We start from the raw sequence: 57671 nt of genomic DNA, 5'->3' as shown, positions 1-57671 counted from the left end.
ATGGACAGCGATCGACTGCGAATCCTGCTCGATGAACGAGACATCGAACGAGCGTTGAAACAGTTCGCCCGCGCGATGGACGATCGCGACTGGGCGGCGATGGCCGAGATCTTGGCCGATGACGCCGAGGGCGACTTCGGGACCGGCCGCTTGCGCGGAAGCGCGGCGATGATCGAGCTGATCCGCGGCTTCCTCGACAATTGCGGTCCGACCCAACACCTTCTCGCCAACGTGGTCATCGATGTCGACGGCGACACCGCGATCACTCGTGCCTACGTCCACGATGTTCACCTGAGCTCGGACGCAGACCCCGCGACAAGGTTTTACATGCTCGGCGACTACAGGGACACGTGGCACCGGCGCTCCGACGGAACGTGGGAATTGCAGGAGCGGTTGAAGACCAATCGCGCCCACGTCGGCTCGCTCGACGTATTTCGCGGATAAAGGCGCCAACGGCACCCGACGAAAACATCGCGGCAAATTCCGCCGTCCCATTGCGTATCACGGCCGCGTGCGTGACAGCGGCCACATCTGTGTGCTAGAACTATATGACTATTAGTAATATGCCTGCTAGATACATGGAGGACCGATGACATCAGCCGTCAAGAGTGTCGAGACCCCGACGGCCGTCATCGACCGCATCTCACTGGTCCTCGACGCATTCGACGGACCGGGCCGGCTGACGCTGGCACAGATCGTGCGCCGCACCGGCCTGCCGCGGTCGTCGGCGCACCGCATGCTTGAACGCCTGGTGCAGCTGCGGTGGCTTCGCCGCAGCGGCCGCGATTACGAGCTGGGCATGCGCCTGGTGGAGCTGGGGTCGCTGGCCGTGCACCAGGATCGCCTGGTGCGGGCGGCCGGCCCCTTGCTCGGCGAATTACACCGCGCCACAGGGCTTGTCGTGCACTTGGCGGTCCTTGACGGTGCGGACGTCGTCTACCTGGACAAGATCGGCGATCAGCGGATACCAACCCGTGTGGGCGGTCGCCAGCCCGCGCACTGTACCGCTGTCGGGAAGGCGATCCTCGCCTACCGTGACGACGATGCCCAGCTCGATCTGCGGGTTCGCAAGACGAAATACTCGATCTCCAGTGGCGCGCAGCTCGCGGTCGAGCTGGCCAAGGTACGCGCCCACGGGGTCGCCTTCGAACGGGAGGAGTCGCTGCTCGGATTCGGTTGCGTGGCAGCGCCGATCGGCGGGGCCGGTGAGGCGGTTGCGGCCGTCTCGGTGTGTGGTCCGATGAACCGCATGATGTTCGACCAGCGACTGGCCGCGCCCGTGCGCATGACCGCGATGGGCATCTGGCGGAACGTCGAGGACGGCCCCCAGCGCGTCGCGCCGACGCTGCAGCCGCTGAGGCCGTTGCGCCCGGTTCGTCCGGCGCTCCAGTACGCGTGACCCTCGATCCGCAGATCGCGCCGCTGATCGACATGCTCGACGCCGGCTTCCCGCCGGTGCACACCATGACCGGTGCGGAGGCCCGGGCGCTGATCCGATCCAGGTTCGTGCCACCCGCCAAGCCTCAGCCCGTCGCCGAGGTTCGCGACTGCACGATCGACGGGCCCGGCGGCGACATTCCGGTCCGCGTCTACCGGCCCGAAAGCCGGGACACCAGCCTGCCGATTCTTGTGTACGCCCACGGCGGAGGTTTCGTGTTCTGCGACCTGGACAGCCACGACGCGCTTTGCCGCGACATCGCGAATCACATTCCCGCCGTGGTGATCTCGGTGGACTACCGGTTGGCGCCGGAGCACCGCTGGCCGGCAGCGGCCGACGATGTGTACACCGTCGCCCGATGGGCGGCGCGCAACGCGTCCGACCTCGGCGGCGAAGCCGACCGCCTGGCGGTGGGCGGCGATAGCGCCGGTGGCAACCTGGCCGCCGTCACCGCGCTGATGGCACGCGACCGAGGCAATCCCCCGCTGGCTGCCCAGTTCCTGATCTACCCGGTTGTGGCGGCAAACTTCCACAACGAGTCCTATCGGTTATTCGGCCACGGCTTCTACAACCCGAGGCCAGCGCTGCAGTGGTATTGGGATCAGTACGTGCCGGCGCTCGCCGACCGAGAGCACCCGTATGCAACACCCATGAACGCCGAGCTGGATGGGCTGCCACCCGCCGTGATGGTCATCGCCGGGCACGATCCGTTACGCGACGAGGGCCTGATGTTCGGCGAGGCGTTACAGGCCGCCGGCGTGCCGACCGTCCAATTGCGTTATGACGGCGGCATTCATGGCTTCATGACGATGCCGATGCTCGATCTCGCACACCGGGCCCGGGAGGAGGCCGCCGCCGCGCTCGCTGACATGTTGCGGCGATAGGTGCCTAACGCATCCCGATGGCCGGGAACCGAACGCGCGCCGTTCGCTGCGTGCCATACGGTCGGGTAATGGCAGACGGCCAAATCTTCGTGATCGACCGTGTGATCACCAAGCCGGGCTGTGCGCGCCGGTTCGTCGACACCTACCTCTCGGAGTATGCGCCCGGGGCGCGCGATCGCGGAATGACGCTGCGGGACGTCTTGGTCAGCCCGCCCATTTGGTTCGACGAACAGCCGAACACGGTGACCGTCACCTGGACGCTGCCGAGCGTGCAGGCGTGGTGGGAGATGACCTGGCAGGGTAGGCCGGACCCGGCGCTGGGCGAATGGTGGTCGCGCATTGCCGAATTGGTGCAGGATCGATCACGGTCGTTCGCCGCGGCCGCGGACGACGTGGATGGACTGTGCGATGTATAGCGTTACGAGGCTGCTCGACGTCGCCGAGGCAGATCGCGACCGCGTGCTGGCGACACTTCGCGGCGCGGCCGCGCAGATACGCGGCGAACGCGTTCTGGTGGAACCGACGCTCCCGGGTGCCCGCAACGGCGGTGATATCCTCATGCACCTGCGGTTCACTGATGCGACCGAATGGGACTCTGTTGCGGCGCTCTTCGACGACGTCCTCGGTGATCCCGCGGTCCGTCGCGTCAACGGGGCAGCCTACTCCGGTTGCCCCGCCAGCACGGGTCGGTCGGCGAAACCCGGGACCGTCTATCGCACCTTGCTGCTGACCGTGGTGCCCGGTACCGACGCGGCGACCGTGGCGCGGTTCGAGGCGGACCTGCGACTCATGCCTCGGTACGTACGCTCGATAACCGACTGGCAGCTCAGCCGTGTGGAAGCGGCAATCGGGGCATCGGCCTGGACCCATGTGTTCGAACAGCACTTCACCGACGCGAACGGGCTGACCGGCGCGTACCTCATGCATCCGATTCACTGGGCCTACGTGGACCGATGGTTCGATCCCGAATGTCCCGAAGTCGTCGTGCGTGATCGGGTCTGCCACAGTTTCTGCCGAAGCAACACGGCAATCGGGTCGCCGGCGGGATTGCTGTGATCTACAGACCGGCGGGCAGAATATTCGGGTTGGCCGTCGGCGGCGGTTCGCGCGGTGGGAGCAGCCCACTGCCGTCGAGGCGGTGCACCGGCAGTTGCTGCGACCACGGATAGTGCAGGCTGAACGCCACCAGGCCGGTGCGCTCCGCGGCCGGGAGGTGACACATTGCGAGTACAGTTTCGGCCAGGTACTCCACCGGCTCGGTGGGGAAGGTGTCCGGAATCAACTGCGCCGCACCGGGTGTACGCACGGCCGTCGACGGACCAACGCAGTTGACCGCGATGTTCGCGTCGAGCAGCTCGGCGGCGAGCCCCTGCGTAAACCTGTGCAGGCCGGCCTTCATAGCCGCGTAGATCACGTCGCCCGAGGTCTTGTTGTATTCCCGATATGGTCGCACCGGAGCCACGCCGGTGACGGAGCCGATGTTGACGATCCAGCCCGCGCCTTGCTTGCGCATATGCGGCACAGCGGATTTCGTCAGGACGAACGGCACGCGAAGGTAGTGGTCCACGGTGTGGTCGAACGTTTCCAGGCTCATGTCCTCGACCAGCGCGTAGTCGGCGAAACCGGCGTTGTTGACCAGGATGTCGATGCGCCCGGTGTGGTCGAGCACCGCGTCGACCAATCCGTCGCGCTGTTCGGCGTCCTCCAGGTCGGCGGCGACGCCGAACGCCTGGCCACCGGCGGCCCCGATCAGATCAACCGTCTCGGCGATGGTGCCCGGTAACGCGGAGGTCGTTCCGGCACGCACCGACAAGGAGGGCGTGTGCGACCGCGCGGTGACCGCCACCGTGGCGCCTTCGGCGGCCAGGCGCTGGGCGATGGCGCGGCCGATTCCCCGGCTGCTGCCGGTCACCAAAGCCGTTTTGCCGCAGAGTAACCGGCTCATCGCAGCGTGAGATCGGCTTCGAGCGGAGCACGATGGTCGCGCCAGAAGTCGAGTAGCCGGTATGGGAAAGCGGTCACAATCCGCCCGCCGCCGGAGCGGTAATACGTGTGGGCGGAGGGGGTGTGGCACCAGACGGTGCCAGCCATGGTCGCATCGATGTCGCCGACATAGCGCTCGTAGGCGCTCCGCGTCACCTCGATGGTGGCGGCTTTGCGCAGCGCCATCAACTGCAGGCATTCCATAACGTAGTGCACCATCACCTCGACGCCGAAATTATGGCCGGCCCCGTGACCCGGGCTGTAGTTGGGCGCCGAGGAAATGAACATGTTCGGGAAGCCGGGCACCATCCCGCCGCGGTAGGCGCGCGGGATGTCGCCCCACTCGTCGGTGAGCTTCCTACCGTCACGACCCCGGATATCCACGGTGGAAAGGAAATCCAGGTAGTAGCCGGTGGCGTAGATGATGACGTCGAGATCGATGTGCCGGCCATCGGGTGTCACGATTCCGTCCTCGTTGACCCGGGCGGGCTCGCTGGCCTCAACGTCCACGTGCTCGCGTGCCAGCGCGGCGTAGTAACCGCCGGGATCGCGGATGATCCGCTTGCCGTAGGGGGCGAAGTCGGGAGTGACCTTGCGGGCGAGCTCGCTGCCGGTGCCGAATACCCGATCGATGTAGTCGAGGCACATCTGCAGCAGCGCGTCGTTGGCCGGCGAGATCGACAGGTGTTCGGCCGCCCAATCCGGGTCATGCAGGATCACCGCGTAGTTGTTGTCCGCCGTGCCCCAATACGATTTGAGCCGTATCCAATTCGCGTAATACGGCAGCCGGGTGCCCAGCCAGCGCTGGTATTCGGGCACCTCGTCGGTCGCTCGCCTTCGGGGCGCCACCCAGTGGGGCTGCCGCTGGAACACGGTCAGGTGCGCGACCTGGTCCACGCAGGCATCGACGATCTGCACCGCAGTGCAACCGGCGCCGATGACGGCGACCCTCTTACCCGTCAAATCCAGGTCGGGATCCCACTGCGCGGAGTGGATCGAAACTCCCGAGAACGTTTCGCGGCCCGGCAAATCCGGCCACCGGGGCCGGTTGAGATAGCCGGCGGCCGGGATCACGACGTTGGCATATGTCACGTCTCGGGCACCGTCGGGGCCCACCGAGTGGATCTGCCACTGCCGGCGCGTTTCGTCCCACCACAGTGCTTCGACCTCGGTACCGAACCGGGTGCGCTGCCGCAGATTGTTCTTGTCGGCCACCGAAACCAGGTAGGACTGATACTCCGCGCCCATCGGGTAGTAACTGGACCAATCCCCGTTGATATCCCGCGACAACGAATAGTACGCAGAAGGCGTGTCCACGCCGATGCCCGGATAGGTGGTGGTGTACCAGGTGCCTCCCACTTCGTCGTTTCGGTCGAAGATCTGGTACTCGATGCCGGCATCCGCCAACTCCAGCGCGGCGGTCAGCCCGGCGATGCCCGCGCCGACAATCGCGACCCGAAAGCCATCGGGGAGCTTGGCGGTTCGCGGTAATACCGGCTGTGACGGCTGGAACCCGCCCTGCTCCAACAGCAGCGGTATGTAATCGGAGCCAACCACTCCCCCAAGTGCCACCGGTGCGATGCGCGCGAACAGGTCGGGGTCATCGGCAGGTACGGCGGTGGCGGTGCGTGGTGACTGCAGCGCCGCGATCACCGCATCGACGAGCGCTGCGGCCGTCTCGGGATCGGTGACACCGGCCTGCTCCGGCGGGTCGGGCACATGAGAGATCTTCGGTGCGTACCGGTCAACCACCGCAGGGTCGCCGGTCAGTTGCGCCAACACGGCGACCAGCACGCCAGGGTCCGCATGGCGAAGGTTGGCCCGCAGCTCGTCCAGATCCAGATCCGCCCGTCCGGCGCGTTCGGTCGTGACGGGGACTCCAGCGCTCATGTCGACGAGTATCGAGGCCGTCCGCGCAGATGTGCGGGTCCCTGTCTACTCAGCGGGACGTCGACCGCGCGCGACTCTGTATGGGCGCCTACCGTGGCGGGCATGCGGTCCCACGACCTGGACGCGATCATCGCGCGGGCGCGCAGCCACGGGCTCGGAGACATCCCCCGCCGCTCGGCCCGCCGACACCCGGACAAGACCGCGGTCATCGACGGCAACGTCGTGCTGAGTTTCGCCGAGTTCGACAATCTGGTCGACCGCGCCGCGGCGGCGTTGCACAACAACGGCTTTGGGCCCGGCGATCGCGTCGCGCTTTTGTCACACAACTGCTGGCAATTCGCCGTGCTGGCGTTCGCCACGGCCCGGGCCGGGGTGGTCCTCGTCCCGGTCAACTTCATGCTGACCGCGGAGGAGATCGGCTACATCCTCGGCCACAGTCGGGTCAGCGGATTCATTGTCGAAGCGGATTTGGTAGCGACGGCCGAAGAGGCGATGCGGCGGGGCGGCGTGGTCCGCACCCGGGTGGCCCTGGCGCCCGCCGGGCACGACAGCCCGTCCGGCTGGGAAGATTTCACGCGGTGGCTGACCACCGACACCGAAGCGCCCAACCCATACGTCGACGACGACCAACTGGTGCGGCTGATGTACACCAGCGGCACCGAGTCCCATCCGAAGGCGGCCATGCACACCAGCCGCAGCCTGATGTGGCAGTACGTCAGCACCATCCTCGCCGGCGAGATGGCCCATGACGACATTGAGATTCACTCGCTGCCCCTGTATCACTGCGCGCAGTTGGACAACTTCCTGGCCACCGACATCTACCTCGGCGCCACCAGCATCATCCTGCCGCGACCGGACCCGGAAGCGGTGCTGCGCACAATCGAGCGCTACGGCGTCACCAACTACTTCGCTCCCCCAACGGTGTGGATCTCGCTGCTGCGATCGCCGGTGTTCGACGAGGTGGACCTGTCGAGCTTGCGCAAGGGCTACTACGGCGCCTCGGCGATGCCGGTCGAGGTGCTGGCCGAGCTGCGGCGACGCCTGCCCAATCTGAGATTGTGGAATTTCTACGGCCAGACCGAGATGGCACCGCTGGCCTCCGCGCTGGGACCCGACGAGCAGGGAGCACATGCCGGTTCGGCCGGGGGTCCCGTCGCCAACGTGGAGACGACGATCCTCGACGAGGACAACGTTCCGGTCGCTACCGGCGTCATCGGCGAAATCGCGCACCGCAGTGCACATCTGATGCTGGGTTACCTGGACGACCCGGATCGCACCGCCGAGGCGTTCACGGGCGGCTGGTTCCACTCGGGCGATTTGGGTTTCTACGACGAGCATGGGCTGTTGCACGTCGTCGACCGGAAGAAAGACATGATCAAGACCGGCGGTGAGAACGTTGCCAGCCGCGAGGTCGAGGAGGTCCTCTACCGGCACACCGGCATTCAAGAGGCTGCGGTGTTCGCCCTGCCGCACCCGGTCTGGGTTGAGGCCGTGGTTGCCGCGATCGTGCCCCGCGACGGCGTGACACTGACGGAGGAAGACGTCGTCGCCCACTGTCGAGAGCACCTGGCCGGATTCAAAACACCCAAACGAGTCTTCTTCGTCGACTCGTTGCCGAAGAACCCGAGCGGCAAGCTGCTCAAACGCCTGTTGCGCGAACGCTTCAGCGTCAAGCAACATGCCTTCACTTCGTGAGTTCGCAGCGGCCCCGCTGCGCTCCGGGCCAGCAGGACGATGTCCCACTGACCGGGCATCGGGCCTGTCACCCGGCGCACAAGCCGAGTTGACTCAAGCTATGGCCAATGACATCACGCTGCCCGAATTGCAGGAGTTCGTCGCCGGCTTCTGGTACCACTACGACGAGGCTCACTACGGCGAGATGGCGGCCAGTTTCGCCGAGGATGTGCGCTATCTGACCCGAAGCGATTCCGGTGCAAGCCCTTTCGAGGAATTGATGTCGCCGGAGCTCAATGGTCGGGACGCGGTGATGGAATGGCTGTCGGACCACCGCAAGCAGAGCCCGTATCCATTGCGCCACCACGCCACCAACGTGCACCGCACCGGCACCGACGGCGACGTCACCCAGGCGCGGTTCTACATCTTCGTCAACCAAATCGCCAACTTCGTGCCGTTCGCGGTGTCCAGCGGGGTCGTCAACGTCGGCGTCCGGCGCGGCGCCAACGGCCTTCAGTTCACCGAGATGGATGTCATCCTCGACGCCACCAACTCGGTGCTGCTCTCGGAGCTGGCCGCCGACAGCACGGCGGGTTCGTGAGCGCCGAAAAAGCTTTTTCCGGCGGGGTTGCCGTCATCACCGGGGCCGGCTCCGGCCTCGGTGCGGGCTTGGCGCGCCATGCCAGCGAGCTGGGTATGACCGTGGTGCTGGCCGACATCGATGGAGCGGCGGCCGCGTCAGTCGCCGACGAACTGCGGGCCGCGGGCGGGGCGGCTGTCGACGTCGTCTGCGACGTGCGCGACCCTGACGCCGTGCACGACCTTGCCGAGCGGGTCTACGGAGACGTCGGCCCGGTGCGCTTGCTGGTCAACAACGCCGGCGTCGAACAGTTCGGCTACCTGTGGGACACGCCAGTAGCCAATTGGCGGCGCACTATCGACATCAACGTCAGCGGCGTCTTTTACGGCGTGCGCGCTTTCCTGCCGAAGATGATGTCGACCGACGAGCGGGCATGGGTGTGGAACATCGCCTCCGTGGGCGCGGTGGTGGCGATTCCGTTGCAAGCGCCGTACATCGTCAGCAAGCATGCGGTGCTGGCATTGACCGAGTGCCTGTACTTGGAAGTCGAGTCGACCGGACACGCCAATCACATTCACGTGCAAGCCGTGCTCCCCGGTCCCGTGTCGTCCAACATCTTTGAGTCTGCCGGCGGAATCGACGCCGACGGTGATGTGGTCGCCGCCGAGGCGCAACGCGCGACAATGCTGGGTCTCAAGGGCACGGCAATGGACCCGATTGACGCCGCCGAGGCGTTGTTCCGGCAGGCCAAAGACGGACGCTTCTACCTACACACCCACCCCGACACGGTGGGCGCCGCGATGGCCGAGCGAGCCGATGTGCTCGCCTCACAACGACCCCCGGCGCTGCGCACCGAAAGCCGCTTCGACACGACAAAGCGATGAGATGGTAACGCCCGCACTGGATCCCGACGCCGCAGCGCGCGTCGCATCGTTCGGCCCCCTCGCACCGATGCGACAACGCGGGCTGGCCGCGGTGCGCGCCGGGCTCGAATCCGCCCCGCTGCCCGAAGCGATGCCAGAAATGGCCGTCGTCACCGATACCGCGATTCCCGGTCCGGCGAGCGATATCCCGGCCCGGATCTACCACCCCACCGCCGACGCCGGCGGCCCTGTGCTGGTTTACCTCCACGGGGGCGGGCTGGTGATGGGTTCCAACCACTCGTTCGAACCGCTGGCGCGCGAGCTGGCCGCGGCGTCGGTGGCCACCGTCGTGGCCGTCGATTACCGGTTGGCCCCGGAGTTTCCACCGCCGGCGCAGTTCGACGACGCCTACGCGGCAACCGCATGGGTCTCCCGAAATGCCGCCGAACTGGGTGTCGACGGGGAGCGGCTCGCGGTGGTCGGCGACAGCGCCGGCGGGTCGCTCGCGGCCGGGGTCGCGCTGGCCGCCCGGGACCGCGGCGGACCCGCGATCTGCGCACAGGTGCTGCTCTATCCGGGTCTGGATCGCGACATGTCCGCGCCCTCCGTTGGCGCGCTGGCCGATGCGCCGCTACTCGCGCGCGACGACATCGACTACATGCACGCGCTCGTCGACGGCGACGCGGGTGCGCCCACCGATCCCTATCTGGTCCCGGCGTACGCCGCCGATCTGTCCGGCCTACCGCCTGCGATTGTGGCGACTGGCGGCTGCGATCCCATCCGGGACTGGGGCGAGCGGTACGCGGCCCGGCTACGCGACGCCGACGTGCAGACGACCAGCACCCGCTATCCCGGCATGTACCACGGCTTTTTGATGCGCTCCGATGCCACCGCGCGGGGTCGGCTGGCCATCGCCGAGATCGGCGCGCTGCTGCGGGCACGGTTCAGCTACCCCCTTCGTTTCGACGTCCCGATGACCGGACAACGGTCGGCCGCATCGCGCTGACGCTGCGCACAATCGGTCGATCCAGAACTGCAAAGGAGACAGCTGATGCTCACCGAGGAGCGGCGGATGGAGCTTTCCGACGTGCTACGGCCGGCCAACCCGCCCCGCGAAATCGGCAACGTCTACACGGATGACCAGCATGATCGTCTGCTCGACGTGGTCCGCACCGAAGGCCCGTGGAAGCTGATCATCGCCCAGCACTTCGCGTCGGCCGACGAGCTGATGGCGACGATGAGCGGCATGTTCCCCGAAGGATTCACCCCGTCGCTGGATTTGTTTCTGACGCCGACCTTCCGCGGCTACCTGGCAAATTACGGTGCGGTGCTCTACCCGCAACTGCACGACTGCTTCTACAACGAGCGTTTCCTGGATCTGGCCAAGGCGTACTGGAAAGCCGAATACGCCAAGCCACAGCTGATGTTGTTCAACATCAACGGACCGTGCGCCAACCGCGACCCGGGGCACCTGGATTCGCCGAGCTTTCGCGGGGTGCGGCACGAGAATGCGCCCACCTGGCTGACCAGCGTGATGGGCAAATCCGGCCTTTTCCAGGACTACCTGATCAAGATGGCGCAGGTGATCACCTGGTTCTCGCTCGATGCCGGCAGCGGCTTCACCTACTGGCCCGAAGGGCCGCTCAAGGAACCCAAGCGCATCCTGCCGCCAATCAACAACCGCGGCATCGTGGTCCAGAACGAGATGATGGTGCACCGCGGCGAGGCCAATGGTCCACTGGCCCAACAAGTTCCGGCCGGCCTGGCATTCGACACCATGTTCACCGGCGACCCAAGCGACCGCGACTATTGGTTGCTGAAGAACGGTGACGATGTGATCGCCCGCCACCACACCGACGAACTGCGCTTCCTGGTGCACTGGTCGGCCGAAGTGTTCGCCGACTACGACGAGCTGAAGAAGAACATGGAAGGCTCCGACGACCTTACGGTCGACAAGGCAATCGACATGATGGTCGACGATCTCATGGGCAAGGGCATCAAGCTGGACATCCCCAGCGAACCGCTGCACGATCCGGCGTTCGTCGGCGCCCTCAACGCCGCATACGACCTTGGCGGCCCGGCGGTCTACCCCGAGGAAGCCCCGCTCAGCGCCTTCCAGCTCGCATGACCGAAAGGGGTTGGCTGATGGATCGTTTCGCAGACAGACGGGTCATCGTGACTGGAGCGGGCTCCGGAATCGGACGGGCCACCGTGGCCCGGTTGCTCGACGAGGGCGCCACCGTCGTGGCCTACGACATCTCGGCTGACGGGCTGTCGAGCACCGCGGCCACCGCCGACGAGGCGGGCAGCGGTAAGCGACTGACCACCGCGGTCCTCGACGTTTCCGACGAGGGCGCCGTGACAGCCGCGGTGGATGCGGCGCTGAACGAGCTCGGTGGTCTCGAAGTGCTCGTCAATGCGGCCGCCATCCAGCGCTGCGCCAACACCCACCAGCACACGCTGGACGACTGGAACGCCACCCTGGCGGTTAACCTGACAGGGACCTTCCTGATGACCCGCCAGGCGCTTCCGGCGCTGCTGGACTCCGGTCGCGGCGTGGTTGTCAACTTCACCTCTACCGCGGCGTCGTTCGCACACCCCTACATGGCGGCCTATGCCGCCAGCAAAGGCGGCGTGTTGTCATTCACGCACTCGTTGGCGCTCGAATATTCCAAACAGGGCCTGCGCGCAGTCAACATCCAACCCGGCGGGGTTTCCACGGCGCTCGCACTCAGCACCTTGGACAAGATGCCCGAGGGGTACGACCTCGGCCTCTGGGCCAAGCAGACACCGCTGCTGCACGGGAAAGACAACGCCATCCTGGGCGACCCGAGCGCCGTGGCATCGGTAATCGCCATGGTCGCGTCTGATGACGGCGCATTCATCACCGGCACGGAAATCCGGGTCGACGGCGGCGCGCACGCCTGAACGCGTGCCTTCCGGTCGATTCGACCCGATCCGGCTGGCCTAACGGCAATGGCCAATTATCACGGGCCCAAGAATCAAAAACCGCGCCACGATCGCATTCAAAATTCGCCCTGTTTCGCTACCTGGCTGCGGTGCCCAATACGTGTAATCTCCCTTACCGAATGGTGCGGATCAGTCGCGGGGGAACCCGCGCCGGCGTGAAGCCTGCAGGGACTCCCTGCCCGAGCCGTTGCGAGAGGACGCATGCGACAAAGTGCGCAAAGCCTGCGGCCGCACTTCGAGGACGTACAGGCTCACTACGACCTTTCCGATGACTTCTTCGCGCTATTCCTAGACCCGACGCGGACGTACACCTGCGCCTACTTCGAGCGCGACGACATGACCCTGGAAGAGGCCCAGATCGCCAAGATCGACCTGGCGCTGGGCAAACTGGGCCTGCAGCCGGGCATGACGCTCCTCGATGTGGGTTGCGGTTGGGGTTCGGCGATGGTTCGGGCGCTGGATAAGTACGACGTCAACGTGGTCGGCCTGACCCTGAGCAGGAATCAGGTGGCCTATGTCGAAAAGCTGTTCGCTGAATCGGACAGCCCCCGTTCCAAGCGAGTGCTGCTGCAGGGTTGGGAGCAGTTTCACGAGCCGGTGGACCGGATTGTCGCGATCGGCCCGCTCGAGCATTTCGGCTACGACCGCCACGTCCCCTTCTTCAAGTGGGCATATAACCTGCTGCCGGCCGACGGCACGATGTTGCTCCATACGATCGTGGTGTTGAGCCGCGAGCAGATCCGGCAGCGCAACCTCCCGTTGACGATGTGGCATATCCGATTTGTGAAATTCCTTCTGGAAGAGATCTTCCCCGGCGGCCGGCTGCCGACGGTGGAAATGGTCGAGGAGAATTCCACGGCGGTTGGGTTCAGCGTCAGCCGGATCCATCGACTCCGGCCGCACTACAAGAGGACGCTCGACATGTGGGCGGCGGCCCTTCAGGCCCACAAGAGCGAGGCGATCGCGATCCAGTCGGACGAGGTCTACGAGCGGTACATGAGGTACCTGACCGGTTGTGCCGAGTTGTTCCGCGACGGCTACACCGATTTGTGCCAGTTCACGCTGGAAAAGAAATAGTTCCCGATTTAGGTTGTGGCACGCACTGTTTCGTCGACGATCGACAACACCCCGCATCGCACCGCGTCAACAATCGACTCGCTCAGCGCCGAGCACGCGAGAAACACCCCGCGGCTCCCGGGCGCCGAGATCCGCTCCGCGTCAAGGCGTTCGGCACACCGGGCGGTCGCGTCGGCAGTCCACTGCACACTGGTCTGGTTCCAACTGCTCTTGCGCGCCAGCACCTGTGCGCCGCAGGCGCGGCAGGCCACCGGAATCATCGGCATCTCAGCCAGGCGATTGTCGTCGTCGCTGACGGGTGAATCGAGCGTCATCATGACTGGGTGGCCATGTTCGCCTCGACCTGCTTCATCCACGCTTCGTAGGGCCGGGTGGTGTCGAGCTCGAATTCGAAGCGGTCGACCATGTCCGGCCGCACGTCGGCCAGGTCGACATAAAACTGTTCGTACCAACGACGCAGCTGATAGACCGGGCCGTCCTCCTCGACCAGGAGCGGGTTATCGATGCGCGCCTTGTGGCGCCAGATCTGCACATCCTGCTCGAAACCCAGCTTGACGAAGTCACCAAGACTGATCGCGGTCTGCATCGCGAGGTCTTCCGGCAACGCTTCGGATTTTTTGACGATGATGCCATATTGCAGCACAAAGGAATTCGCATCGATCGGATAGTGACAATTGATGAGCACCGTGTGGTGGTCGGCGTCCGCATAGTGATAGGTCAGGTCGTCGATCATGAAGGACGGGCCCCAGTAGGACGCCACCGAGGTAGTACCGAGCATTCGCGCACCTTCGGTTCCACCCAGGTCCGGGCGGCCCGCACTGTTCATGTACTGCGTCGCCACGTGTCCTTCGAAGATGTTCTTGAAATGCGTGGGCAACGAGCCGTGGATATAGAAGAAGTGCGCCATGTCCACGACGTTGTCAATGATTTCGCGGCAATTGGTGTTCACGACGGTGGTGTACCAGTGCCAGTCGGTCCAGTCGTCACTGGACGCACCTTCGATACGAGGAATGCTGACCTCGGGTGGGGGCGGGTTGAGCTCCGGGTCGTTCCAGACGAACAACATGCCGTCCTGCACCAGGGTGTGCCACGCCCGCGTACGGGCCAACCGGGGGGTGCGCCTGCTGTACGGGACTAGCTTGCATCGCCCGTCGCCGCCCCAGCGCCAGTCGTGGAACGGGCACGCTATCTCGTTGCCCTTGACCTCGCCCTGGGACAGGTCACCGCCCATGTGCCTGCAGAAGCCGTCGAGGACGTTGATGTCGCCGTCGCCGCTGCGGAACACAACAAGCTTCTGCCCGAAGGCGTTGACCGCGTGCGGCTTACCGTCACCGAAGTCTCTGACCAGGCCGAGGCAGTGCCAACCGCGGGCGAACCGCGTCGGCGTGGCCTGCGCTTCTATGAGCCGAATTTCGTCGGCATCGGACTGCAGAGTCATGTGCGCTATTCAACTCGTGGGCCGCGCAATGGGGCCGGCTTGTTCCACTCATCAGGAGGGCTCTTCCTTCGGCGCGTCAGCCCGGCATACCGTTCTCAACGTGACTCAGCGCAGCACGACGATTCCCGCCGGACTTCCGGTCGCCGATACCGTGGTCGACCTGCTGGTGATCGGCTCGGGCACCGGCATGTCGGCTGCGCTGGCTGCGCATGAGCTGGGACTGTCGGTGCTCATCGTCGAGAAGTCGTCCTACGTGGGCGGCTCGACCGCCCGGTCCGGGGGTGCCCTGTGGCTGCCCGCCGGACCGGTGCTGGCCGATGCCGGCGCGAACGACACCGCCGAGCGTGCCGCAACCTATCTGGGCGCGGTAGTCGATGGGTCGGCACCAGCGGAGCGTTCCGCCGGCTTTGTCGCTCATGTGTCCGCGACGGTCGAAATGTTGCGCCGCACGACGCCGCTGCGGCTCTTCTGGGCCCGCGACTATTCCGACTACCACCCGGAGAAGCCCGGCGGCAGCGCGGCCGGACGGACCTGCGAGTGCCGGCCACTGGACACGTCGATTCTCGGCGAATACCGCACCCGACTCAGACCAGGTGTGCTGGAGGCCGGTGTCTCGATCCCGACGACGGGTGCTGACTACCGCTGGATGAACCTCGTGGTTCGGGTGCCCCGTAAGGGCATTCCGACGTTCGCGAAGCGAGTGGCGCAGGGCGTGGGCGGTCGTCTGCTGGGCCGGCGCTACGCGGCCGGTGGCCAGGGCCTGACGGCCGGGCTGTTCGCGGGTGTGCTGCGCGCCGGCATCCCGGTGTGGACTAACACCACGCTGCTGCGCCTCGACGGCGACGGCAGCCGCGTGAGCGGCGCGATCGTGGGCCACGACGGACGCGAGGTGAGAATCACGGCACGGCGGGGGGTAGTGCTGGCCACCGGGGGTTTCGATCACAGTATGGAGATGCGGTGGAAATTCCAGTCGGAGTCGCTGGGCGCCGACTTCAGCCTGGGCGCCGAATCCAACACCGGTGACGGCATCCGCGCGGCGCAAGAACTCGGCGCGGACATCGATTTGATGGATCAGGCTTGGTGGTTCCCCGCTGTCGCGCCGCTGCCTGGTAAGGCGCCCATGGTCATGCTCGCCGAGCGGTCACTTCCCGGCTGCCTGATCGTGGACCAACACGGCCACCGTTTTTGCAACGAGTCGACCGATTACATGACGTTCGGTCAACGGTTGCTCGAACTGGAGCGCTCGGGCAGCCCGATCGAAACGATGTGGATCATCTTCGATCAGCAATACCGCAACAGCTATGTGTTTGGCGCGGAACTGTTTCCGCGGATGCCGATCCCGCAGGCGTGGTACGACGCGGGCATCGCCTCGCGGGCCGACAGCCTAGCCGGCCTGGCCGCGCACATCGGCGTTCCTGTGACGGAGTTCGCCCAGACGATGGCTCGCTTCAACGAAAGCGCCTGCGCCGGAGAGGATCCGGATTTCGGTCGGGGTCGCAGCGCCTATGACCGCTACTACGGCGACCCGACGATAACCCCGAACCCCAACCTGCGTCCGCTGACCAAGGGCCCGTTCTATGCCGTGAAAATGGTGCTCAGCGATCTGGGCACCTGCGGGGGCCTGAAGGCGGACGAACGGGCGCGGGTGCTGCGCGAGGACGGGCGCGTGATCGCCGGGTTGTACGCGATCGGCAATACCGCTGCCAACGCGTTTGGCACGACGTATCCGGGGGCCGGCGCGACGATCGCGCAGGGGCTGGTCTACGGCTACATCGCGGCGCTCGACGCAGCGAGCACCGACTAGTCAGCCGCGCGCTTGGCCTCGACCTGCTTCTCGATCTCACGCCAGTACCCCGGCGTGGGCCGTGGTTTACCGAAACCGCTCTTCGCGGCCTTCTGGATGATCGTGTCGGCCTCGTCGATGTCCTTCATCAGTTCGAGCGCGAACTCACGCTCCGCGGCGTAGTACTTGGCCGCCCAGCGCAGCGCAATCACCGAATACGCCCAGGCCGGTTCTGCCTCGGCACCCTCGGCGTCTTCCATCGCCTTCTGGTGCCTGGCTTCCGCGTACGCGACATGCTCCTGCAGCAGTTCCTTCAGCCGCGCCGGATTGCTGAGGTGGCCGAAGGTGACTCGCAGCAGCACGCTGTGCTTGAGCACGGGCGGATCTACCGGCGCCTCGTTGGTCCACTCGGTGACGGCGTCCATCCCCGCTCGGGTGATTTTGTAAAGCCGGCGGCTGCGAGTGCCCTCGTCGTGTTCGACGCGCGACGTGACCAGCCCTAGCCCCTCGAGTTTCTTCAGCTCCGTGTAGATCTGGCTGAACGACGGGCTCCAGTAGTAGAGGTCGACGCTCCAGTCGATCCACTTTTTGAGGTCGTATCCCGAGACTTCCTCTTCGTAGGACATCATTCCCAGCAGCGTCCAACTGGTGGCGGCAAGCGCCGACTTCACCCGCTTGTCGCTGTCGTCCATTTCGCCAGATTAACAACAGGGGTCACATTGACGCGCCGCGAAGGACCGCTGGCCGGGACACCGAATCGCTCAGAACTTTCTAGGCCCGTTCCGCCTTCGACCGTTCCATCCACAGCAGCACGACGCCCACGGCGGTGACGATCACCGCCGCCGCGTACACCATCATCCCGAACGCCGGCGTGACGTTGACGAAGCCTTCGCCCTCGTTGTTCTTCGTGGCCACGGTGTGGAACCAGACGAACGTGAGGGCACCCAGCAGGGCGACCGCCACGCTGAGCCCGATGAGCCGGGCGGGCGGCACCCGGGATCCCGACACGGCAGGCAACGCCAAAAACGCGGCCACGACGGCCAGCAGAATGACGACGAACTTCGCCGTTCCGTCGGCGGCAACCCCGTGCGAACTCAGGGCCCGGCCGAACAGCTTCAGGCTGACGGTCGCGAACGGCAGGAAGATCGAGATGACCGTGACGAGCAGTCCCCCCAGCACGATCCAGGCGGGGACCGACATCCTGGCCGCCACGTCCCTCACAGCCGCGAGGCCGTCGGACTGTGCGTTCGAGCCGGGCTGGGCGGGCAAATCGGGCCCCGGGCGCGCTCCGGGTGGTGAATAGCCTGGCGGGGGCGGCCGATTGGGCGCCTGAGACGGCGGAAGGGGCGGGCGCGGGGGCGCCGTCGGCGCGGACGCGCGTGGAGGCGGCGGCGGGGGCAGCGGCGTTGCGCGGGTCTGGGCCGCCGAGGGCAGATCAGACCCGGGCGGCCGGGGCGGTAGCGGTGTGACCTGGGTCGGCGCCGCGGAGGGCGCGGGCGGGGGTTGCTGCGGCGGCATGACCGGTGGTCGCGCTGCCCGCGCGTCGGGTTTGCGCTGTTGGTGAGGTGTCCAGGTCCGGCCGTCCCAGTAACGCTGGGCGTTGGGGTCGCGTGGGTCGTCGTACCAGCCGGGCTGGTTGGGCGTCGTCATCGGCGGATCCTCCCCTGTGGACTGAACTGCCTCCGCAAACGCGAGAATACGCGCGGCCACGCTCGAGGCCCGGCCGTGCGCCTCAGTCGCGCAGCGTGCGTCCCTCCGCGTCGGGCACCTTGCCGACGAGAATCATGATTCCGTCGATCAGCGGCCAGATGGCGCCGATCCCGCAGGTCAGCCAGGACACCGCGATTTGGGCGATGCCGACGTTGGTGTAGCCGAGATAGAAGCGGCCGACGCCGAAACTGCCTACGAAGATCTGCAGCAGCCCCGCGAGGAGCTTGCTCTTGTCCGACAGCGGCCGCCCGTAGGCGTCCACGCCATACGGCGCGCCACCGTACGGAGCGACGCCCGCGCCCGCGGCAGGCGCGTTGGCGTGCCATTGCTGGCCGTCCCAATACATTTGGCCGGGGTGGCCGCTCGGGTCCGGGTACCACCCGGCGGATGGCTGTTCGGTCATTGTGTTTCCCTCTCTTCTGAAGGCGTTGAATGCACCTGCGGCTCAGCCGATTAGGCCCATCATTGCACCGGCGAGCCGAATTTGTCCGGTATGAAGTTCAGTTCGCCCGCAACCGTTCGACGATGAGCGCTCGCGCGGCGCGGCCTTCCGGCGTCGGGGTGAGGGGGTAGACGTGCACCAGGCCGGGTTGTTCGTGGTAGTCGATCTGCACGCCGGCCGCCGCGGCCTTTTCGGCCAGCAGTCGCGCGTCGGGGTTGAGGATGTCGCGGGTGCCGCTGAACACGGTCAGGGGTCCCAGGCCGGACAGATCGGCGTTCAGCGGGCTCACCATCGTGTCGGTCATCGGCAGGTCACCGCACCAGCGCTTGGCGAACTCCAGCAGGCCCACCCGCGTCAGCCAGGGGTCGTCGACCGCGTCGATCAACGGGTTGGTCAGCGACACGTCGAGAACGGGCGAGATCAGCACGGTTTCGGGCAGGACCAGGCGGTGCTCGTCGCGCAGGAGCAGCGCCGCCGACAGGGCCATCTGTCCCCCGGCGGAATCCCCGGCCAGGCACACGCTGTGGTCGGGCATCGCCGTCTCGGCGACCAGCTCGGCGATCCTGGGGACTACCTCGGCCGCGGTCGCGAACGGCGCCAGCGGATAGATCGGCACGACCACTCGGACGCACGCGTCGGCGGCGATTTGTACCGCCAATTTCCAATGCTGCGAAGCGATTTCGTTGACCCAGGCGCCGCCGTGCAGGTAAACGACCGTGCCCTGCGGCTCGTGCAGCGACTGCGCTGTCAAGGTGTAGATCGGCCAAACCGATTCCCGGTCCAGGTGCAGGTTGACGTCCTTGCGCAACCCCGGCGGGGGTCCGTAGAACTGCGGGTGTGCCGCGCGCTGATCGATGTGATCGCGGGCGCTTTGCGCGCTGCGGTATGCGCGGGCCCGCGTCAGATGGATGACGGCGGGCAGGGCCCGACTCCGCCAGCTCAGGCTCATCTGATCTGGACCCCACGCTTGCGCACCCACACCAGAGCGCCGACGGTTCCCGCGAGCCAGACCGCCACGGCGATGGCCAGATGCACGAAGCTCTTCGTGTCCCGCCCGAACACCGGCCAGATCAAGGCGGGAACTTTCGTCCACAGCAGGCGGTGCTCGACGCCGTTCATCGGATCGGCGACGTAGTACAGCGCGTAGGGCAGCGTCAGCGCCAAGATCCACGCGCCGGTGCGGCGACGATCGCCACGCTGCCGCCAGCGCCGAAGCAGTGGTTCGACGCTCACCGGGTGCAGCACCGAGAAGAAGTTCCCGACGCCCAGCCAGGACACGATGGGCACCGCGACGGTGGGGATGGTCACCGCCAGGCGCCCCGGCGTTTGGAACCACAGCGTGAGGACCATCGCCGTCAGCAACGTCGGCAGCCCCACGATCGTCAGCAGTGCCAGGTTCTTGATCAGGAGCACTCGCCAGAAGGGCACCCCGTCGGACAGCGCCTGATGGACGCGGTAGTGGTCGGCGCCGAGCAGGTTGGTGGTGGTGACGTCCGCGAGGACCCACGAGGAAAAGTACGTGCCGACCAAAACCGCCCAGTCGTGGTGATGGCGGCCCGGCGTCAGCGGCTGCACCAGCAGCCACGCCGCGGCAAAGACGACGTTGGCCACGACCCCCATCAGCCAGTTACGCGGCGGCGTGAACGCCCAGCGGATCTCGGCCGCGACCGCCGGCCCGAGCTTTTGTTGCAAGTCCTTGGCGGCCCGCCTGGCCGCGGCGGGCCGGGGTGCGGTTGCGCGCGCCGCGGCGCGCAGCGCGGCGTCCACCCGCGGACGCATCGTCGCCTGCAATTCCAACATTTGCTCCCCCACATTAGAGCGGTTGTCCGTGCCACCACCCGCCCTGGCAAGGCTTTTCGCCGCGTGTCGTAGCCGTTGTCAACTCGGCGGCCCGATATAGCGCCGGTGCAGTTCCTGGGTGAGGAGGTGAATCTCGCGGGTGAGCTCGGTGTTGGTCTTCAGCTCCAAGTCCTCCATCTGGTAGTCATGGTCGGCCCGGGCCTGCTGGAACGCCGCCTGACGGTTCTGACCGATCATCACGAAGGTCGACAGGAAGATCGCTTCGAGCGACACCGCCAGGGTCAGGGTGGGCCATGGACTGCGTTCGAGTAACAGCATCCACACGCCGAAGAGGGCCGCGTGCAGCCAGACGAAGTTCATCGACCCGGCAAACGCGGTTATCCGGTCGGCCAGGCGCAGCTGGAGGTCCTGGCCCCGCCTGCGGGCCTCCGCGATGACGGCCGGGTGGTGCACCTGGCCGCCGCGCAGCAGCCGGCGCGGAATCAGTTGCGGATTGTGGTAATGCGCATCGGCCTGTGTCGTCATGTGAGCGGTTCCTTTCGGTGCCGTGGCGGTACCCCGCCGCTGGGTAATGCTAATGGGCTGCGCCCTGCAGGCCGACGCCCAATGGCGCGTCGCTAGAACGTGTTACAGTTTGCCCACCACGCGCGTAAGGAGGCCCGGATGGACGCCGTCGCACCGGCCTGGCCAACCAAAAACCGCTGCCGCACAAGCGAATCGCGCCGCGCGTGATCCGGACATGAGCCGCAAGCGTGTCGTCGTCGCCGGACTGGGAGACGTCGGTGTCCTGACCGCCATCCGCCTGGCCCGGCACGCCGACGTCGTCGGGATTTCCGCCAAACCCGCGCTGGTGAGCGGCCAGGAACTCGGCGTCCGGCTGTCCCGCCCCGAGGACTGGGCCCGCGACTACTGGATCCCGTTCGACAAGTTCCGCCGCCTGGACGACGTGCGCACGGAGCAGGCGACGCTGACCGGGCTCGACCTGGCGGCCCGAACGGTGTTGGGCCGGCGCGACGACGGCACCCCCCTGGCCGAGGAGTTCGACGCGCTGGTCATCTCGACGGGTGTCAGCAACGGGTTCTGGCGGCGCCCGAACCTGCAGTCGCCCACCGAGATCGGGGCCGACCTGCGCGCCGCCCACGACCGGCTGGCCGCCGCGGATTCGGTGATCATCGTGGGTGGCGGCGCAGCCGCGGTCAGCAGCGCCGTCAACATCGCGACCACCTGGCCGGGCAAGCGGGTCGACCTGTACTTCCCCGGCGAGCGAGCGCTGGGCGAGTATCACCCGGCGACGTGGCGGCGCATCCGGAACCGACTGGTCGACCTGGGCGTGGGCGTGCACCCTGGCCACCGCGCCCAGATCCCCGACGGCTTCTCGGGTGAGGAGATCACCGGAGACCCCGTCCACTGGAGCACCGGGCAATCACCGGCTTCCGCCGACGCGGTGCTATGGGCGATCGGCCGGGTACGCCCGAACACCGATTGGCTGCCACCGGAACTCCTCGACGAGCGCGGCTTCGTTCGCGTGACGCCGCAGCTGCGGGTGCCCGGCCATCGGGGCGTGTTCGCGGTCGGGGACGTCGCGGCCACCGACCCCCTCCGCAGCTCCGCCCGCAATCGTGGGGATGCGTTGGTAGCGAACAACATTCGCGCCGAGTTCGCGGGCCGGGACCTGCGCGCCTTCCGGACCCCGGGCCGGCGGTGGGGTTCGTTGGTGGGCATCCAGCCCAACGGGCTCGAGGTCTTCTTCCCCACCGGTCATTCGTTGCGGTTCCCGTCCTGGTCGGTCGAGCGGGTGGTGATGCCGTGGGTCGTCCGATGGGGCATGTACCGCGGGATCCGCGAAAACCAGCCGCTTCGGCCGCTCAGCTCTTGATGGACCCGGTTCGCTTGGTGGTGAACGTCGCGACGCACACCATGGCGCGGTCGCCGCGCTGCCACGATTCGCGGGTGGGCGGCATGATCGCCAGGTCGATGTCGGGATCCAACAATGCGGACGGCGAGTACGACGCCAGGTCGTCCTTGCAGTCCTTGCCGTAGGCACCGAATCCGGACTCGCCGGGGAACGGCCCGTCGGGGATGGTCACGATGCCCGCCACCTCGCCCGCGTGGGGCCGGTCGCAGCTGGTGGTGTCCACCGAGGAGATGCGGTTGCCCCTGGGCAACTCGGCGAAGCAGTCCCCAACCTTGATGTCGCGCGCACTGACCGTGTGAGTCGGCGACAGGGCGACCACCACGATGACGACGGCGATGCCGACCGCCCAAGCGCCCGAGAGGACGAGCCCGCCGATGGCCATTCCCCGGCCGCGCTGCCCGCCGGGTTTCGTCTTGCCCAGCGCGATGACGCCGAAGATGACGCTGAGCAGGATTCCCCCGACCGCACCGAAAATCAGTGAGGCGACGGCGAATCCGCTGGTCGTCTGGGCCTGCGGCGGCAGCGCGTAGCCCGGCGGCGGGTACGGGCCCGGCGGGTAGGGCGCGGGATAAGGACTTGGCGGGTAAGGCGGCGGATAGGGCCCCGGCGGGTACGGACCGGGGTAAGGCGGGGGATATCCACCCTGGGGAGGCGGCGGTTGATGTGGGGGCGGGCCCGGGTCCGTCGGATGCGACATGCCTAACTGTACGACCGGTGGTCACGGCACCGCTTCGCGACCGTAACCTGGCCGCGAATTTTGACGGGATTTTTCGCAGTGTGGTTACGCTCGCGGCTGCTTGAGGGAACCGGGAGCTCCTAATCGCCTGTCCGCGTGTATGTTTCGTCGAAGTCCACGCTCCATTGGCAGTCGGCGCGGCCCGACGACTCGTCCAGATGGTCGTGGCCGATCAGCTGCGGGATCGGATCCTGCGGCGGTTGGGGCAGCGCATACTGGCCGGTGGCTCGCGCGTAGACGGCCCCGCCGCAGCCCGGGTCGTTGTCGTCGTGCTCGACGTGCAGGGTCCAGGTGCCGCCCTCGAACACCAGCGGTGTGTCAATCGTTTTGGAGTGGAAATAGCTCATGCACCGTTCCCCGGTGCGCAGGCAGTCGGTGACGACGGCCTGGTCCGTCTGCTGTGGCGCGATCCTGGCCTTGAACTTTCGGACCAGGTGGTAGCGGCCGTGCAGGGCTTGGGCCGGCGAGCCCACCCGCGGCGGAAGCGCGTTCGGGTCGGGGAGCTTGTTGATGTCGACGTCCCCGGAGCGGGTGAAGGTCACCGTCCGCTTTTCGTTGCAGGCGTTGGCCGATGCCCCGCGGTACTCACCGGCGAAGGTGCCGTCCGGTTGCGGCTGCAGAGTCAACACCTGCCACACCTCGGCCGGGGCGTCTCGGCACTTGTCCGAGCCGATGGTCACCGCCACCCAGCGCCCGTCCACCTCGTCGAAAACCGCGTTCGACGCGAGCCGTAGCTCGCCACTGACCCGTTGCGCCGTCGCCCGGCAACCGTTCGGCCCGCACGCCGAGCGGACGGCGTACGTGTCCGTTTCCGGAGCCGCGCCCTGACCCGGGACACCCTCCAGCGTCGTGCCCTGGCTGAAGCGCACGCGGTAGACACCGGTGAAGGGGCCGGTGTTCGGAGTCGCGGCCGCGGTGTTCCCCGGCGTAGTGGCGGGACTGGTGGCCGCGGTGTGGCCCGATTCGGAGTGCCGCAACAGCTTCACGGCCGCGAAGACGCCACCGGCGACGACGAGCAGCGCGATGCCCAGCAGGGCGCCGACGAGCGCCCGGGGACGCCGGCGGGGTCGGATGGCGGGCATGGTCGCGTCGATCCGCGGTTGGGTGTCCGGGAATGGAATGTCGCCGGGCTGGGTCGCGCCCGGGCCCAGCTGCCGGGCCAGCTGGTCGGCGAATTCGCGGCAGCCGGCAAACCGGTGCGATGGCTCCTTGGCCATCGCGGTGGCGAACACGGGATCCAGCGCGGCGAGCTCCGGGCGGCGGGCACCGATCGAGGGCGGGGCGGCGTTGATGTGCTGGCTGATCACCACGGCCGGATTGGAATCGACGTACGGCGCCGACCCGGTCAGCAGGTGAAACGCGGTGCACGCCAACGCATATTGATCGGCGCGCCCGTCGACCCGCTCCCCCTTCAACTGCTCGGGCGCGACGTAGGCCACCGTCCCGACCGTCATGTTCGTTGCGGTCAGCCCGGTCGCGTCGTCGATGTGGCGCGCGAGCCCGAAGTCGGCGAGATAAACCCGGCGCGCCTGACCGTCGGGGTCGGTCAACAAGATGTTGGCCGGCTTGACATCCCGGTGCAGCAACCCACGGCCGTGCGCGTAATCCAACGCCGAGCCGACCGCGGTGATGATCGCCACGACGTCTTCGAGCGGCATCCCGCCCGGGTGGTGTTCGCGCAGCAGCCGGCCGGCATCATTGCCGGCCACATAATCCATCGAGATCCAGAACTGACCGTCCTCTTCACCGCGGTCGTGGATCGTCACGATGTGCGGATGCGATAACCCGGCCGCCAGTTCCGCCTCCCGCAGGAAGCGGCCCCGGAACTCCGGGTCGCCGGTGAGCTCCGCGGGCAGCACCTTCAACGCGTCCTGGCGCGGCAACCGGGGATGCGCCGCCAGGTACACCTGGCCCATCCCGCCCGCGCCCAACACCCGCACGATCGTGTACCCGGCAAACACCTGACCCGCCTCGAGCGACATGGGAAAATCGTAAATGCTCAAGCCGCAGTGGCACCTAAATTCGCGCCGAATGCGAAGCCGCGCCTTCCGGGCAAACCGCCTACGCGGCGCACCCCGTTAATCGCCGGTGCGGGTGAAGGTTTCGTCGAAGTCCGTGTTGAGCTCGCACGGGGCGGTCTGTTCCTGGTGGGCGCGGCCGGTGAGCGTGGCGATCGGATCCCCCGGCGGTTGCGGCAGCGGATACTGTCCGCTGGACTTCATGCGCGCGGTGCCCCCGGAGTGCGGGCAGGTGACGTCGGCGTCGACGTTCCAGGTCCAGCGTCCGTCTCCGAAGACCAGCGGTTGGTCGGCCGAGGCCTCGTGGAAGTAGCTCATGCACCGATCGGCGGTGCGCAGGCAGTAGGTGGCGACCGCGGTGTTGAGCTGTTGTTGCGGCAGGCCGTTCGCGAAGATCCGGGTCAGGCGGTAACGGCCGCGCAGGCCCTGGGCCGGTGACGCCGCCCGCGGGGGCTGGGCGGCCGGATCGGGAAGGGTTTTCACGTCGACGTCGCCGGTGCGGGTGAAGGACACGGTTCGCTTGTTGGCGCAGGCGTTGGCGGCGGTCGCCGTGTATTCGCCGTCAAGGCCGCCGTCCGGACGGGGCCGCAGTACGAAGACCTGCCAGAACTCCGCGGTCGCCTCGCGGCAGGCATCCGGTGCGACGGCGACCGCGACCCAGGCCGCGCCGATCTGGTCGAACACCATCGTCGGTTGCGCCACGGTCTCCCCACCGAGGCGGGACGCGGTCATCACGCAGCCCGCGGGGCGGCACACCGAACGCAGGCCATACGTGCTCGTCAGCGCAGGCGGGGAACCGGGGTCCGGGATGTCATCGAGAGCCATGTTCGGCCCGAAATCGGCCCGATAGGTGCCCGTGAAGGGGCTCGCGGGCGCGGCCGGGCGGTGCGATCCGGTGAGCTTCAGCGTGGCGACGACGCCGCCCGCTACCAGCAACACGACGCCTGCCAGCACCGCGGCGAGCACACCGGGGCGACGGCCCACCCGCCTCCAGGCGGCGGGTTTCTTCCACTGCGGCGCAAGCAAAGTCGGGTCCGACGAGGGATACGCGTCGGCCCCGTCGAGATGCCGCCCCAATGCCTGGGCGAACTCCCCGCAGCTGTTGAACCTGCCAGAGGGATCCTTGGCCAGCGCGGTGGCGAAGACGGCATCCAGGCCGGTCAGCTCGGGACGGTGGGCGCCGATCGACGGCGGCGGGGCGCTGACGTGTTGACCGATGACCACCGCCATGTTGGGCCCGCCGAACGGGGGCACCCCGGCGAGCAGATGAAAAGCGGTGCACGCCAGGGCATATTGATCGGCACGACCGTCGACCGACCCTGCCATCAACTGCTCGGGCGCCGCGTAGGCCACCGTGCCGACCGCCATCTTCGTCGAGGTCAACCCGGCCACGTCGTCGACGCGACGGGCGATGCCGAAGTCGGCCAAAAAGATTCGCCGCGGCTGTCCGTCCGACTCGGTCACCAGGATGTTGGCCGGCTTCACGTCGCGGTGCAGCAGCCCTCGGTGATGCGCGTAGTCGAGCGCCGAGGCGACCGCGTTGATGATCGCCATCGCGTCCTCGACGGGCATGCCGCCTGTAAATTGCTCCCGCAACAGCCGGCCCGCGTCGGTGCCGGCCACGTATTCCATCGAGATCCAAAACTGGCCCTCGTATTCACCGCGGTCGTGGATCCCCACGATGTGCGGATGCGAGAGCCCGGCGGCCAGCTCCGCCTCCCGCTCGAATCGCTCCCGGTATTGCGGATCGGCGGTGACTTCGGTCGGCAGCACCTTCAACGCGTCCTGGCGCGGCAACCGGGGGTGCGACGCCAGATACACCTGCCCCATGCCGCCCGAACCGAGCAGTCGCAGGATCGTGTATCCCGCGAACACCTGACCGATCTCGAGCGCCATGGCCGAATCGTAGATGCCCCGGTCGCGGATCAGCGGCTGTTGAGCAGCAGCATGAGCCCGTAGTCCATGTGGATCTGCTGGTGGCAGTGCAGCAGCGACAGGCCCGGCTGATCGGCGACGAAGTCGATCTCCATGCTCTGGAACCCGCCGAGCATCGCGACGTCCTTGCGCACGCCGGCGGTCGGCGTCCCGGCGATGCGGGTGATTTCGAAGGTGTGGCGGTGCAGGTGCATCGGGTGCAGGTCGTCGGTCGCGTTGCGGAACCGAAGCCGATAGCGCTTGTCGCGCTGCAGATCCAGCACGGGCTGATTGGTCTCCATCGAAAACGCCGTGCCGTTGAACATCCAGACGTTGAAGCCGTTGTCGGCGGCGTTGCGCTTTTCGATCAGCATCTCGATGGTGCGTTCCGGCGGCGGCACCGGCCCGGGGTTGGGCGGCGCGAACAGCCGGTAGTCCCACTTGAACGGCGGGGGCTCCGCCCACTGCGGATCACCGCCGCGCCCGGCGTATTCCACCACCACGCCCATGCCGTGGCCGCGGTCGTCGTCGGACAGGTCCCCCAGCACCCACACCCCGGGATTCGTCATGTTGACGAACGCCGAAATGCGTTCGGCCGCACCGAGCCACAACACCGGGACCGGTGACGGATTGGGCACCGGGTTCCCGTCCAGCGCGACCACGTTGAAGGTGTGCCCGGGCAAGGCCAGGCTGCGGCTTTCGGTGGCGCTGCCGTTGAGGACGTGCAACAGCACCCGCTGCCCGGGTTGGACGCGGATGGGATCGCCGTGGCCGAGCATGCGCCCATTGATCGCGAATGACCCGTAGCTGACCTCGTAGCCATGCGGGTCGCCCTTGGCGAGCGACGCCTTCATCGCGGACTCGCCTTTGTCCTTGAGGTCGGCGTCCGGTTCGCCGGCCAGGAATTCGCTGGCCATGTCGCCCCCGCGGGTGAAACTGGGCTCGAATTCCTTGAGCGTCAAGAAGATCTCTTGGTCGTAGGCGCCCGGGTTCTGTTTGGGCTCGATGTAGACCGGCCCGACCAGGCCGCTGTACTGGCCGCGGGACAGGTCCGCGCGCGGCACGACGTGGGTGTGATAGAAGCGGTAGCCCGCCGGCCCGGGCACGAATGAAATGCGCCGCATGCCGTGCGCCGGGATGTCGGGGGTGCCCTCCTCGGCCGAGCCGTCGACGTCGACGCCGACGTGCTGGCCGTGCCAGTGCAGCTGCTCCGGCGCATCGGTGTCGTTGAAGATGTCGACCCACGTCCGTTGCCCCTCCTTGAACCGCAACAACGGTCCCGGGAATTGGCCGTTGTAGGTCAGGGTCGACACGGTGTGGCCCGGCGCCAGCTCCACGGGTCCGGTGCCGATGCGCAGCGTGTAATCGGGCTTGCCGTTGGGCGGGCCGGGCGGCGCGGTCCGTGAGCAGGCCGCCGCGACGCCGGCGGCGCCGCCCGCGGTGATCAACGCCAGGCCACTGAGGAATCGACGGCGGTCGAAGGGGTTCATCGCCGCTCCCGGGGCCGGGCTAGGACGGGCAGGAGAAAATCGATCCGGTCGTTCAGTTCGCTTGCCACGCGCCGGAATTCGGGATAACTCGCCCTGCCCACAGCGGCCGAGGGATCCGGCAGGCTCCAATGCATCGCGGTGACAACGCCATGCTCCCGGGCGTATTCGCGGACCTTGTCGCACAGCGTGATCACGCAATCGAAGCGGCCCCGGGCGACCGCGGCCAACGGCTGCGGTCGGCCGCCACCAAGGTCGATGCCGTAGAGGTCGCGCATGATCCGCACCGCGTTCGGGTGCATCTGTGGTTTGGGATGGCTGCCGGCGCTCGCGGCACGGATGCGGCCGCCGCCCTTCTTCCGCAGCAGCGCCTCGGCCATCGGCGAGCGCGCGCTGTTGCCGGAGCACAGGAACAGCACCGACCCGGCTGGGCGGGTCGCCGCAGGCGGCGCGAGCGCCGGATGCAATGCGGTTGCCGCCCCGGCGAATTCGGCCGCGCACCGCGGCAGGTTCAGGTGGTAGTAGGTGTCGCGGGCGTCGAAATTGCTGCGCCGCGCGTCGATCAGCCCCGCCGAGCGCAACAGCCGCAGGTGGTAGGACACCAGGTTCTGTGGCTCGTCGACCGCGGCGGCCAACTCCCGTACCCGGTGGTCGCCTCCGGCGAGCTCGGCCATCAACGCCCACCGCACCGGGTGGGACGCCATCTGCATCAGCGGTGGAACTTCCGCGCGTTTGGTTGCCGGCACCCTTCGGACAATACATCAAACCAGTTTGATAGGTTTGGCGCGTGACTGAGCTCCGCCGCACCCTGGGTGTGTTCGACGCGGTGGTGATCGGGCTGGGCTCGATGATCGGTGCCGGCATCTTCGCGGCGCTCGGCCCCGCGGCACGCGCCGCCGGCTCGGGGCTGCTGCTGGGCCTGGCCGTGGCCGCGGTGGTCGCCTACTGCAACGCCACCTCCTCCGCGCGGCTGGCCGCCCGGTACCCCGCCTCCGGCGGCACCTATCTGTACGGCCGCGAGCGGCTCGGCGATTTCTGGGGCTACCTGGCGGGTTGGGGCTTTGTCGTCGGCAAGACCGCCTCGTGCGCGGCGATGGCCCTGACCGTCGGCTCGTATGCGTGGCCGTCGCAGGCGCACGCGGTGGCCGTCGCCGCGGTGGTCGCGCTGACGGCGGTGAACTACGTCGGGGTGCAGAAGTCGGCGTGGCTGACCCGGATCATCGTCGCGGTCGTCCTTGCGGTGCTGGCCGCGGTCGTCGTCGCCGTATTCACCTCTCGCAGCGTCGGCCCCGAATACCTGCATCTGTCGGGCGTCACCGCCGGCGGCGTGATCCAGGCGGCGGGCCTGTTGTTTTTCGCCTTCGCCGGCTACGCGCGCATCGCCACGCTGGGCGAGGAGGTGCGCGATCCGGCGCGCACCATCCCCCGGGCCATCCCGCTGGCCCTGGCGATCGCCCTGGCCGTCTACGCGCTGGTGGCCGTCGCGGCGCTGGCCGCGCTGGGGCCGCGACGCCTGGCCGAGGCGTCCGCGCCGCTGTCCGAGGCCGTGCGGGTGGCGGGGATGGGCTGGCTGGCGCCCGTCGTGCAGGTCGGCGCGACGGTCGCGGCGCTGGGCTCGCTGCTGGCCCTGATCCTGGGGGTTTCGCGCACCACCCTGGCGATGGCGCGCGACCATCACCTCCCGCACGCGCTCGCCGCCGTGCACCCGAGGTTCGGCGTGCCCCACCGCGCCGAGCTGCTGATCGGCGTCGTCGTGGCGGTGTTGGCCGCGACGGCGGATCTGCGGGGCGCGATAGGTTTTTCCTCGTTCGCGGTGCTCATCTACTACGCGGTCGCCAACGCCTCGGCGTTCACCCTTCGGCCCGACGAGGGACGGCCGCACCGCGCCATCCCGGTGATCGGGCTGGTCGGGTGCCTGGTGCTGGCGTGCGCGCTGCCGCTGTCCTCGGTGCTGTCCGGCGCGGCGGTGCTGGGCCTCGGTGTCGCGGCGTACGCGATTCCCCGGCGGCCCGAACGGGAAGACTGAGCGGGTGGCCGAGCCCGGAACAGATGCATTCGAAGAATTGGTGTCGCTGCTGAACTACCCGATGTTCGTCGTCACCACCCAGGCCGACGGCGTGCCGGCCGGCTGTCTGGTCGGCTTCGCGAGCCAGGCCAGCATCCATCCCCCGCGGTTCCTGGTCGGTTTGTCCACGAAGAACCACACGTTCCGGGTCGCCGCCGACGCCAGCCACCTGGCTGTGCACGTGTTCGACCGCGAACATCTCGGCGTCGCGGAGCTGTTCGGCAGCCAAACCGGCGACAAAATCAACAAGTTCGACCGCTGCTCCTGGCATCGCGGCCCGGCGCAGCTGCCCATCCTCGACGACGCGGCTGCCTGGTTCGCCGGCAAGATCCTGGATCGTTTCCCGCTCGGCGACCACGTCGGGCACCTGCTCGAGCCGGTGGACGGCCGCCCGCCGCAAGAGCTCGAGCAGTGGGTGTCGTTCGGCGACGTCCGCCACCTGGAACCGGGTCACGAGGCCTGATGTGACTCCCCGGGTGGGCGCCGTCGGCGGCATCGCCGAACTCGCGTCGTTCTACGGCGATCCCCCGGCGGGCGTGCGGGCCAACATGATCTTCAGCGCCGACGGCGCCGCGGCGTTCGCCGGTCGCGCGGGTCCGCTGTCCTGTCCCACCGACCAGCAGCTGTTGAGGCTGCTGCGGGGCTTCGCGGACGTGGTGCTGGTCGGCGCGGGCACGGCGCGCGCCGAGAACTACGGCCCGGTGCGGCTCACCGACGCGCGACGCGCCGCGCCGCCCATCGCCGTGATCACGCGCACCGGCGAACTGCCGGCCAGGCTGTTCAGCGACCCCGCACAGCCGCCGATCGTGGTGACCTGCGCACGCTCGGCCGCGCGGCAGGACCCGCGCCGGCAGATCCTGGTGGCCGGCGAGGATTCGGTCGACGTGACGCGCGCCGTCGCCCAGCTGCGCGGCCAGGGCATGGGCCGCATCCTGTGCGAGGGCGGGCCGACCCTGCTGGACGAGCTGGTCGACGCCGACGCCGTCGTCGAAATCTGCGTGACACTGGCGCCCAAGCTGGCCGGGAGCCAGCCCGTCGGCAGCCGGCCGCCGTCACGGTTGTCGGTGCCGGTCGGGATGCGCCTCGAGCACGCCCTGGCTTACGACGATTACGTGTTCCTGAAGTACCGCCGCTGAGGGGGTCAGGCTCGCGGATAACCTCGGCGAACCGTGCGATCGAGGATGCCCAGGGTCGCCCGCAGCGCGCCCTCGGAGAGCACCGGAAAAATCCCGGCGTCGCGCCACTTCGGGTCGATGTTCGACCAGTCGTAGAACGACGTGACCACGGTCGACGCGCCGTCGTCGGCCGGCTCGAGCCGATATCCGTAGACGTGGCCGATTTGCGGGCGGATCTGGCCGAGAATCGTCCACGAAATTAGCCGGTCCCGCTCGAACTCCTTGATGCTGACGGTGACGTCGTATTTGCCCAGTTGCGGGAAGTCGTTGAGCGCCTCGCGGTCCATGTGGACCACGAAGCTGTCTCCGACGCCCGTGACGGGTTCGCCCTCGGCGTCCTGGAGCATGCCCGAGGAATCGATGGCGACGTGGCCCTGCGGGTCGCACAGCACCGCGAAGACGTCGGCGGCCGGGGCCGGGATGGTGCGACGGATCTCGATGCGTTCTTCGGTCATGGGTCCTCGCAGCCGCCGCAGAAAACCTGATTTGCCTCGCCGGTCACTCTACGTCGCCGCGGCCGGTCGACGTCAGTGCCGTCGCGATTGCTGGACGCTCGCTCGGCATGCAGCGGCGCACCGGGCTTCCTATGATGAAGGCTTGGGGAAAATTTCATCGAATTGCCTGCGCGACACAATCTTCAGTCCACCGTCGTCCGACTTCTTCTCGCGGGCACACAGAGGAGGATCAGCGGCGACGTGAGCGATTCGAACGGCGAGGACGAATACCGCAATCTGGCGGTGAACCGACTGCGGCCCAGCGAGCTTCAGTGGGCATTGAACAACGATTCCGTGCACGGGATCGCCTACGCGTTCCGCAACCCCGTCGCCGTCGCCGAGTCCATCGACGACCCGCAGGACGAACGCAAGACCTACCTGATCCGGGTCAGGCGCGACGATTTGGCCTCGGCGCTGGGAAAGATCAACGATTGGATCGTCCGGAATCCCGGCCCGGCGGGCATGCAGGCCTACGGCTTCGTCCGGGCGCTGTCGCGGGAGGGCCTCAGCGAAAAGACCGGCGACGAGGAATGCCGGTAATCCTCACCCACCCCGGGAGTTCGTAGCCAGCCGACCGGGAATTAGCTGGCTTTCTGGCAATTCAGCGTGCCCCGCGGTTGCCCAAACCATTAGCCTTATGCCTGGCACGCCGCGCTTCGGTGTGGGTTTTGCGGCGCGTGGCGGCGGGTGAGGAGTCGGCGATGGGTGACACGACCGCGGATTCGCGGGAGGGCTCGCAGTTCGGGCCGTATCGGTTGCGGCGGCTGGTCGGCCGCGGCGGCATGGGCGATGTCTACGAGGCCGAGGACACGGTGCGCGAGCGCATCGTGGCGCTCAAGCTGATGTCGCAGACGCTGTCCAGCGATCCGGTCTTCCGCTCGCGCATGCAACGCGAGGCCCGCACCGCGGGGCGGCTGCAGGAACCGCACGTCGTGCCGATCCACGACTTCGGCGAGATCGACGGTCAGCTCTACGTGGACATGCGCCTGATCGACGGCAAGAACCTGGCCGCGACGCTGAGCCGTTTCGGGCCGCTGTCCCCGCCGCGGGCGGTGGCGATCGTGCGCCAGATCGGCTCGGCGCTCGACGCCGCGCACGCCGCCGGGGTGATGCATCGCGACGTGAAACCGGAGAACATCCTCGTCAGCGCAGACGATTTCGCGTACCTCGTGGATTTCGGCATCGCCAGCGCCACGTCCGACGAGAAGTTGACGACGTTCGGCACCACGGTGGGCACGGTCAAATACATGGCCCCGGAGCGGTTCAGCGATGGCGAGGTGACCTATCGGGCCGACATCTACGCGCTGGCCTGCGTCTTGTATGAGTGCCTGACGGGCACCCCGCCGTACACGGGCGACACGATCGGGGTGATGGGCGCGCACCTCAACCAGCCCATCCCGCGCCCCAGCGCCGCGCGCCCGAGCATCCCGGTGGCCTTCGACGCCGTGATCGCCCGCGGCATGGCCAAGGATCCCGCGGCGCGCTACGCCACGTGTGGCGATCTGTCGGCGGCCGCGTATGCCGCGCTGGCCACTCCCGATCAGGATCGGGCCACCGACATTTTGGAGCGCAGCCAGGTGGCGAAGCTGCCCGCCGCGTTCGCCGGCCAGCAGCCGAGCGGTTTTGCCGCCATGCCGCCGCCCGCGATGGCGAACCAGGCGCCCCCTCAGGCGCCGCGGTGGACCACCGGATCGGCTCCCGGGGCACCGATGCCGCAGCCGACGGGGTGGCCCGGCACCCCCACGTGGGGCACGGGCGACATGGGCAGCGTCGGCGCGCCGCTCTGGGGGCAGCCGCCCCAGAGCAGCCGCAAGCCCTGGCTGTGGATCGGCGCCGTCGTGGCCGTCGTGGTGGCCGTGGTGGTCGGGTTGGTCATCGTTGCCGCCCACCCGTGGCAGTCGTCGTCCCCGTCGGCCCGGTCCTCCACGCCGACGTCGCCGGCGCCTCCGCCCGACGCGGTTGAGCTCAAGGTGCTCGATGACGGTGTCTCCGTCGGCAGCTCGGCCGCACCGACGACGATCGACATCTTCAACGAGCCGATCTGCCCGCCGTGCGGCAGCTTCATCCGGTCGAACGCCGGTGACATCGACAGCGCGGTGAACAACAAGAAGCTGGCGGTGCGCTACCACCTGCTGAACTTCCTCGACGACAAGTCGCACAGCAAGAATTACTCGTCGCGCGCGGTGGCCGCGACGTATTGTGTTGCGGCGCAGAATGATCCGAAGCTGTACATGAACTTCTACTCCGGCCTGTTCGCCAGCAACTTTCAGCCGGCGGAGGACGCCCCCGAGGACCGCACCGACGGCGAACTGGCCCAGCTGGCCAAGACAGTCGGCGTCGACGCCAGCGTGATCGATTGCATCAAGGGCGGCGACGACGTCGGCACCGGCAAGGCCAAGGCCGCCGCCGGGGACGCGACGCTGACCGGACTCAACGCCACCGGCACACCGTTCGTGTGGGACGGCACCAAGTCGGTGAACTATCAGGACCCGACCTGGCTCACCAAGCTGCTCGGCTAGTTTCGCGCTAGGGATGCGGCGTGGCAGGCGCCGGAGCGGGTGTTTGTGAGGGGCCCATCATGCCGCCCGGCCCCATCATTCCGCCGGGACCCATCGTGCCGCCGGGGCCCATCATGCCGCCCATTCCGCCCTGGCCCATCATCGGGCAGCCACCCTCGCGGCCGATGTAGTAGCCGCGGTGCCAACCGGCGTGGGCGCCGGAGGACCAGCCGAGGAACAACCCCCAGAAGAAGATGGACCCGACGATGAACACCACACCGGCGACGATGACGACCCACGCCGCGGCTTGGCCCAGGCGGCTGGGGCCGCCAAATCGGTTGCCGTAGCGGGGTTGCTCACTCACGGTGGTCGGTTCGATCGTGGATTCAGGTGTGTCTGTCATGCCTCGAAGGATTGCACACATATACCCCTCGGGGGTAGGGACTATTGGCCCCAGTTGGTGGGCGGGCGCCGCGAGCCTAACCTGACTGCGAAAAATTAAAGCGGATTTCGCAGTGTGGTCAGGCTCGCGATGGGGCGGGCGCTAATCGCCGGTGCGCGCGAACTTTGCGTCGACGTCCGTGCTGCCGCAGTTGGTCCCGCCGGAGTTCGTCACGTCCTCGTGACCATGCCCGGTGAGCAACGCGATCGGGTCCTGTGCGGGCTGCGGCATCGGGAAATGCGCGACGATCCGTACGTGCGCCGTGCCGCCCTTCGAGCAGCGGCCGTCGAACTCGCGGTCGTAGATCCACTCCCCGCCGCCGAATACCAGCGCCATGGCCGAAGCCGGGGGTGCGTGGAAAAAGCTCATGCACCGGTCGCCGCTGCGCAGGCAGTCCGTGCGGACAACGTAGTCTTGCTGACCTTTGAAACCCGTCGGTGTGACATCCGATTCGTGGTAGTGGCCGCGCAGCGCCTCGGCCGGCGAAACCACCCGCGGCGGCAGCGCATTCGGGTCGGCCACGCTGCTGAGGTCGACGTCTCCCGTGCGGGTGAACGTCACGCTGCGTTTGTTGGCGCAGCCCTTGCCCATGATTTCGGTCGCCTCCCCAGCGAGCGTGCCGTCGGGACGCGGTTGCAGCGTGAAGGTTTCCCAGACCTCGCCTTCAGCGTTGGCGCACGTGCTCGAGCCGGCGGTCACCGCCCGCCAGGTTCCGTCGACCTGATCGAATACGGTCGTCGGCACCTGCATGGTCTCGCCGGTAAGGCGCGTCGCGGTCGCCACGCAACCGGTGGGACGGCACGCCGAACTGACAGCCCAGGTTTCGCTTGACGGCGCGGCGCCCGGGGGCGGCATGCCTTCGATGCTGGTGATCCGGGCGAAGTCGGCCCGGTAGACGCCCGTGAAGGGACCCGTGTTCGGCGGCGGTGCCTTCGGCCCGGGGCTCGCCGTGGGCGCCGCGGTGTGCGCCGGCTTGCCGGACTGAGTGAGCTTCCCGGAGACGAAGACACCGCCGGCGATCAGCAGCGCGACGCCCGCCAGGGCGGGGATCAGTACCGCCGGGCGCCGGCTCAACCGTTTCCAGCCGGCCGGTTTCGGCCGCAGCGGCACGGTGGGCGCGGCGACGCCGAAAGAAGGCCGGGTGATTTCGTTGTCGGGGCGGGCCGGGATCTCGCCGGCGTACGCGAAGCTCGGCAGCGGCCGGCCGCCGAGGTGGGCCGCGAACTCCCCGCAGCTGGCGAACCGGCCGGACGGTTCCTTGGCCATCGCGGTGGCGAACACCGGATCCAGCCGGGCCAGCTCCGGTCGCTGCGCACCGACCGATGGCGGCGGGGCATTGACGTGCTGGCTGATCACCACGGCGGGATTGGAGTCGACATACGGTTGCGCACCGGTCAGCAGGTGAAATGCGGTGCAGGCCAAGGCGTATTGGTCCGCGCGCCCGTCGATTGACTCGCCCTTGAGCTGTTCGGGCGCCGCGTAGGCCGCGGTGCCGACCGTCATGTTGGTCGCGGTCAGCCCGGTCGCGTCATCGATGCGGCGGGCGATGCCGAAATCGGCCAGGAAGACCCGCCGCGCCTGCCCGTCCGGTTCGGCCAACAGGATGTTGGCCGGCTTGACGTCGCGGTGCAGCAAGCCCCGGTGGTGGGCGTAGTCCAGTGCCTCGGCGACGGCGGTGATGATCGGCACCACCTCGTCGAGCGGCATTCCGCCGGGATAGTTTTCGCGCAACAGCCGGCCCACGTCGGTGCCGGGCACGTAGGCCATCGAGATCCAGAAATGGCCGTCCTCCTCGCCGCGGTCGTGGACCCTCACGATGTGCGGATGCGACAACCCCGCCGCCAGGTCGGCCTCGCGCACAAATCGGGCCCGAAACTCCGCGTCGGCGGTCAACTCCGGCGGCAGCACTTTGAGCGCGTCCTCGCGCGGCAGGCGCGGGTGCGCCGCCAAATACACCTGGCCCATGCCACCCGAACCCAGCAGCCGCAGGATCGTATATCCGGCGAATACCTGGCCGGCTTCGAGCGACATGGCCGAATCGTAAGTCTTGTCTTCGCGGCTTTGCGGCACTTTCCGTCCCTTTCCGGTCTGTTACGGGGCAAGGCCCGTCAGCGGAAAGGTTGCGGCACAGCACTTGGCAGAAGTTGGCGAGTTTCTTGCGAAATTCTTGCGCACGCGGATCGTCGGGCGTGGGGGCCGCGGATCACCGCCGCTGGCGCGGCCGGCCCCCACACCCGACGATGTCTATCACAGGATGTACAGCATCTCCTGGTAGGTGGGAAGCGGCCACAGGTCGTCGGCGACAACGCTTTCCAGCGTGTCGGCGGCCGCGCGGACCGCCGCCATGGCAGGCAGCAGCTCCTTCTGCGCGTGCGTAGCCTCGGCCAGCGCCGTCTCCGCCGAGTGGTCGGACAGCGCCGACTTCAGCGTCGCCAGGCCCTCTTGCAGTTCGGCGATCGGGGTCGAAACCGCTTCCAGCGCAACCGTGCTCGCTTCGACGCCGGCCTTCTTCAGCGTCGCGACGTTCTGGGCGAGCTCGGTCTGGTACCGGATGGCGGCCGGCAGGATCACCGTCGTACCGAGTTCCAGCGCCAGTTTCGCCTCGACCGCGATGGTCAGGGCGTACTGCTCCAACCGGACCTCATAGCGGCTGTGCAGCTCGCGCTCGTTGAACACCCCGTACTTCTCGAAGAGTTCAACCGACTCCGGCTTGATCAGCTCCGGAATGGCGTCGAGCGACGTCTTGAGATTCGGCAGACCGCGCGCGGCCGCCTCGATCTGCCATTTCTCCGAATACCCGTCGCCGTTGTACACGACCGCACCATGCTCGGTGATGATATCGGTGAGCAGCCGCTGAACGGCATGATCGAAGTCTTCGCCGTCGGCGACGGCCTTCTCCAGCACCGTCGCCATGTAGTCGAGCGAGTCCGCCATGATCGTGTTGAGGACGATCAGCGGCACGGCCACCGTCTGCCCGGAGCCTGGCGCACGGAACTCGAACCGGTTGCCGGTGAACGCGAACGGGCTGGTCCGGTTGCGGTCGCCCGGGTCGGTCGGCAGTGGTGGGAGCGTGTCGACGCCGATGTGCATGACGCCCTTGCCCTTTGACGACGTGGCCGCGCCCTTGGCGATCTGCTCGAACACGTCGGCGAGCTGCTCGCCGAGGAAGATCGAGATGATCGCGGGCGGCGCCTCGTTGGCGCCCAGGCGGTGGTCATTGGTGGCCGATGCCACCGACACCCGCAGCAGCCCGGAGAACTTGTGCACGGCACGGATCACCGCGGCGCAGAACACCAGGAACTGTGCGTTCTCGTGCGGGGTGTCGCCCGGAACCAGCAGCGAGCCCAGCTCGGAGTTGCCCATCGAGAAGTTGACGTGCTTGCCCGACCCGTTGACGCCGGCGAATGGCTTCTCGTGGAACAGGCACTCCATGCCGTGCTTCTTCGCGATCGTCTTGAAGATCGTCATCAACAGCTGCTGGTGGTCGGAGGCGATGTTGGCCCGCTCGAACATCGGCGCGATCTCGAACTGGCCGGGGGCCACCTCGTTGTGCCGGGTCTTGGCCGGGATGCCGAGCTTGAACAGCTCCCGCTCGGTGTCCATCATGAAGCCCAACACCCGCTCGGGCACCGCGCCGAAGTAGTGGTCGTCGAACTCCTGGCCCTTGGGCGGCTTGGCGCCGAACAGGGTGCGCCCGGCGTTGACGAGGTCCGGGCGCGCCAGGAAGAAGTGCCGGTCGACCAGGAAGTACTCCTGCTCCGGGCCGCAGAACGACACGACGTGGTTGAGGTCCTTGTGGCCGAACAGCTTCAGGACACGCTCGGCGTGTTTGCCCATCGCCTGCTGACTGCGCAGCAGCGGCGTCTTGTAGTCCAAGGCTTCGCCGGTCATCGAGACGAACACCGTCGGGATGCACAGCGTGTTGCCGTTCGGGTTCTCCAGGATGTAGGCGGGGCTGGTCACGTCCCAGCCGGTGTAGCCGCGCGCCTCGAACGTGCTGCGCAGGCCGCCCGACGGGAAGCTCGACGCGTCCGGCTCACCCTGTATGAGGGTCTTGCCGGCGAACTCGGCCAGCGTCTGGCCGTCGGAGATGGGCTCCAGGAAGCTGTCATGCTTCTCGGCGGTGAGCCCGGTCATCGGGTAGAAGACGTGCGCGTAGTGGGTGGCACCTTTTTCCAGCGCCCAGTCCTTCATCGCCACGGCGACCGTATCCGCCACCGCGGGGTCGAGCTTGGTGCCCTTCTCGATGGTCGCGACGATGGACTTGAACACCGACTTGGGCAGGCGGGCCTGCATCTCGGCCTTGGTGAAGACGTTCGAGCCGAAGACCGCGCCGGGCTCTTCGCCGGGTACGAAACTGATGGCTGGGGGGACATACGCCTCGACGTTGTTGATCGCCTGCAGGCGGACCGCGTTTCCGCTCAATTGAGTTCCTATCGCTGAGGGGGGCCCACGATTTCCTGTGCCGGACAGTGGACCGCCCCACAGTAGGAACGTTCGATGGCAAACTTGTTACGCCGATGTCAACGGCGGGTCCGCAATGGTTTCGATCATGAGACGCGGACGGCAGCGCGGGTTAGCGCCGCAGGCGCACCCGAAATGGCCCGCGCGCGCGGCTGAACGGCGGGCCCTGCAGGCGCGCGATCCGCAAGGTGCCGAGGATCAGCACCGCCGCCAACGGCAATTCCACCACCCCGGCGATGAGCGCCGACAGACAGAGGTCGCCGGCTTCGGCGGTCAACACGTCGAACCAGGCGTCGCACACGAGCAGCACCCCCGTCGTGAACGCAAACAGCGTCAGCAGTTGGTGCTGCAGGAAACCGAGCACCGCGGTGGCGACCATGAACGCCAGCAACAAGGTGTCGAAGCCGACCCAGGTGGCCTGCCAATGCTGCGCGGTGTAGTCCTGCGGCAAGGTGAGGGCGAGGTAGACGGTCCACGGGATCAACGTGATCGCCGCGCACAACGCCAGCCAAGCGCGGATCCGGCGGATCTCGAGCACGCGCCGCGACCGCATCACCCGGGAATCATCCCGTGGACCGTACCTACGTCGCCATGTGGCGAGAATCTCTGCGCCGAGTGTCGTCGTGAACTCTGGGTTTTCGGCGTGAAGTTAGGGCGGCATCTTGGCGATTTTCCCGCCGTGGGCTCACACGCAACGCCCACGATTCACACCCAACGCCCGGAGGCGTCCGAAACGCCCGGAGGCCCCGGCTAATGCTGAGGCGCTTCGTCCTCTTCCTCGCGCTCGGCGTCGGCCACCGTCAAGGGCAACGCCAGCTCCTCGAGCGGGCGCCGTTCGGCCGCGACGCCCAGCCACAGCTCGATCAGGCCCGCGACCGCCATCACCGCCGCGCCGATGAGGAACGACCAGACGACCTGACCGCGCTCTCCGGAGTTGATCAGCTGGCCGAACAACAGCGGGCCGGTGATGCCGCCGATCGCCGTTCCCACCGCATAGAAGAACGCGATCGCCAGCGCCCGGGTCTCCATCGGGAAGATCTCGCTCACCGTCAGATACGCGGCGCTCGCGCCCGCCGACGCCAGGAAGAACGCCACCGCCAGGACGGCGATGAATGTCCAGGCGCCGCCTGTCTGCGTGACGAACAAAATCGCGAGGACGACGGCCACCACGGCGGACCCGATGTAGGTTGCCGCGATCATCGGTTTACGACCGACGGTGTCGAACAGGTGGCCCAACGCAAGCGGTCCGACGAAATTGCTTACCGCCCATAGGATGAAGAACACCGGCACCTTGCCGGACGGCACCCCGTAGAACCCGCTCAACAGCGTGCCTAGGTTGAACGTGACCCCGTTGTAGAGGAACGCCTGCCCGATGAACAGCGCCAGCCCGAGCACCGCACGACGCGGATACAGCGTGAACGCCACCCTCGCGATCTCCCGGAACGGGATCGCCTCGCGCTGACGAACTTTGAGGGGCCGGCCCGCCGGTTCGGGCAGCGCTTTGTCGCTCCCCCGCCGCACCTCTTCTTCGATTTCGCCGACCACCCGCTCGGCCTCCTGCGCACGCCCGTGGATGAACAACCACCGCGGGCTCTCCGGGACGTTGCGCCGGACCAGCAGGACGAAGATGCCGAAGATGGCGCCGAGGCCGAAGGCGAGCCGCCAGCCGATGTTCGGGGCGAAGTTCGACGTGTCGAGCAGGACCAGCGCCCCGGCCGCCCCGGCGGCCGAGCCCAGCCAGTAGGTCCCATTGATCACGAGGTCCACCCGACCGCGCACCCGAGCGGGGATCAATTCGTCGATCGCCGAATTGATCGCGGCGTATTCGCCGCCGATGCCCGAGCCGGTGAAGAAGCGGGCGATGAAGAAGTACCACGGCGCAAAGGCGAATGCGGTCGCGACGGTGGCGGTCAAATACACCACCAGCGTGAGAATGAACAGATTCCGCCGGCCGAACCGGTCGGTCAGGTGACCGAAGACCAGTGCGCCCAGGCAGGCCCCGGCGATGTAGAACGCGGCCGCCACGCCGATCTGCGCGGGGGTGAGGCCGATGCCGCTGCCCTTCTCGGTGAGGCGAGACGACACGTTGCCGACCATGGTGACCTCGAGCCCGTCGAGAATCCACACGCCACCGAGTCCGATGACGACGCGCCAGTGGAACCGCGACCAGGGCAGCCGGTCCAGCCTGGCCGGGATGTGGGTGGTGATGGTTCCGGTTTGCACGCCCGCGCTCATGTGACTCCTATCTGCGTGAGCAGAGCATTACCCAAACAAGGCCGGTCGCAAGCTCAATCCCGGTCGGCGCGTGACTCCTCGGGAGTCCAGGCCGGCGGCTGGCCCGGGTGACCGGGGAACAGGTAGTCGATGAACGCCGCGGCAGTGGGCTGGGGTTCGTGGTTGGCGAGCCCCGGTCGCTCGTTGGCTTCGATGAACGCGTAGTCGGCCCCGGTCACGTCGGGCACCAGCAGGTCGATGCCCGTCACCGGAATCCCGATCGCCTCGGCCGCCGCCACCGCGACCCGACACAGTTCCGGGTTCACCTGGGCGGTGACGTCGTGGATCGTCCCGCCCTGATGCAGGTTGGCGGTGCGGCGGACGCGCAGCCGATTCCCCTGCGGCAGCACGTCGTCCAACTTCCAGCCGGCCTCAGCCACGGTCGCCTCGGTGATGTCGTCGATCGGGATCTTCGACTCGCCGCCGGTGGCCGCGGAACGCCTTCGGCTCTCGGCCGCGATCAGGTCTCGCACGGTGTGGTCGCCGGTGCCGATGATCTCCGGCGGCTTGCGCAGCGCGGCGGCCACGACCCGGCCGTTGATCACCACCAGGCGGAGATCGTCGCCGTCGATGCGCTCCTCGATGAGCACCTCCGGGTAGTGCTGGCGCGCCCGGGCCACCGCCGCAGCGAGCTCGTCGGGCCCCTTCTCGGCCACCACCCCCACGGTGATGCCCTTGCCTTGTTCTCCGCGGGTGGGTTTGACGACGACCTCGCCGACCTCCTGCAGAAACGCGAAGTCGCCGTCGTCGAAGGTGGCCAGGCGCGCTCGCGGGACGGTGATGCCCGCCTCGGAGACCAGACGTCGCGTCAATCGCTTGTCGTCGCAACGGCACATCGCGATCGCCGAGGTGAACTCGGACAGCGATTCCCGGGTGATCACGCTGCGACCGCCGTGCGTGAGCCGCATCTCGCCGGTCTCGGCGTCCAGGACCTCGACCCAGATTCCGCGGCGCATCGCTTCGTCGGCGATGATCCGCGCGTAGGGGTTGAGGTCCTCGACCGTCTCCGGGGGCGGGGTGAACAGCGGCTCGTTGATCGCGTTCTTCCGCTTGATCGCCAATACGGGAACGCGGACGAAGCCGAGCTTCTCGTAAAGGCCGATGGCCGCGGCATTGTCGTGCGCCACCGACAGGTCCATGTAGGCCCGGCCCGCGCGCCGGAAGTGGTCGGCCACCGCCCGGGTCAGCGCCTCACCCACCCCGGGAAGCGCCGCGGCGGGATCGACGGCCAGCGTCCACAGGCTCGACCCCTCCTCGGGATCGGAGAACAGCAACTGGTGGTCGACGCCGGTCACAGTGCCTACCACCGCATCGTCGTCGTCACGCACGGCGAGCAGGTACGTCACCGCCTCTTGGTGCAGGTGGTTGTCCCAGATCGTCTCGACCGGCGCCGGCACCATGCCACACCGCACGAACACGCGGTTCATGGCGTCGGCGTCGACGGGGTCGTTCAGGGTGCGCACCGTCACGCCGACCGGCGAGGGCGCCAGGTTCTCCTCGTCCGGATGCCCGGTGAAGCGCAGCCGATAGGTGTGGCTGGGGTCGATGAAGAGCTCGGTCGGCGCCCCGGCGACCACGACGTGGGACTCGCGCGCGTAGATGCAGATGTCGCGCCGCCCGGCGACCTCGCGGCGCAGCGTCTCGGCCAAGGTCTCGGCATCGGCGAATGTCTGACCGAAAATCAGTCGGCCCCAACCCATTTCAAGCTCGACGTCCTTGGCCATCGCGTCGACGAGCTCGGGCGGGGAGGCGTCGTGCAGGCCCATGGTGATGGCCTCGGTGTGATCCTCGGCGTGATCGTGCGAGTGATCCTCGGAGGGGTCGACGGCGGTCATGCGGCCGGGCCCGTCACGCCGTGACGCTGCAACCACAGCTCCAGGAGGGCGATCTGCCAAAGCTCATTGCCGCGCAACGGGGTGAGCTTGCCGTTCGGGTCGGCCAGCAGGGCGTCGACCGCTTCGGAGTTGAACAGCCCGCGCTCCTTGGCCACCGGCGCGTAGAGGGCGTCGCGAACCATGTCCAGGTAGGGCCCTTCGAGGTGGGTCAGCGCGGGAACCGGGAAGTACCCCTTGGGCCGGTCGATGACCTCCGATGGGATCACCCGTCGCGCAGCCTGTTTGAGGACGCCCTTGCCGTCGTGGGCGATCTTCAGCTCCGGGGGGCAGGTCGCCGCCAGCTCGACCAGCTCGTGGTCGAGGAACGGAACCCGGCCCTCCAACCCCCAGGCCATGGTCATGTTGTCCACCCGTTTCACCGGGTCGTCCACCAGCATCACGGTCGTATCCAGCCGCAGGGCACGGTCGATGCCGGTTTCGGCGCCCGCGCGAGCGAAGTGTTCGGAAACGAAGCGCTGGCTGGGATCGCCCGGCGCGAGGTTGCCCGTTCCCAGCAGGCCCGCCAGCTCGGCCGAATCGCGATCGAAGAAGGCGCCGCGGTACTCGGCGACCGCCCCCTCCAGCGTCGCCGCCGCCGGGGAACCCATCGGCGGGTACCAGTGGTAGCCGGCGAACACCTCGTCGGCGCCCTGACCCGACTGCACGACCTTCACGTGGCGCGCGACTTCTTGGCTCAGCAGGTAGAACGCGACGCAGTCGTGGCTGACCATCGGCTCGCTCATCGCGCCGATCGCCCCGTCGAGCGCGGGCAGCATCCGGTCGGTCCCGATGCGGATCTGGTGGTGGTCGGTGTCGAAGCGCCGGGCGATGATGTCCGACCACCGGAACTCGTCGCCCTCGACGCCGCCCGCCGACTCGAAGCCGATCGAGAACGTGGACAGCCCGTGCTGGCCCGCCTCGGCGAGCAGACCCACGATGAGGCTGGAGTCGACACCGCCGGACAGCAGGCAGCCGACGGGGACGTCGGCGACCAGGCGGCGCTCGACGGCGACCCGCAGCGCGGACAGCACCGCATCCTCCCAGTCGCGTTCCGACCAATCGGAGCGATCGGCGCGCCTGGTGAAGTCCGGCGTCCAGTAGGTGGTGGTGCTGCGCCGGCCGTCGGGCTCGATGGCGACCACCGACGCGGGAGGGATTTTGCGCACGCCGCGCAGAATCGTCAGCGGCGGCGGCACCACGGAGTGGAACGTCATGTAGTGGTGCAGCGCAACGGGATCGATCCGGGTGTCCACGCCGCCACCGGCGAGCAGCGCGGGCAGCGTCGACGCGAACCGGATGCGGTGACCGTCCTCGGTGAGGTACAGCGGTTTGATGCCGAGCCGGTCCCGGCCGAGCAACACCCGACCGCTGTCGCGCTCGACGATGACGAAGGCGAACATTCCGTACAGGTGGCTGACGAAATCGTCGCCCCAGCGGTGGTAGGCCTTGAGCAGCACCTCGGTGTCGCTGTGCGAGAAAAACCGGTAGCCGTGGTCGCTCAGCTCGCGCCGGAGCTCCTTGTAGTTGTAGATGCAGCCGTTCCACGCGACCGCCAGGCCCAGCTCCGAATCGACCATCGGCTGGGCGCCCGCTTCGGTCAGATCGATGATCTTGAGGCGCCGATGGCCGAGGGCGACCCGGCCTTGTGACCAGGTTCCCGCCGCGTCCGGCCCCCTGGGCGCCAGGACGGCAGCCATTGCTGACACCGCCGCTACGTCGGGAACCCGGCCATCGAGTCGAACCTCACCGGTGAGTCCACACACTCGTTTCACCCTACCGCGAGCCGATCCGAGGGGGCCAGCGGAGCCGTGTGACAGGTAGCCGACGCGGGTCCCGATGACGCGATTTCATTTCCCGGATCGGCCAGGACCGCTTATCGTTTCCTGGACCACAGTTTGCTGGGAGGCTGATGTGGACGGGCCACGCTGATGCTGGTCGACTACTACCTGCGGATCCTGCATCTGGATCGGCGATTGCCGCTGAACTTCGACGTGGGTCCGCTGCACGTGCACCTGTACGCGCGATCGGTGTTCTTCCTGTGGGTCACCGTCGTGATCCTGGTGGTCGCCGGCGTCGTGGTGCTCGCGTCGCGCCGGCGTGAGCTGATCCGGCGGTGGACCACGTGGGTGATGATCGCGCCGGTGGTCGGCATCCCCATCTGGATAGGCCGGGGCACCACCGCGACCCTGGCGGCCGCGCTGGCCGTGGTCGCGGTGTTCGAGTACGCGCGCCTGGTGAAACTCGGCAAGGCCGACACGTATCTGCTGCTGGCGCTGGCCGTGCTGTATCCGCTTGCGGCGTGGCTGCATCCGCCGCTGCTGCGCCTGGCGCCGATCATCGTGCTGGCGTGCTCGCTGCCCTCGGTGTTCAGCGGCGACGTCGAAAATGGCGGCAGGCGAACCACTTTCACCGCGTTCGGTTCGGTGTGGATCTGCTGGTCCCTGGCGCACCTGGTGACGTTGTGGTCCGACGCGTACCTGGTGTGCTTCGCGGCCGCGGCCACCGACGTCGCGGCCTGGTGCGGCGGAAAGGGGCTGCGCTTCTTCGGGTGGGCGCGAAAGCCGTTGTCCCCGTTGAGCCCCAACAAGACGGTCGGCGGGCTGGTCGGTGCGGTCATTGGGGCATTTCTGGTGCTGACGTTGCTGGGCACGATGACCCTCGGCCTGCTGGTGGCGGTGGCCTTCGGCGGCGTGCTCGGCGATCTCGTCGAATCGATGGTGAAGCGGCAGGCCCAGGTCAAGGACGCGGGCACCTGGCTCCCGGGCTTCGGCGGCCTGCTCGACCGGATCGACTCGCTGTTGCTGGTCCTCCCGCTGGCCTATCTGCTCGGTTGAGCAGCGTCAAGCGGCGTGCGGGAGCTCGACGAGCTGCGGCTCCGGGGCGTCTCCGCGCAGCGCCATGACCTGCTCGCGCAGCTGCGCCGCCGACGTGCCGGCCGGGTCGACGGGTTCGCCGATGCGCACCTGCATCGGCGCGTGGGAGATGAAGCTCGCGCCTTTGGGCAGCACCTCGGCGGTGCCCAGCACCGCGACCGGGACGATCGGCACGCCGCAGTCGCGCGCCAACCGGACCGCGCCGGAACGGAATTCGGCGATGTCGCCGTCCGTGGACCGGGTGCCCTCGGGGTAGATGACGACGGTGCGTCCGGCCTCGAGCGCCGGGCGGGCCGCGGCCAGCAGCTGGGCGTAGGTGTCCGTGCCGGACCGCCGCACCGGCAGGATCCCGATCAACGAGGACGCCACGAAGCGGCGCACCGGCACGTCGAACCAGTAGTCGGCCGCCGCGGCGAACACCGGCTGGGCGCCGGCGGGCAGCGCCGCCAGCAGCACGGCGGTGTCGGCGTGCGAGGAGTGGTTGGCCACCACCACGCAGCCACCCTGCACCGGGAAGCGGCCGGTCACGGTCAGCCCGCCGGACACGGCGCACACCGCCCGCCACAGCCGGTGCCGCAGCACGCTGCTGATCCTGGTCGCGGTCATGACGCCAGCACCGCCAATTCCTGCGTGCCCTGCGTGGCCGGGCCGTCCTGACGCTTCGCCGCCAGCTCGCGGTGGGCGGCCCGCAGCCGCAGCACCGTGGTGATCAATGAGCCGTTCACCAGCTGGGTCGCCACCACCGGCAGGATGACCGGGAAGGCGGTGGCCAAGAAAACGAAGAGGCAGCGCTCGGTCTTGCCGAGCGGACCCCCGTTGCGCCGGGGCGCGCCGGCGGCGGCTCCGGCCAACGAGGCGAAGGTGGGCAGCGTCGCGGCCAGCGCGGCGACCAGCACCATGATCACCGGCCAGGACAGCCAATGCAGCCCGGGGCCGCGCTGCCGCGCCGCCCACACCGCGAGCCCCGCGAAGGTCAACAGGTCCGAGGCGCGGTCGCCGATCTCATTGACGACGAATCCCCACGGCCGGCTGACGCCGCGGGCGCGGGCGACCGCGCCGTCGAGGTTGGCTCCGGCCAGCCGCAGCGCCAGAAAGAGCGCCGTCAGGGGCCACCAGCCCAGCGCGACCGTCGCTCCGGCCACGCCCGCCGCCAGCACCCCGGCGACGGTGAAGACGTCCGGCGAGATGTTCCGCCGCACCGCGACGTTCACGATCGGCGTCAGCCGGCGGGTGTACCACGGCTTGAGCGCGTAGAGGCCCTGCCATTTCCGCGCCGCCTTGGCGGGCAGCGGGGTCACGGCGGGGGCGACGGCCTTGATCCGGGGAAGCGTGGACGTCTCGGTCACCGCGAGGGCGCGCGATCCCGATGCGTAGCAGCCGCGGTGGGCGATGCGGGGCTCGCTCACCGGGGTCAGCGTGCTGATGCCGCGCAGGCGCTGTGTCGGCGCGTTGTCGAGGTCGGTGCTCACCGGGGTTTCCTCTCTGGTGGGTGGTCTGTAGTTGTGTGCAAGTTGACCCGTCCCCCGCGGCTACCGGTCCCAAGATCGGGACCGGTAGCGACCGGTCGGCCGCTCGCATTCCTAAGAGCCACCGCTCCCCCGCGGTCGGACACTTTTCTTGCGACGTTTCCTTGCGGGCCGGTCGCCGTGACCGGCAACGCGTACGTTGCTGCACGGCGCTTGCCGCTTCGTCGCGAAGTTCTTGCGGAATTCTTGCGGCCGCTCGACAAGAGGAATGTCTAGATTTCGGTTACCGTTCAACCAAGTCGTTCTTGACTCGAAGCCGATTCACCCGTTTAGGGGGAGGCCATGACCCGGACGAACGCGGGTGCAGCGAAGTGGTCGATCGCCTGCGGGGTCCTGTTGTCCGCGGCCGCGCTGCTGGGTGCGGCGCCAGCATCGGCGGAGCCGATCGACGATGCGTTCGTCGCGGCCCTCGCGAAAAACGGGATATCGATGTCCGACCGCGGCACCGCGGTCTCGATGGGACATACGGTGTGCGCCGGATTCGACAAGGGTGAGGCGTCAACCGCGGTGGCGATGGGGATCGTGAAGGACACCCCGCTTTCGCCGAAGCAGGCCGGCTACTTCGTCGGCCTTTCGGTGGCTGCCTACTGCCCGCAGTATCGGGGCAAGACCGACAACTCGATGAACTGGATGGTGCCGTTCCCGCCGATGATGTGAGGGTGTTCTTGCCTTAACGGTTATTTTTGAACCGAAGCACATTCGCCCGCACTAAGAGGAACAGTGGCCCATCCGCACATGGGTTCTGGAAAGTGGTCGACGTTAGTGGCGGTCCTGCTTTCCGCCGCGGCGCCGCTCTTCGCCGCGCCGGCATCGGCCGACCAAAACGATGACGCGTTCATCGCCGCCCTTGCGAGCCAGGGGATCCCGATTTCCGATAACAACGTCGCCATCGGGATGGGCAGGAATATGTGTGCACTACTCGACCAGGGCACCACGCGGCCCCTGCTCGTCATGAAGCTGATGAAGGACGCGAATCTCTCGGCCAGGCAGGCCGGCTTCTTCCTGGGGCTGTCGTCGTCCGCGTACTGCCCGCAATACCGGACGACCACCGGGTAAAACAGGCGTGCTCGTCAGGCCGAGCCGACTCCCGCCTGATCCTCCGTCACCTCGCTGGCGATCGGCGGCACGCGGGTCGCACGCACGTAGACGGTGTCGCCGTCGCGCAGGGCCAGTGCCTCGGCGTCACCGCGGGTGATCTGCGCGGTGAACGGGCCCCCGGTGGCCTCGGCGGTCAGTTCCACGCGCACCTCGAAGCCCAGCGCCACCACCCGATCGACGGTGGCCCGCACCACCCCGATCGACTCCGCCGTGCCGTCGCCGCCGGCCACCGCCATCTCGGGGTTGCGGCCCACCCGAATGTCGTGCGGGCGCACCAGGGCACCGTTGAGCACGGACACCGCGCCCAGGAACGACATCACGAATGTGTTCGCCGGGGAGTCGTAGACCTCGAGCGGTGACCCGACCTGCTCGATGCGGCCCTTGTTGAGCACCGCGATCCGATCGGCCACGTCCAGCGCCTCCTGCTGATCGTGGGTCACCAACACCGTGGTGACGTGCACCTCGTCGTGCAGGCGGCGCAACCACGCCCGCAAATCCTCGCGCACCTTGGCATCCAGCGCCCCGAACGGCTCGTCGAGCAACAACACCTGCGGATCGACCGCCAGCGCGCGGGCCAACGCCATGCGCTGGCGCTGACCGCCGGAAAGCTGGTTGGGATAACGGGTCTGAAAACCGCTGAGCCCCACCACCTCCAGCAGGTTGTCCACCTTCTTCTTGATCTCGGCCTTGGGCCGCTTGCGGATCTTGAGCCCATAGGCCACGTTGTCGCGCACCGTCAGGTGCTTGAACGCCGCATAATGCTGAAACACGAACCCGATCCCGCGCCGCTGCGGTGGCACCCCCGTGACATCACGGCCGTCGATCGTCACCGTGCCGGAGTCGGGGTGATCCAGCCCCGCGATGGCGCGCAACAGCGTCGACTTGCCCGACCCACTGGGCCCCAACAACGCCGTCAACGAACCCTTCGGCACCACGAAGTCCACATGATCCAACGCCACGAAATCGCCATAACGCTTATAGGCGTCCCGCACCGTGATCGCGTACGCGGTCGGGTCGCCCCCGTTTTCGCTCATGGTTGTTGTCTCCTTGTCATGCCTGGGCCCGAGCTCGCGCCCGGCGAATGAGCAGAATGGCCTTGACGATCAGAAACGCGACCGCGACGCCCATCATCAGCGTCGACAGCGCGTAGGCGCCGTATTCGGCCCCACGGTTGTAGCGATCGTTCACCAGCAGCGTGAGCGTCTGCGATTCCCCCGGCAGGTTGGACGACACCATGATGACCCCGCCGAACTCGCCGAGGGTGCGCGCGGTGGTCAACAGGATGCCGTAGGTCAATCCCCACCGGATGGACGGCAGCGTGATCCGCCAAAAAGTCTGCCACCAACCCGAACCCAGCGTCGCGGCCGCCTGTTCCTGCTCGGTCCCCACTTCCTGCAGCACCGGTTGGACCTCGCGCACCACGAACGGCAGGGTGACGAAGATGCTGGCCAGCACGATGCCGGGGGTACTGAAGATCACCGGAATGCCGAGATCCTTTTCGACGAAACCCAGCGCGCCGGCCGAGCCCCAGAGCACGATCAGCGCGACGCCCACGATGATCGGCGAGACCGCGAACGGTAGGTCCACGACCGTCTGCAGCACTCCCCGGCCGCGGAATCGGCTGCGCGCCAACAGGAGTGAGACCAAGACACCGAATATGACGTTGAGCGGCACCACGATGGCCACCACCAGCAGCGACAGGTGCAGGGCCGAGATGGCCGCCGGCGTGCTGATCCACGTGTAGAACTGAGCGAGGCCGGGCCGGAAGGTGCGCCACAAGATGATGACCACCGGAGCGACCAGCACCACACCGAGGTAGGCCAGCACCACCGAGCGGAGCGCGTAGCGCCCCGAGCTCATGCGGCCTTCTCCTCGCGTTTGGCCCTCCGGCCGCCCACGATGCGCAAGAGCAGCAGCACGGTGAACGAAATCGACAGCGTGACAATGGATATGGCGGCGGCGCCGGTGCGGTCGTCGTTCTCGATCAGGGCGCGGATCCACTGCGACGACACCTCGGTCTTGCCCGGCACCTGCCCGCCGATCGTCACCACCGAACCGAACTCGCCGATGCAACGCGAAAACGCCAGGCCGGCACCGGATAACAAGGCCGGCGTCAGCGACGGCAACACGACCGAGGTGAAAACCTTGGGACCGGTCGCACCCAGGGACGCCGCCGCCTCCTCGGCTTCGCGGTCGATTTCCAGCAGCACGGGCTGGATGGCCCGCACCACCATCGGCAGCGTCACGAAGATCAACGCCACCGCCACGCCCGGCGGGGTGTGCTGCAAGTGAATGCCTACCGGGCTGTTCTTGCCATAGAGGGCCAGCATGACCAGGCTGGTGACGATGGTGGGCAGCGCGAACGGCAGGTCGATGATGGCGTCGAGCACTCCTTTGCCGACGAAGTCGTCGCGCACCAGCACCCAGGCGGTCGCCAGCCCGAACACCAGGTTGACGATGGTGACCACCACCGAAACCGTCAGCGTCACCTTGAACGACTCCAGCGCGGCGTGAGATGTGACCGCCAGCCAGAACGCCTGCCAGCCCCCACCGACGGCCTGCCAGGCAATGGCGGCCAGCGGCAGCAGCACGATCAGCGAGAGCCACAGCGTCGCCACGCCGACCTGAAGCGACGTCCCGCCGGGCGGGCCGGGGGCACGCGGGGGGCGGGGCTCCGGCAGCTCACCGGCGGGTGGTTCGAGTTCCGGCCGGACCGCTTCCGGGTCGGGGAGAACGGCCGCGGTCATCCGGTCGCCTGCAGGTAGACCTTGGTGATGCTGCCGCCGCTCCTGTCGAACAGCTGCGCGTCCACCTTGCTCCAGCCGCCCAGGTCGGCGATCGTCCACAACTTCACCGGCACCGGGTACTGGTCGCGGAACTTGTCGGCCACGGCGGGGTCGACCGGCCGGAAACCGGCCTGCGCCCACAACTTCTGCGCCTCGGCGGTGTACTGGAAATTCTTGAACGCGGTCGCGGCATCCAGGTGCGCACTGGTGCTCACCACCGCCAGCGGGTTCTCGATCTTGAAGGTCTGAGTCGGATTGACGTGTTCCACCGATTTTCCTTGCCGCTCAATGGCGATGGCCTCGTTCTCGTAGCTGATCAACACGTCACCGCTGCCTTCGATGAAGACACCCGTGGCCAGACGACCCGAACTCGGACGCAATTTGACGTGCTCGTGCACCAGCTTGCTGATGAAATCGACGCCGGCGTTGGTGTCCCGGCCGCCGCCGCTTTTGGCTGCATACGGGGCGAGCAGGTTCCACTTGGCACCGCCCGAACTCAGCGGGCTGGGCGTGACGACCTCGATGCCGGGGCGCAGCAGGTCGTCCCAATCGCGGATGTTCTTCGGATTGCCTTTGCGGACAACCAGTGTCACCACCGACCCGAAGGGAATCCCGCTGGCGACGCCCTTGTCCCAGTCCGCGGAGACCTTGCCGGCCTTGACCAACCGGGTGACGTCCGGCTCGACCGAGAAGTTCACGATGTCTGCCGGTTTGCCCTCGACGACGCCCCGGGACTGGTCGGCGGAGGCCCCGTAGGACGTGATCACCTGCACGCCCCGACCCTCCTGCGAGGCGTTGAACGCCGGAATCACCTTGCTCCAGCCCGGTTCCGGGACCGAATAGGCGACCAGGGTGATCTTCGTGTTCGCGTTGGCCGGGCCGGTGCCGCCCGCGATGTCGCTGGCGCCGCCGCCGCATGCCGCGACCATGCCGACCACAAGGGTCAGCGCGGCCAGCTGGCGGGCGCGCCGCCCCTGCCGTGTGCTTCGGATGTCGCTGAGCAATTGGTGGCCTTCCGGGATGGGACTCGGGCGTGTCGGTCCCGTGGCTGCGGAAGGCGCTAGAACATCAACCGGTCTTTACCAACTCCCAATCCGCGCACGGGCTTACGAGTCAGCGACAACAATGCACGAATGGGGAGCAAACAAGGGCTACCGCGTGCATGGCGGGAAGCCTAACAGCGCAAGCCCCCGTCGGCGCGCGGACAGCAACGCGGCCCACCCACGCCGCCCGCACTACGTCACACGCAAAGCGGGCGGTGTAACCCGACCGTAACGCCGGGATCGCGCGTGATCGATTGACTCGATCCCGTTGTCGATCCACATGCGCAGCAACCAATCGGTGCCATCGACGGCAAAGGCACAGGTCGAGGAGGGCTTCGCCGATTCGCGGACGCGGGCGCGGTGCGACGACGGCCCCGCGGCGCGGGCGCGATGGTCGGCCGCGCCTGCGGCGCTCACTTCGGGCCGAAGCGGGGCCCGCGGATAAAAGTCACGCTGAGAGAAACGTCCGGCCCGCATCGGCGCGGGACCGGCGAAACATGGTGCAGCCGAGCGCCTTGCGGTTCGCCCGGCCGGCCCCTAGCGCCCCCGGATACCGCTGTCGACGACCTTCACCGGCTTGTGCGGATAGCGGCGTTCGGCGTGCGCCTTCGCCCGCGAGTTCGGCAGCACGTACAACGTCTCCTTCTTGTCCTGCAGCGGTTTCAGCACCAAGTCCATGAAGCCCTTGCGGTTCTCCAGGTAGGGCTCGATGACCTCTTCCCCCGCCGGGCACACCGCCAGGCAGTAGGCGGCCTTGTAGTTCGGCTTGAACGACAGGCTCTGCCACATCGACGCGTTCTCCGAATCGCTGACCCGCGAACGGAAGTCGGCTGCGTCAGCGCTATCCGCGACCGTCTGCACCCAGTCGGTGAACCCACCCATGAACTCGCGGTAGTTGTGCACTGAGCAGGAGACGAAGTCGAAGTCGCCGTCCTTGCCGATCGCGCCGACCGGGCACGCCGCCACGCACAACTTGCACTCGAGGCACGGGCTGTAATCCAGCGGCTCGCCGTAGCTGCTGATCGCGGCGTCCACCAGGATCGTGCCCAGCAGGATGAAGTTGCCGAACCGCGGGTGAATCACGTTGCGGTGGATGCCCATAACGCCAAGGCCCGCGGCCACCGCGACGGGCTTGTGTGCCACCACCCAGATGCGGCCGGGGAAGTTGTCCATCTCCATCGGGAACGTCGCCGACGGGTTCAGGGCCCGATAACCGGTGTCCTGCAGCCGGCGCACGATCCGGTGGGCCGCTTCGTTGAGCACTTCGCCGCTGCGGTGGAACTCCTGGTTCGCGACGCTGCGCGCCGTCGAGCGCACGTTGTCGCGGTTCATCTTGACCACCAGCGAGATGTAGCTCCTGGTTCCCGGCAGCGCGGCCTGGACGTGCTCCACCTCCGAGGCCAGGTCGGGGTTGTCCACGGCGGCGAACGCGACGTCGTCGGCGCCGGCGGCCAGGCACAGCTCGCGCAGCCAGTCGGCGTCCAACACGCCGGGGCGCCGTTTCTGGCGGGCGCTCACCTTCTTCACGGTGGGGTGTTCCGCCAGCTTCGCCGGGAGTTTTTCCGCCATGCTCAGTATAGTACACAATACTCAGCTATCCGCCCGACAGGGGCTCCCGATCCCCCGTTAACGGAGTTTGACTTCGGTGTGAAACGCATGCGAACCTGGCGCGGTGATCGAGTTGAGTGAACAGACGATCATCGCCCAGGTGGCCGATCGGTTGACCAGCAAGTATTCGACCATTCCCGCGCAAACCGTGGCCGCCGTCGTGCAGGGTGTTCAGGCCCGGTTCGAGGGGCGACCGGTGCGGGAGTACGTCCCGCTTCTCGTCGAGCGTTTCGCCGACCAGGAACTGGCGCTGCTCCTGTTGACCGGCCGCCGCGCGCTCTCCGAGCCCGCGGTCGACGAGGCTATCGCCGTCTGATCAGACCGGCCCGCTCTGCACGCCGAACAGCACCCGGCGACCGATCACCCGCCAGTCGGATTTCTCGGTGTCCGCCCCGCGCTCCGCGCTCTCGCTGAACCCGACCCTGTCATGCAGCCGGGCCAACCATCCGGGCGCCCACCAGTTGGCCCGGCCGAGCAGGTGCATGACCGCCGGCACCAGCAGCATCCGGACCAGCGTGGCGTCGACCAGCACCGCGACCGTGAGCCCGAACCCGAACAGCCTCATGAGCGACACCTGTGCAGCCATCAACGCCACGAAGGAGATCGCCATGATCAGCGCCGCGGCCGTGATCACCCGGCCGGTGTGCGCCACGCCGAGCGCGATGCTCCGGTCGTTGGCGCCCCAGCCCCGGTGTGAGGCCAGCCAGTACTCCCGGATCCGCGCGATCAGGAACACCTCGTAATCCATCGAGAGCCCAAAAGCTATGCAGAACAACAGCACCGGCAGGTCCACGCCGATCGTGCCGGTCGCCGCGGTGCCGAGCCCGCCCAGGTGCCCCTGCTGAAACACCCACACCACCGCGCCGAATGCCGCGGCCAGCGACAGGGTGTTGGTCACCAAAGCCTCGAACGGCAACACCGCGCTTCCGGTCAGCAGGAAAACCAGCACCAGCGTGATCACGGCGATGATCGTGAGCACCAGCGGCAGGCGGGCGGTGATCGCGTGCACGGTGTCGCGATTACCCTGGGCGGCGCCCGCGAGCAGCACCGGCCGTCCCGACGGAGTTGGGACGGCGTGCAGCCGGTCGAGCTGCGCGTTGGAGGCGGCCGAATACAGCGGTGCCGTCGTGGCCACGGTCATGAACGCGGCGCCGTCGGTGATGGCGGCCGACCCCGACGGCGGCCCGGCCAGCCTGCCGCCGACGAACGTGCCGCCCGGCGAGGACACCGACGAGACGTCCGGCACCCGCGACAGGGCGGCGGCGTACGGATTGAGGTCGGCCGGGCCGACTCCGGCCGCGTTCGGCAGCACGACCGTGACGTCGGGCACGCCGCTGCCCGGGAAGCCGGTGCGCAGCTGGCCGCCGACCTGGCGCGCGGAGGCCGAGGTGGGCAGGACCCGGTCATCGACGACGCCCCATCGCACATCGCGGAAGGGTGAGCCGAGCAGCAACAGCAGCGCGACGATGGCGATGGCGATCGGCGCCGCGTGGCGGGTGACGGACCGCGTCCATCGATACCAGATGCGCCGTTCGACCGGAGCCAGCCGGAAGGGGGGCAGCCGCAGGATCCGGCGCGCCAACCGCCGCACGTCCAGGGAATCGAGGCGCTCGCCCAGCAGCACGACCGCCGCCGGGGTGACCACGACCGCGGCGGCCACCGCGAACGCGACCACCGCGACCCCCGCATAGGCGAACGATTTCAGGAAGTATTGCGGGAACAGCGCCATGGTGGCCATCGACAACGCCACCGTCATCGCCGAGAACAACACCGTGCGGCCCGCCGTCGCCATCGTGCGGATCAGCGCCGCATCGCGAGTTTGACCCTCTGCCAACTCATCCCGGAACCGGCTGAGGATCAGCAGCGTGTAGTCGATGGCCAGCGCGGCGCCCATCGCGACGGTCAGGTTCAGCGCGAAGATCGACACGTTGGTGAACAGCGAAACCATGCGCAGCGACGCCATCGCACCGAGGATCGCGAACCCGCCGACGGCCACCGGCAGCGCCGCCGCGAACAACCCCCCGAAGATCCAGACCAGCACCACAAAACTCAGCGGCAGCGCCAGCGACTCCATGACCAAGAGGTCTTCCCGGGTCTGGTCGTCCACTTGCCATGTGACGGTTGCCTCCCCGCCGAACCGCACCGCGACACCGTCGCGGTCATGGGCAAGTTCGTCCGACAGGCGCTCGGCATACTTCTGGGCGTTGGCCTCGCCGCCGGAAATCGCCGCAACGATCAAACCGGTTTTGCCGTCGTTGCTGATGAAGGCGCGCGCCGCCGCCGGCGGCACGGTCCACGCCGACCGCACCTGCCCCACGTGCGGTGAATTCTGCAGCCGCCGAACGAGGTCGGTGCCGACCGCGGCGGCACGGGATCCCTGTGCACCGCCGTCGGAGGTCAGGGTGATCAGCATGACCATGTCGCCCTGACCGAACTTCTGCGAGAGCAACGCCGACGCCCGCGACGATTCGGAGCCGGGGTCGAACCACCCGCCGGGCAACAGGGTCTTGCTGACCGGGATGCCGAAGATCGCGGTGCAGACCATGACGAAAACCGCCACCGCCATGACGCGGCGCGGCGCCGCGATGGCCAGGCGGGCGATTCCGTTCAGCACGACGCTCCTCTCCAGCTCAGGTCACTTGCGCCACATCAGTACCGACCGGCGGTCATACGATGATCCACGAGTCCGATATCGCATGCGATAGCGCATCCGAGAGTCGCCTACGGAGTCGGCGATGTCGTCTCGGCCCTCCCGCCGCTCACGTTCGTTGACCGGCAGCGCATAGCTTGCGGCACAGCGCTTGGCGGATCTCCGCGAAGTTCATGCGGAATCCCTAAGTTTGTTGGTG

At 67.8% G+C, this 57671-nt stretch carries 54 protein-coding genes; 23 read left to right on the top strand and 31 right to left on the bottom strand.

The genetic code is table 11. The features are described 5' to 3' along the window. The 5 genes from N415_RS16245 to N415_RS16225 all read left to right on the top strand — a co-directional run bounded on the left by N415_RS16245 (nt 1) and on the right by N415_RS16225 (nt 3378). Entirely contained in the window at nt 1-444 is a 444-nt protein-coding gene (locus N415_RS16245; RefSeq protein ID WP_068183810.1) for a nuclear transport factor 2 family protein, read from the top strand. Nucleotides 445-589: 145 nt separating this feature from the next. Further along, a complete protein-coding gene (locus N415_RS16240; protein ID WP_068183807.1) occupies nt 590-1399 on the top strand; it encodes an IclR family transcriptional regulator in 810 nt (269 codons plus the stop codon). Beyond that, nucleotides 1396-2322 carry an alpha/beta hydrolase gene (locus N415_RS16235; RefSeq protein WP_068183803.1) on the top strand — a complete coding sequence of 309 codons (927 nt, stop codon included), beginning with the start codon at nt 1396-1398 and terminating at the stop codon, nt 2320-2322. The genes N415_RS16240 and N415_RS16235 overlap by 4 nt, the downstream gene beginning before the upstream one ends. Nucleotides 2323-2390: 68 nt before the next feature. After that, nucleotides 2391-2738 carry a hypothetical protein gene (locus N415_RS16230; protein ID WP_068183800.1) on the top strand — a complete coding sequence of 116 codons (348 nt, stop codon included), beginning with the start codon at nt 2391-2393 and terminating at the stop codon, nt 2736-2738. Further along, complete coding sequence (locus tag N415_RS16225) at nt 2731-3378, top strand: Dabb family protein (protein ID WP_068183798.1); 648 nt, start codon at nt 2731-2733, stop codon at nt 3376-3378. The genes N415_RS16230 and N415_RS16225 overlap by 8 nt, the downstream gene beginning before the upstream one ends. A gap of 1 nt (nt 3379) precedes the next feature. Here N415_RS16225 and N415_RS16220 read toward each other — a convergent pair whose 3' ends face one another. Then, the gene (locus N415_RS16220) at nt 3380-4267 is read right to left on the bottom strand and encodes an SDR family oxidoreductase (protein ID WP_068183795.1); all 888 of its coding nucleotides are present in this window, start codon (nt 4265-4267) and stop codon (nt 3380-3382) included. Further along, nucleotides 4264-6195, bottom strand: coding sequence for an NAD(P)/FAD-dependent oxidoreductase (locus tag N415_RS16215; RefSeq protein WP_068183792.1), 1932 nt, complete (start codon nt 6193-6195; stop codon nt 4264-4266). The genes N415_RS16220 and N415_RS16215 overlap by 4 nt, the downstream gene beginning before the upstream one ends. Nucleotides 6196-6297: 102 nt before the next feature. Between N415_RS16215 and N415_RS16210 the strand changes: the two genes are divergently transcribed. From N415_RS16210 to N415_RS16180, 7 genes are all read left to right on the top strand, one after another. Next, the gene (locus N415_RS16210) at nt 6298-7890 is read left to right on the top strand and encodes an acyl-CoA synthetase (protein ID WP_068184016.1); all 1593 of its coding nucleotides are present in this window, start codon (nt 6298-6300) and stop codon (nt 7888-7890) included. Nucleotides 7891-7990: 100 nt separating this feature from the next. After that, on the top strand, nt 7991-8470 hold the full coding sequence (locus N415_RS32785) for a nuclear transport factor 2 family protein (RefSeq protein WP_068183789.1): 480 nt from the start codon (nt 7991-7993) through the stop codon (nt 8468-8470). Further along, nucleotides 8467-9333 (top strand): SDR family NAD(P)-dependent oxidoreductase, encoded by an 867-nt coding sequence (locus N415_RS16200; RefSeq protein WP_068183786.1) that lies wholly within the window; start codon nt 8467-8469, stop codon nt 9331-9333. Before N415_RS32785 ends, N415_RS16200 begins: the two co-directional genes overlap by 4 nt. Before the next feature lies 1 nt (nt 9334). Further along, complete coding sequence (locus N415_RS16195; protein ID WP_068183783.1) at nt 9335-10318, top strand: alpha/beta hydrolase; 984 nt, start codon at nt 9335-9337, stop codon at nt 10316-10318. 45 nt (nt 10319-10363) lie between these two features. Further along, nucleotides 10364-11440, top strand: a complete 1077-nt coding sequence (locus N415_RS16190; RefSeq protein ID WP_068183780.1) for a hypothetical protein — start codon at nt 10364-10366, stop codon at nt 11438-11440. A 17-nt stretch (nt 11441-11457) separates the two neighbouring features. Next, nucleotides 11458-12240 carry an SDR family oxidoreductase gene (locus N415_RS16185; RefSeq protein ID WP_068183777.1) on the top strand — a complete coding sequence of 261 codons (783 nt, stop codon included), beginning with the start codon at nt 11458-11460 and terminating at the stop codon, nt 12238-12240. 243 nt (nt 12241-12483) lie between these two features. Further along, nucleotides 12484-13359, top strand: coding sequence for a cyclopropane mycolic acid synthase family methyltransferase (locus tag N415_RS16180; protein WP_068183774.1), 876 nt, complete (start codon nt 12484-12486; stop codon nt 13357-13359). An 8-nt stretch (nt 13360-13367) separates the two neighbouring features. Here the strand turns inward: N415_RS16180 and N415_RS16175 are convergent, their stop codons facing one another. Next, nucleotides 13368-13673 carry a ferredoxin gene (locus tag N415_RS16175; protein WP_068183771.1) on the bottom strand — a complete coding sequence of 102 codons (306 nt, stop codon included), beginning with the start codon at nt 13671-13673 and terminating at the stop codon, nt 13368-13370. Continuing rightward, the gene (locus tag N415_RS16170) at nt 13673-14797 is read right to left on the bottom strand and encodes a Rieske 2Fe-2S domain-containing protein (protein WP_068183769.1); all 1125 of its coding nucleotides are present in this window, start codon (nt 14795-14797) and stop codon (nt 13673-13675) included. The genes N415_RS16175 and N415_RS16170 overlap by 1 nt, the downstream gene beginning before the upstream one ends. 100 nt (nt 14798-14897) lie before the next feature. Between N415_RS16170 and N415_RS16165 the strand changes: the two genes are divergently transcribed. Then, nucleotides 14898-16601, top strand: coding sequence for a 3-ketosteroid-delta-1-dehydrogenase (locus N415_RS16165; RefSeq protein WP_068183766.1), 1704 nt, complete (start codon nt 14898-14900; stop codon nt 16599-16601). Here N415_RS16165 and N415_RS16160 read toward each other — a convergent pair. The 6 genes from N415_RS16160 to N415_RS16135 form a co-directional block, all read right to left on the bottom strand. Continuing rightward, a complete protein-coding gene (locus N415_RS16160; protein ID WP_068183764.1) occupies nt 16598-17272 on the bottom strand; it encodes a PadR family transcriptional regulator in 675 nt (224 codons plus the stop codon). The two genes, N415_RS16165 and N415_RS16160, sit on opposite strands and share 4 nt — an antisense overlap. 79 nt (nt 17273-17351) lie before the next feature. Then, entirely contained in the window at nt 17352-18230 is an 879-nt protein-coding gene (locus N415_RS33260; protein ID WP_152531424.1) for a DUF2510 domain-containing protein, read from the bottom strand. Nucleotides 18231-18312: 82 nt separating this feature from the next. Further along, on the bottom strand, nt 18313-18693 hold the full coding sequence (locus N415_RS16150) for an NINE protein (protein WP_081665302.1): 381 nt from the start codon (nt 18691-18693) through the stop codon (nt 18313-18315). 97 nt (nt 18694-18790) lie between these two features. Then, nucleotides 18791-19681, bottom strand: coding sequence for an alpha/beta hydrolase fold domain-containing protein (locus N415_RS16145; protein ID WP_068183758.1), 891 nt, complete (start codon nt 19679-19681; stop codon nt 18791-18793). Then, nucleotides 19678-20532 (bottom strand): hypothetical protein, encoded by an 855-nt coding sequence (locus tag N415_RS16140; RefSeq protein WP_068183756.1) that lies wholly within the window; start codon nt 20530-20532, stop codon nt 19678-19680. Before N415_RS16140 ends, N415_RS16145 begins: the two co-directional genes overlap by 4 nt. A gap of 78 nt (nt 20533-20610) precedes the next feature. Beyond that, nucleotides 20611-21057, bottom strand: coding sequence for a DUF1003 domain-containing protein (locus tag N415_RS16135; RefSeq protein WP_081665301.1), 447 nt, complete (start codon nt 21055-21057; stop codon nt 20611-20613). Between the two features lie 214 nt (nt 21058-21271). Between N415_RS16135 and N415_RS16130 the strand changes: the two genes are divergently transcribed. Beyond that, nucleotides 21272-22408 carry an FAD-dependent oxidoreductase gene (locus N415_RS16130; RefSeq protein ID WP_068183753.1) on the top strand — a complete coding sequence of 379 codons (1137 nt, stop codon included), beginning with the start codon at nt 21272-21274 and terminating at the stop codon, nt 22406-22408. Here N415_RS16130 and N415_RS33255 read toward each other — a convergent pair. The 5 genes from N415_RS33255 to N415_RS33240 form a co-directional block, all read right to left on the bottom strand. Further along, complete coding sequence (locus N415_RS33255; protein ID WP_068183750.1) at nt 22398-23144, bottom strand: DUF4190 domain-containing protein; 747 nt, start codon at nt 23142-23144, stop codon at nt 22398-22400. The two genes, N415_RS16130 and N415_RS33255, sit on opposite strands and share 11 nt — an antisense overlap. A gap of 119 nt (nt 23145-23263) precedes the next feature. Then, nucleotides 23264-25165, bottom strand: coding sequence for a serine/threonine-protein kinase (locus tag N415_RS33250; protein WP_081665310.1), 1902 nt, complete (start codon nt 25163-25165; stop codon nt 23264-23266). Nucleotides 25166-25261: 96 nt separating this feature from the next. Then, entirely contained in the window at nt 25262-27097 is a 1836-nt protein-coding gene (locus N415_RS33245; protein ID WP_068183744.1) for a serine/threonine-protein kinase, read from the bottom strand. Nucleotides 27098-27126: 29 nt separating this feature from the next. Further along, the gene (locus N415_RS16110; RefSeq protein ID WP_068183742.1) at nt 27127-28605 is read right to left on the bottom strand and encodes a multicopper oxidase domain-containing protein; all 1479 of its coding nucleotides are present in this window, start codon (nt 28603-28605) and stop codon (nt 27127-27129) included. Then, a complete protein-coding gene (locus N415_RS33240) occupies nt 28602-29348 on the bottom strand; it encodes a helix-turn-helix domain-containing protein (protein WP_152531423.1) in 747 nt (248 codons plus the stop codon). Before N415_RS33240 ends, N415_RS16110 begins: the two co-directional genes overlap by 4 nt. A gap of 41 nt (nt 29349-29389) precedes the next feature. Here N415_RS33240 and N415_RS16100 point away from each other — a divergent pair, with 41 nt between their 5' ends. Genes N415_RS16100 through N415_RS16090 form a run of 3 tightly spaced genes read left to right on the top strand, consistent with a single transcriptional unit; the run spans nt 29390 to nt 31803 of the window. Next, complete coding sequence (locus tag N415_RS16100) at nt 29390-30628, top strand: APC family permease (RefSeq protein WP_068183739.1); 1239 nt, start codon at nt 29390-29392, stop codon at nt 30626-30628. A gap of 4 nt (nt 30629-30632) precedes the next feature. After that, the gene (locus tag N415_RS16095; RefSeq protein ID WP_068183737.1) at nt 30633-31130 is read left to right on the top strand and encodes a flavin reductase family protein; all 498 of its coding nucleotides are present in this window, start codon (nt 30633-30635) and stop codon (nt 31128-31130) included. Nucleotide 31131: 1 nt separating this feature from the next. Next, nucleotides 31132-31803, top strand: a complete 672-nt coding sequence (locus N415_RS16090) for a pyrimidine reductase family protein (RefSeq protein WP_068183734.1) — start codon at nt 31132-31134, stop codon at nt 31801-31803. A gap of 5 nt (nt 31804-31808) precedes the next feature. Here the strand turns inward: N415_RS16090 and N415_RS16085 are convergent, their stop codons facing one another. Next, nucleotides 31809-32297, bottom strand: a complete 489-nt coding sequence (locus tag N415_RS16085; RefSeq protein WP_068183731.1) for an SRPBCC family protein — start codon at nt 32295-32297, stop codon at nt 31809-31811. A gap of 240 nt (nt 32298-32537) precedes the next feature. Here N415_RS16085 and N415_RS16080 point away from each other — a divergent pair, with 240 nt between their 5' ends. After that, complete coding sequence (locus N415_RS16080; RefSeq protein ID WP_068101112.1) at nt 32538-32876, top strand: hypothetical protein; 339 nt, start codon at nt 32538-32540, stop codon at nt 32874-32876. Nucleotides 32877-33037: 161 nt separating this feature from the next. Then, nucleotides 33038-34855 (top strand): serine/threonine protein kinase PknE, encoded by a 1818-nt coding sequence (locus N415_RS16075; protein ID WP_068184006.1) that lies wholly within the window; start codon nt 33038-33040, stop codon nt 34853-34855. Between the two features lie 7 nt (nt 34856-34862). Here the strand turns inward: N415_RS16075 and N415_RS16070 are convergent, their stop codons facing one another. The 7 genes from N415_RS16070 to N415_RS16040 form a co-directional block, all read right to left on the bottom strand. Next, nucleotides 34863-35237, bottom strand: coding sequence for a hypothetical protein (locus N415_RS16070; RefSeq protein ID WP_081665300.1), 375 nt, complete (start codon nt 35235-35237; stop codon nt 34863-34865). Between the two features lie 141 nt (nt 35238-35378). Then, entirely contained in the window at nt 35379-37307 is a 1929-nt protein-coding gene (locus tag N415_RS16065; protein WP_068183725.1) for a serine/threonine-protein kinase, read from the bottom strand. Nucleotides 37308-37523: 216 nt separating this feature from the next. Then, entirely contained in the window at nt 37524-39701 is a 2178-nt protein-coding gene (locus N415_RS16060) for a glutamine synthetase III (protein ID WP_068183722.1), read from the bottom strand. Between the two features lie 151 nt (nt 39702-39852). Beyond that, nucleotides 39853-40293: a hypothetical protein gene (locus N415_RS16055; RefSeq protein WP_068183720.1), complete on the bottom strand. Its 441-nt coding sequence runs from the start codon at nt 40291-40293 to the stop codon at nt 39853-39855. Between the two features lie 197 nt (nt 40294-40490). Further along, nucleotides 40491-41975, bottom strand: coding sequence for an MFS transporter (locus tag N415_RS16050; RefSeq protein WP_068183717.1), 1485 nt, complete (start codon nt 41973-41975; stop codon nt 40491-40493). A 53-nt stretch (nt 41976-42028) separates the two neighbouring features. Then, a complete protein-coding gene (gene ngg, locus N415_RS16045; RefSeq protein ID WP_068183714.1) occupies nt 42029-43849 on the bottom strand; it encodes an N-acetylglutaminylglutamine synthetase in 1821 nt (606 codons plus the stop codon). Beyond that, the gene (locus N415_RS16040; protein WP_068183711.1) at nt 43846-45651 is read right to left on the bottom strand and encodes an N-acetylglutaminylglutamine amidotransferase; all 1806 of its coding nucleotides are present in this window, start codon (nt 45649-45651) and stop codon (nt 43846-43848) included. The genes ngg and N415_RS16040 overlap by 4 nt, the downstream gene beginning before the upstream one ends. A gap of 165 nt (nt 45652-45816) precedes the next feature. Between N415_RS16040 and N415_RS16035 the strand changes: the two genes are divergently transcribed. Beyond that, nucleotides 45817-46722 (top strand): phosphatidate cytidylyltransferase, encoded by a 906-nt coding sequence (locus tag N415_RS16035; RefSeq protein ID WP_068183708.1) that lies wholly within the window; start codon nt 45817-45819, stop codon nt 46720-46722. Between the two features lie 6 nt (nt 46723-46728). On the opposite strand, the gene N415_RS16030 is transcribed toward N415_RS16035, so the two are convergent. After that, a complete protein-coding gene (locus N415_RS16030; protein ID WP_068183705.1) occupies nt 46729-47367 on the bottom strand; it encodes a lysophospholipid acyltransferase family protein in 639 nt (212 codons plus the stop codon). Then, nucleotides 47364-48230, bottom strand: coding sequence for a CDP-alcohol phosphatidyltransferase family protein (locus N415_RS16025; RefSeq protein ID WP_239645593.1), 867 nt, complete (start codon nt 48228-48230; stop codon nt 47364-47366). The genes N415_RS16030 and N415_RS16025 overlap by 4 nt, the downstream gene beginning before the upstream one ends. 339 nt (nt 48231-48569) lie before the next feature. On the opposite strand from N415_RS16025, the gene N415_RS16020 reads away from it, so the two are divergent. Both N415_RS16020 and N415_RS16015 read left to right on the top strand, forming a co-directional pair. Further along, nucleotides 48570-48944, top strand: a complete 375-nt coding sequence (locus N415_RS16020; protein WP_068183702.1) for a DUF732 domain-containing protein — start codon at nt 48570-48572, stop codon at nt 48942-48944. A gap of 63 nt (nt 48945-49007) precedes the next feature. Continuing rightward, the gene (locus N415_RS16015; RefSeq protein WP_068183699.1) at nt 49008-49343 is read left to right on the top strand and encodes a DUF732 domain-containing protein; all 336 of its coding nucleotides are present in this window, start codon (nt 49008-49010) and stop codon (nt 49341-49343) included. A 14-nt stretch (nt 49344-49357) separates the two neighbouring features. Here the strand turns inward: N415_RS16015 and N415_RS16010 are convergent, their stop codons facing one another. From N415_RS16010 to N415_RS15985, 5 genes are all read right to left on the bottom strand, one after another. Continuing rightward, nucleotides 49358-50419 carry a TOBE-like domain-containing protein gene (locus N415_RS16010; protein ID WP_068183696.1) on the bottom strand — a complete coding sequence of 354 codons (1062 nt, stop codon included), beginning with the start codon at nt 50417-50419 and terminating at the stop codon, nt 49358-49360. 16 nt (nt 50420-50435) lie between these two features. Then, complete coding sequence (cysW, locus tag N415_RS16005) at nt 50436-51245, bottom strand: sulfate ABC transporter permease subunit CysW (protein WP_068183694.1); 810 nt, start codon at nt 51243-51245, stop codon at nt 50436-50438. After that, nucleotides 51242-52132, bottom strand: a complete 891-nt coding sequence (gene cysT, locus N415_RS16000) for a sulfate ABC transporter permease subunit CysT (protein WP_068183690.1) — start codon at nt 52130-52132, stop codon at nt 51242-51244. The genes cysW and cysT overlap by 4 nt, the downstream gene beginning before the upstream one ends. Continuing rightward, complete coding sequence (locus N415_RS15995; protein WP_068184000.1) at nt 52129-53100, bottom strand: sulfate ABC transporter substrate-binding protein; 972 nt, start codon at nt 53098-53100, stop codon at nt 52129-52131. Before N415_RS15995 ends, cysT begins: the two co-directional genes overlap by 4 nt. Nucleotides 53101-53751: 651 nt before the next feature. Then, on the bottom strand, nt 53752-54783 hold the full coding sequence (locus tag N415_RS15985; RefSeq protein WP_068183684.1) for a 4Fe-4S binding protein: 1032 nt from the start codon (nt 54781-54783) through the stop codon (nt 53752-53754). Between the two features lie 151 nt (nt 54784-54934). On the opposite strand from N415_RS15985, the gene N415_RS15980 reads away from it, so the two are divergent. Beyond that, nucleotides 54935-55138, top strand: a complete 204-nt coding sequence (locus N415_RS15980; protein ID WP_152531429.1) for a hypothetical protein — start codon at nt 54935-54937, stop codon at nt 55136-55138. Here N415_RS15980 and N415_RS15975 read toward each other — a convergent pair whose 3' ends face one another. Beyond that, nucleotides 55139-57436 (bottom strand): MMPL family transporter, encoded by a 2298-nt coding sequence (locus N415_RS15975; protein WP_068183677.1) that lies wholly within the window; start codon nt 57434-57436, stop codon nt 55139-55141. Nucleotides 57437-57671 lie beyond the last annotated feature (235 nt).

This window comes from Mycobacterium sp. UM_CSW, assembly GCF_000455205.1.
In the GTDB taxonomy this organism is placed as follows: Bacteria; Actinomycetota; Actinomycetes; order Mycobacteriales; family Mycobacteriaceae; genus Mycobacterium.
The sequence above is the reverse complement of the archived record's forward strand: the minus strand, read 5'-3'. Positions and strand labels throughout refer to the sequence as shown.

What these genes read in the sequence shown, in the direction of transcription:
- N415_RS16245 (WP_068183810.1), top strand. Translation starts at nt 1, where the DNA reads ATGGACAGCGATCGACTGCGAATCCTGCTCGATGAACGAGACATCGAA.
- N415_RS16240 (WP_068183807.1), top strand. Translation starts at nt 590, where the DNA reads ATGACATCAGCCGTCAAGAGTGTCGAGACCCCGACGGCCGTCATCGAC.
- N415_RS16230 (WP_068183800.1), top strand. Translation starts at nt 2,391, where the DNA reads ATGGCAGACGGCCAAATCTTCGTGATCGACCGTGTGATCACCAAGCCG.
- N415_RS16225 (WP_068183798.1), top strand. Translation starts at nt 2,731, where the DNA reads ATGTATAGCGTTACGAGGCTGCTCGACGTCGCCGAGGCAGATCGCGAC.
- N415_RS16220 (WP_068183795.1), bottom strand. Translation starts at nt 4,267, where the DNA reads ATGAGCCGGTTACTCTGCGGCAAAACGGCTTTGGTGACCGGCAGCAGC.
- N415_RS16215 (WP_068183792.1), bottom strand. Translation starts at nt 6,195, where the DNA reads ATGAGCGCTGGAGTCCCCGTCACGACCGAACGCGCCGGACGGGCGGAT.
- N415_RS16210 (WP_068184016.1), top strand. Translation starts at nt 6,298, where the DNA reads ATGCGGTCCCACGACCTGGACGCGATCATCGCGCGGGCGCGCAGCCAC.
- N415_RS32785 (WP_068183789.1), top strand. Translation starts at nt 7,991, where the DNA reads ATGGCCAATGACATCACGCTGCCCGAATTGCAGGAGTTCGTCGCCGGC.
- N415_RS16195 (WP_068183783.1), top strand. Translation starts at nt 9,335, where the DNA reads ATGGTAACGCCCGCACTGGATCCCGACGCCGCAGCGCGCGTCGCATCG.
- N415_RS16190 (WP_068183780.1), top strand. Translation starts at nt 10,364, where the DNA reads ATGCTCACCGAGGAGCGGCGGATGGAGCTTTCCGACGTGCTACGGCCG.
- N415_RS16185 (WP_068183777.1), top strand. Translation starts at nt 11,458, where the DNA reads ATGGATCGTTTCGCAGACAGACGGGTCATCGTGACTGGAGCGGGCTCC.
- N415_RS16180 (WP_068183774.1), top strand. Translation starts at nt 12,484, where the DNA reads ATGCGACAAAGTGCGCAAAGCCTGCGGCCGCACTTCGAGGACGTACAG.
- N415_RS16175 (WP_068183771.1), bottom strand. Translation starts at nt 13,673, where the DNA reads ATGACGCTCGATTCACCCGTCAGCGACGACGACAATCGCCTGGCTGAG.
- N415_RS16170 (WP_068183769.1), bottom strand. Translation starts at nt 14,797, where the DNA reads ATGACTCTGCAGTCCGATGCCGACGAAATTCGGCTCATAGAAGCGCAG.
- N415_RS16160 (WP_068183764.1), bottom strand. Translation starts at nt 17,272, where the DNA reads ATGGACGACAGCGACAAGCGGGTGAAGTCGGCGCTTGCCGCCACCAGT.
- N415_RS33260 (WP_152531424.1), bottom strand. Translation starts at nt 18,230, where the DNA reads ATGACGACGCCCAACCAGCCCGGCTGGTACGACGACCCACGCGACCCC.
- N415_RS16150 (WP_081665302.1), bottom strand. Translation starts at nt 18,693, where the DNA reads ATGACCGAACAGCCATCCGCCGGGTGGTACCCGGACCCGAGCGGCCAC.
- N415_RS16145 (WP_068183758.1), bottom strand. Translation starts at nt 19,681, where the DNA reads ATGAGCCTGAGCTGGCGGAGTCGGGCCCTGCCCGCCGTCATCCATCTG.
- N415_RS16140 (WP_068183756.1), bottom strand. Translation starts at nt 20,532, where the DNA reads ATGTTGGAATTGCAGGCGACGATGCGTCCGCGGGTGGACGCCGCGCTG.
- N415_RS16135 (WP_081665301.1), bottom strand. Translation starts at nt 21,057, where the DNA reads ATGACGACACAGGCCGATGCGCATTACCACAATCCGCAACTGATTCCG.
- N415_RS16130 (WP_068183753.1), top strand. Translation starts at nt 21,272, where the DNA reads ATGAGCCGCAAGCGTGTCGTCGTCGCCGGACTGGGAGACGTCGGTGTC.
- N415_RS33255 (WP_068183750.1), bottom strand. Translation starts at nt 23,144, where the DNA reads ATGTCGCATCCGACGGACCCGGGCCCGCCCCCACATCAACCGCCGCCT.
- N415_RS33250 (WP_081665310.1), bottom strand. Translation starts at nt 25,165, where the DNA reads ATGTCGCTCGAGGCGGGTCAGGTGTTTGCCGGGTACACGATCGTGCGG.
- N415_RS33245 (WP_068183744.1), bottom strand. Translation starts at nt 27,097, where the DNA reads ATGGCGCTCGAGATCGGTCAGGTGTTCGCGGGATACACGATCCTGCGA.
- N415_RS16110 (WP_068183742.1), bottom strand. Translation starts at nt 28,605, where the DNA reads ATGAACCCCTTCGACCGCCGTCGATTCCTCAGTGGCCTGGCGTTGATC.
- N415_RS16085 (WP_068183731.1), bottom strand. Translation starts at nt 32,297, where the DNA reads ATGACCGAAGAACGCATCGAGATCCGTCGCACCATCCCGGCCCCGGCC.
- N415_RS16075 (WP_068184006.1), top strand. Translation starts at nt 33,038, where the DNA reads ATGGGTGACACGACCGCGGATTCGCGGGAGGGCTCGCAGTTCGGGCCG.
- N415_RS16070 (WP_081665300.1), bottom strand. Translation starts at nt 35,237, where the DNA reads ATGACAGACACACCTGAATCCACGATCGAACCGACCACCGTGAGTGAG.
- N415_RS16065 (WP_068183725.1), bottom strand. Translation starts at nt 37,307, where the DNA reads ATGTCGCTCGAAGCCGGCCAGGTATTCGCCGGATATACGATCCTGCGG.
- N415_RS16055 (WP_068183720.1), bottom strand. Translation starts at nt 40,293, where the DNA reads ATGCGGTCGCGGCGCGTGCTCGAGATCCGCCGGATCCGCGCTTGGCTG.
- N415_RS16050 (WP_068183717.1), bottom strand. Translation starts at nt 41,975, where the DNA reads ATGAGCGCGGGCGTGCAAACCGGAACCATCACCACCCACATCCCGGCC.
- ngg (WP_068183714.1), bottom strand. Translation starts at nt 43,849, where the DNA reads ATGACCGCCGTCGACCCCTCCGAGGATCACTCGCACGATCACGCCGAG.
- N415_RS16035 (WP_068183708.1), top strand. Translation starts at nt 45,817, where the DNA reads ATGCTGGTCGACTACTACCTGCGGATCCTGCATCTGGATCGGCGATTG.
- N415_RS16030 (WP_068183705.1), bottom strand. Translation starts at nt 47,367, where the DNA reads ATGACCGCGACCAGGATCAGCAGCGTGCTGCGGCACCGGCTGTGGCGG.
- N415_RS16020 (WP_068183702.1), top strand. Translation starts at nt 48,570, where the DNA reads ATGACCCGGACGAACGCGGGTGCAGCGAAGTGGTCGATCGCCTGCGGG.
- N415_RS16010 (WP_068183696.1), bottom strand. Translation starts at nt 50,419, where the DNA reads ATGAGCGAAAACGGGGGCGACCCGACCGCGTACGCGATCACGGTGCGG.
- cysW (WP_068183694.1), bottom strand. Translation starts at nt 51,245, where the DNA reads ATGAGCTCGGGGCGCTACGCGCTCCGCTCGGTGGTGCTGGCCTACCTC.
- cysT (WP_068183690.1), bottom strand. Translation starts at nt 52,132, where the DNA reads ATGACCGCGGCCGTTCTCCCCGACCCGGAAGCGGTCCGGCCGGAACTC.
- N415_RS15995 (WP_068184000.1), bottom strand. Translation starts at nt 53,100, where the DNA reads ATGGTCGCGGCATGCGGCGGCGGCGCCAGCGACATCGCGGGCGGCACC.
- N415_RS15985 (WP_068183684.1), bottom strand. Translation starts at nt 54,783, where the DNA reads ATGGCGGAAAAACTCCCGGCGAAGCTGGCGGAACACCCCACCGTGAAG.